Source organism: Thalassoglobus neptunius (assembly GCF_007859735.1).
Classification (GTDB): Bacteria; Planctomycetota; Planctomycetia; order Planctomycetales; family Planctomycetaceae; genus Thalassoglobus; species Thalassoglobus neptunius.
The window spans coordinates 1-55330 of sequence record NZ_SIHI01000019.1 but is presented as its reverse complement, the minus strand read 5'-3'; the positions used below and the strand labels follow the sequence as shown (position 1 = coordinate 55330).

Below are 55330 nucleotides of genomic sequence, written 5' to 3'. Positions count from 1 at the left end.
AAGAATCGCCTTCAGTTCGCTCGCAAATAAAAGTCGCCCCGATTCCTGACGATAGAACAACGGCTTCTGGCCGAGACGATCACGCGCGAGCAGAAGTCGCTCACGGGATTCATCCCAAACGGCGAAGACGAACATTCCCCGCATTTTGTCGACACAGCGAACCCCGTACTCCTCGTACAGGTGAACGATCACTTCTGTATCCGAATCAGTCCGGAACACATGTCCCTGATGGATCAGTTCCTTGCGCAATTCTCGGTAGTTGTAGATTTCTCCATTGAACGAAACCCAGATGGTTCCGTCTTCATTCGAAAGAGGTTGCCGGCCACCGCTCAGGTCGATGATCGAAAGTCGGCGATGCCCGAGTGCTGCCGATGCGGACGGCGGATCGTTTTCGTTACCGTTTCCTTCAGACGCCGAAAAATAGACGCCATAATCGTCTGGACCGCGATGACGGATCGCGTGGAGCATTTTCTCCAGTTGGCTTCGACTCAAGGGCTCCGAGTTGGCGGACCAGACTCCGCCCGCGATTCCACACATATCCGATCACTTCCCAAGTCACTGTGTTCTGTCGAAGAATCGTAGTCGATGGGGACTCAATTCTGACAGTTTGAAACTCAAGATCTCGACCGAAAACTGTTTTCGTCTTAATGAACAAGTCGAAGAGAAGCTCACGAGAGCATTTTTTGATTTGGTTTGCACTCACTCGCACGAGCGAACGTAGCGTTTGATCTGATGAAACAGCGCAAGCGAGTACACAGGAAAGAGCAACTTGCTCTAAATGGCTTTCGGATCACTTTCTGAAGGTTCCGGAAGTTCTTCGTCAGTCGAACTCTCTCCTTCGATCTCGAATTCCTCGACGAGTTCCTGACGTCGCCGAGCCACCTGCCGATCGAACTCAGACAGCACATCTCGGGCTTTATCCCGGGAGGTGACCAACCCGATAATCAGATATTGAGTGATCGCCATCGCATAGCAGACCCAACCAACGGTTCCCCCCATGATCGCTGCCATAATCGCCAGAACCGGGGAAGAGCGATTCAAATGCTGACAGACAAGTCCTCGAAGCATCGGTCGAAACTGATCGGAAATGTTTCCGAAGATCCCGCGTTCTTTCACCCATTTGAGACGCGGAGGACCGGGATGGACGATCGAGAACAGTTCCTGATCGGGCATCGACTCCACCACTCCGACTGCCAGTAGAAGCCGGCCAGCGGTCACCCACCAGTGGTCGAGCGTGAAATTGAACTTGAGATCCAGCCAGGACCCCAACCACAGTTCCACGTTTTTCGTGGCGAAGAAAAGAAGAAGCGAGCTGCGGAACCATTGCTCAACATCTTTCTCAAACTCATCGTCCCACTCTTTCGTCCGTGCGACTTTTTTTCGCAGGAGTCGAAGAATCGGAATAGCCAACATCCCGATGATCAGGCGTGTTGCGGGCCGGATCACTGGAGCCAGGATCTGTCGTAGCATCCAGTTCGGGGGATATGGCATCACTGCCCCTCAATCATTGATTCTCAAACCTGGGACGGGCTCGGCCGTCATTGTGCAAACGATAGCTTCCCAACCGCTTCCGCAAAGAGCAATTCAATCGTTGCGAATCGGTTCGAACTCAGGATTTCACCGGTCTTGACGGTCAATCCGGCATGCCCTAGTCTCGCGTCTCAAACAGGTCTTTCAAAAACAATATTTCACAAGCGCAGGAATGGTCCATCCAACTGCAAAAACTCACTTTAGGAACTTAAGCCATGGCTGATCTCATCGCTCCACACGGAGGCCTTTCGGAGCCCGTTTGCTGCACAGTCGCAGCTGCTGATATTGATTCTTTCAAAGCAGAAGCAGCCACCCTTCCAAAGGTTCCTGTCTCCGCAGCTGACTTGTCGACCGTTTACCGTTTCGCTGACGGGACACTCAGTCCTCTCACCGGTCCGATGAACAAGGAAACCTACGACAGAGTGCTCAGTGAGTCTGTCATTGTCAACAATGGTAAGAAGTACGCTTGGACAATTCCAATTGCGTTTCCTGTGACCGGTGAGACTGCTGCAACTCTCAAAGCGGGAACGAAAGTCGCTCTGACGAATCCTGAAGGGGAAATCGTTGCGACCCTCGACATCAACGACGTGTACGAGTGGGATAAGCAGGCTTACATTTCTTCCGTCTATCTGACCGATCGAACCGACCATCCCGGTGCCGATATGGTTCTGAAAGGAACCGACGCAGACAAGACTCACCTCATCGGTGGGGAAATCCGAGCACTGCCGCAGCCCAAGAATCCAAACTTCGGCCAGTACGTCCTCACACCACGCGAAGTTCGCAAGCTGATCGGCGAAACCGGTTGGGATGCAGTTGTCGCATTCCAGACACGCAATCCACTTCACCGTGCCCACGAATACGCCCTCGTCTACGCTCTTGAAGTGCTCATGAAGCAAGGCAAGAACGCGGGTGCTGTTCTGAATCCGTTGATCGGCGAAACAAAAGGCGACGACGTCAACGCCGAAATTCGAATGAAGACCTACGAGAAGCTCATCAGCGAACGAGCCCTCGGCGACGGCGACAGCGACGCCGAACTCTGGGGAAGCCGCGACGACTCTGTTCCGGATCGCGTTAAGCTTCTCGGACTCGACATCAAAATGTTCTACGGCGGCCCGAAAGAGGCCATCATGCATGCCATTTACCGCCAGAACATGGGTTACACAAACATCGTGATCGGACGGAAACACGCAGACGTTCCATTCTCAGACGGAACAGCGATCTGGGGAGATTTCGATGCTCACGAAATCTTTGACAAGCTCGACGGTGAACTGCTGATCGAACCGGTCAAAGTCGGCTTCGCGGCGTTCTACGAGTCGATGGGACGCGTCGACCTGATGGAAAACCACTCCGACGAAAAGCCTGTCTTCATCTCCGGAAAAGACGTCCGAGCGACACTGCAAAAAGGCGAACTCGTCGATCCACGCATCATGCGGGAAACAACCTCTCGCATTCTTGCTGAAGCGATGAAACAGTAGTCGCCCTCAATAACGACGCATTGAACATGTCCGACACAAAGCACACGAAGACGATTCTTCTGCTGGGTGTCGGACATACTCATGCGCACATCGTCAGGAACTGGAAACACAATCCGATTCCTGACACCCGACTCGTCTGCATCTCAAACTTTCCGACGACCGTTTACTCGGGAATGCTTCCCGGAGTGCTCGCGGGTCAGTTTCCGCTGCAAGCTGCCCAAATCGATCTCCAGCGACTTTGCGACTGGGCCGGAGCACAATTGATCCTCGGTCATATCACTCACCGCAGTGGTCGCAACCTCGTTCTCGCCGACGGAACGAAAGTCGCATTCGACGTTCTGTCCGTCGGAATCGGTTCCATTCCCGCAACAGAAGGGATTGAAATCGCTCCTCCGGCCTGCCTGTCAATCAAGCCAATGCAGGACTTCACGCAACGCTTGAACGACCGGCTCGATCGACTTCGTTTCCAAAATCGCTCTGAGCCAATCCGAATCTCCATCATCGGAGGCGGAATGGCGGGATGCGAAATCGCACTTTGCCTGCAAGCCCGGCTCTCTCAAACAGCTCGCGAGATCCCTTTTGAGCTAACACTCGTCCACGACGCCGAAGAAATCCTGCAAACAGAATCGTCAGGCTTTCGTCATCGAGTCCGCAAAGAACTGGAACAGAGACAAGTCCGCCTAGCAACCGGCCATCGCGTCCGGGAGATTTCAATCGGAGCACTGCACCTCGAAAATGATCGGACGATCGGGAACAACCTCGCCATCCTTGCGTCCGGGGCTGCCGCTCCGTCACTTCTTTGCCAACTAGAACTTCCTCAAGACGAGAGAGGATTCCTTCTCACGGAGGAATCTCTGCAATCGACTTCAGAAGAACCGATCTTCGCGGTCGGCGATTCCGGGTCCATTCAGAAAAAATCCGTCCCGAAAGCTGGTGTTTATGCCGTGAGACAGGGACCGCTCTTGTGGGACAATCTTCAACGCCTGCTCAAAGAGGACAGCCTCAAGAAGTTTTCGCCTCAAGAGAATTTCCTGAAGCTGATGAACTTCGGAAATGGGTCAGCTGCGGGAGTGTGGCACGGCATCTCGTTCCAGGGAGCGTGGGCACTGCACTTGAAGAACTGGATCGACCGCAGCTTCGTGAACAAATATCAGCAGTGAGCAGAAGAATCGAGCACGTTCACACAGCAGCCGCACAGACTGCAAGAACTTGAAGGAAGGATCTCCGGTCAACATCGATTGCAGTTGCCGTCGTCGGGAGATGAATCCTCACCCGTCAGATCTGCATCCCGAAAGTCAAACATCGACGAGAGCCGGCGAGTTCACATCCCTAAACCGACTTCGTTCAGAACACCGGTCCCAACTGTTCCATCGGTAATTTCGAACATGCTCGGATACTGATGTTCCCACACGCGGTTGGCACTCGGGCAATACTGTCGACCGTTGCCTTCAATGGCTGCAACCGTTGGAAATCGAGCTGCCAGACTTGCCGAGTGCAGAAACGAATAACCGGGACAGGTGAGATCCTGCACGCACAGAAACATTCCGAACTTCTGGGCGGCCGCAGCTGCGAAGAGTGCCTCGGTGTGCCCTTTGCAAGCTTTGAGTGCAACTCCGCTATACCCGAGCTCTCTCGCGAGCAGCAGTGATTCGTAGTCGACCAGAGACTCATCAATCACAACTGGCTTGAGCTTCGCCGCTTCGTGCATCTTGTTTTCCGGGTGCTCCGCAAGATTCCGATTGGTCGGTTGCTCGAGATATTGAATTCGATCGTAAGCCTGCGGGGACGATTCACGAACTCGATTCAGGAATCCCAACACATAGTCGACGTTCTCGCACTTCTCGTTGAAGTCGGCTGAATAGAACCATTCGCTGCAACCACGAGCTTCTTGAGCAGCCGATGCGACGCGATCGACATCGAGGACACGATTGACGTCCCAATCGAGATTGTCACCGTTCAGTTTAATTTTGAGATGAGTCAGACCGTCGGCAGCGATCCATTCTGGAAGCGTCTCCGGCAACCCATCATCAATCCGTTTCTCAATGTCCGCCTCGGTCAATGGATCGAGCGCTCCGACAAGATGATACAGCGGCAACCGTTCTTTCGGGTCACGAAGCGTATACCGATCGAGATATTCGCCCTCAAATTGCTCGTCGAGGTATTCGGAAAGATCCCGACTCATAAACTCTTTGGAGAGCATGTTGTACGAATTGAGATCATGCACCTTCCCGAATGCATCGTGGAGAGCAGCATCGAGAGGACTGGCGGCGACCAGTTGGGCTAATTCCGGAACCGGCTCGTCCAGCCCATGAAGTTCCGCGACCACTTTTGCCTGATGAAAGTATTCCGCAGAGACGTGATAGATGAGATCGATCGGGTGTCCGAATTCGTCCAGCGAGTCCGTCAGTCGAACGACACGCGTCGCGAAGGCTTCCATCGCCGCTTCCGCCTGCTCTGCCGAAACAACATCGGACGGCCACGCCCAGACATTTCCAATCGGCATGCTCCCCAGCCCGATTGCATGATTTCCCGCCCGGTCTTCAACAGTGACCTGAACGTTGATCACGCGATGCTTGTCCATCACCCGCCCACCAAACTTCAGGGGCGTTCGAAATGGAAATTCTTCTGTGGTGAGGATCGCGTCAACGACACGGATGTCGGTCGATTTGCTCATGGGAGGAAAGGAATTCGGTCTTTGAAATTTTCCGGTGAGGCGAATGAGTTTTCCACATCAAGCAATTTGCGTTGGGCAATTTGCGTTTGGCAAGTTGTGCTTGTCTGTGCACGCGCTTGGACTCTTCGACATAACCTTTGTCGCGATTGCTCGTGCTCATCCGCGAAGACAAGATCAACGCCTGCTTCGAAGATGTGGCAAACCCAGCTGTTCAGTGACCGAGGTATGTTAGCCCACACATTCCTGAAACTGCAAACCATGGGGAAGCACGAACATGCTTCAAAACAGCAATCCGCTCTGCTGGAGGCAATCCGCGAGCGAAAGCAGGCCCTATTTCGCGAACCTCACGCAGTTCCCGAGAATTGCACTCAGGCACTGTCAGTGATTCATTAGCTAGCTGCCAGTTTGCGAAGAATCTTCCTCAGGACCATCGTCCAATTGAGATCGACCGCTTGCCGCCAAATCGATTCCACATCCCGATCGCCACTCGCTTCGCGCAGCATAAATCGCTTGTCTTCCATTCCGCATCCGGCAAGCACGGTAACTTAGCCATTGCGAATGGAATACAAGAAGAAACGATTCAGTGTGGAAGAATAAGACAACAAGCTCTCAACTGCCACAAATGACATTCAAGACTTGTTGGGAGGTGAGACTTGCGATGCATACAGAATTCGACTCGGCCAGAATCACTCAGGTCGGTAGTCGCAACATCGCATCAGTGAACGACTGAAAAACGAATCGCCTTCCACGTCGATCACGAGAGCGTCTGTGTCGCAGATTAACCCTTACGATGGCGAATCTTCGCTCGCATTCGTCGCTTTTTTCGTCCCAACTTCCGACGTCCTTTTCCTGATTTCTTAACACCCATGCTTCGACTGTCCCTTTCAAGACAAGGTTCTCTTACGTTTGATCAACAATTCAGCGTGCAAGTTGCCCGTCTGGCAGTGCAGATGTTCGACACATCTCAACCTCTAGAGCAGGGTTGCGACTCGCGAACGCCGAATCGTCTAGGATAATCAAAGAATTCCCCCATCACAACTGATAACTGCAAAAACTCCCCGCGTGCTTCTCCCTCGAATCGGGTGATATCAATGACGAGGATTCTCGAATCCGTCTGAACGCAGCAAGACCGACGACTCACTCCGCGAAGCTCACAAGACGGGGAGCACACAAGTTCAGACGACCAGAGTGGCGGCGATGTCGGCAATATTCGCCCCAGTGTTCTTCTGGTTAAGAATTGAACCTTTGCCTGACTTGCAATGTCCTTCAATGACGATTAGAAATCGCATTCGCGTTTTTGAGCGGTCAGGTAGCTCAGTTGGTAGAGCACAGGATTGAAAATCCTGGTGTCGGCGGTTCGACCCCGCCCCTGACCACTTTTTTTTCTTCGACCTAAACAAATATTCACTTACTAAATCGTTCGGTTTTCCAGGCGGTCGACCTCGTCAGCGGAGTCTCATCCGCATAGACTGGAGGGATGAAAGTGGTTCTTCAAGAAGAGTTTCGACGGATCGTCAAAGACGAACTCGCTCGCCAGGGGATGTCTCAACGCGAACTCGCGCGCCGCATGGGTGTCGCCAACCCGATGGTCAATCAGTATCTCACAGGAAAGATTTGCCCCGGCCTTGATGTTGTGGAGAAGTTTTTCAACGCTCTGCACATTTCACTGCAAATCGGCCCGCAGGAAGTTCAACAGACCGTCGAGTCTGTGAAGTAAATGGTTCTGCAAGAAGAGTTTCGACGGATCGTCAAGGACGAACTCGCTCGTCAGGGAATGTCTCAAAGCGAACTGGCACGCCGAATGAGTGTTTCCCGACCAACGGTGAGTCAGTATCTGTCTGGAAAGTTCTGCCCCGGCCTCGATGTTGTCGAGAAATTCTTTAATGCACTGGGACTCCCGCTCCATTTGAGTTCCACCGAGGCTCGGCAACCTGCTGATTCCATCGAGTAACTGCGCTCACTCTAAAAAACTCCAGAGTCTTCTAAGCAGAAAACGCCCCCCCGCCACGACGGGCTTTCTGTCGTTTCGAGGTCGCTGATTTTCTCTCTGGATGCGAATCCCAACGCTTTGGCAGATAAGAACATCCGCTCTAACAGGATGTTCGCATCGACGAGTTTGTCGATCGCAGATGCCGTTGCTCTCGCGCTCTCATTCTTTGATCGCCCGAAATCCAACTCATTTGATTTCAGAAAAATTTGCAACCCTTCGGCTTGCAGGGTGATAAGTAATCATTTAGCGTAATCACACTTTGTGTTTGACGGAGTGCAGGACAATGAGCTTCGAAGCTTTGGATCAGGTGGGTTCGATTAATCGACCCCAGGAGCAGTACTCCTGGGGCGCCCCAGCGACTCCCCCCGTCAAGGATCCAGGGAAAACCCGAACCAATCAGAAGATTCTAATCGATGTTTCAATTGCCGAGGAGGAGGTAGTTGCACGGTTGTATCCACGGTGGTTCCCCTCGCCCGTCGTTGTGGATTTCGATTTTCAAGTGCGGGCAGCACTTAACCAGATCGGGCAGCACCATGACGAACACCACCGACGCGATCATCAAGCTCTATCCGCAAACACAAGAACAGAACGAAGTCGATCAGGCCTGGCAATCCTGGAACTCCGAACAAGCGAGCGAGTACTGCCCGCGACACGTCCCGCCCGAAGAGCGCGAACACTACGCCCGCACGACTTCACTGAGACAGTTCTACACAGATTGTCTCGACGGCAAGTGGGAGGCGATCGGAAAGAAAGGACGCTGCAAAGGGACAGCGGCCAAGGATCGACAGTCACTCAATCGCTGGGAACGCTACTCCCGACCTGCCGACTGGGTTGGACACTGGCCGGGACCATCTCTGGCCCTGATCGATTCAGGCGGAGGACTGCTTCTGGAACGAGTTTTCGATGCAATGCTCGACTCGGATCGACTCTCCCCGAACACCGTCAAATCAACGCGCAATCACCTGATGACCATCATTCGCCACGCCGTCGAGGTGAAGGCGATCTCGAACATTCCTCGATCGGAACCGATCCCGACTTCCTCCAAAACGCGGATCTACACCCGCGAGGAAGTGACCAGGATCTTGGAGGCACTCGAAAACCTACCAAGTCTGAGAGCTGCGTTTCTGATCTCGCTGAATGTAGGTGCTCGTCCAGTCGATCTGTTCTGCCTCAAGAAATCGGATCTGACGCGCGATCTCAAACGGCGACGGCTGATCGAGTTCGAATCCCGCAAAACCGGCAAACTGCAAGGGGTGCCGATCAGCGACGAAACCTGGAAGGTGATTCAACCATTCGCCGAGTCGGGGGACTCACCGTATCTATTTCCGGATCTGGGATCTCCAGAGGCTCTCGATCCCGAGAAGACTTCGCGGGCGCGATCACGGAACCAGCTGCTCAAACTGATCCTCCGACAAGTCGGGATCACCGATATCTCGGACACCAGCGGAAAGCCCTGGCAAGTCGCCCGGGCCACCTGCAACGAACGCTACGAGTCGCACGCCCCCGGGGTCGGTCCGTTCATTTTGGGGCACTCGCTCTCTGGAGTGAACGCCCGCAGTTATCGCGACCCGACCGAAGCAGTGCACTCCGCCGTCAACACTCTGCCTCCATATGTCGTCGGCGATCGGCAGCGGACTCTGTTTTAACAACTATTGAGCACGGTTCTGAAAAACAGCCTTCACATGCACCCGAGTGTTGTGTCCATTCGCACTCGTCAGGGAAAGACCGGACCCGGTGTTGTCCAAATGTGGCGACGCTCAATTCTTCTGACAACAACCCCTCTCAACAATCCAGATCATCAAGGCAGTTCAACCCGCCTGCCTTGATTGCTGCCCTGTCGAGCAACACGAATACCCAAGCTTCGAACGGCCCGTCGAAGCGGGGTTGCTCCAGGGCAGCTGCTTTCACATCGAACACCGCAGTGTTCGCAATACGAATTGGAGCTGTGTTTTTCCCCGTTCCCCCTTTTCCTGGCAAGGAGCCTGCCATGACACCCCCGAAGAAGATCGCGATCAACGCCGCAGAAGACATGCAGTTCGAAGCAGCTGCGGTGAAGCTCAAACAATCCATTAAAGCCGACGCCGTCCTGGTCTTTGCCGTTCAGCAGGGAGGCGCCTACTGCGGCACCTTCGTCGGGGACACCGCTCTCCTGCCGACCGCAGGCAACGCTTGCCGCAAGTACCTGCAGATCAACCCCTCGGATCCCGCCAAACAAACACAGGGCTTTTGGGAACGAGCTGCTGCCCGATCACTGAACTGATTTCGAAAGGATCTTCGAGGGAGATCGGGAACGGATGCGTCCTCGATCGACCCTCGCCGAATTGAACGATGCCAGCTGTCATCACTGTTCACTTCCAAGTTTAAGGAACACCCCATGTCTCGACGACTCAAACGACCGGCCCGACCTGCGAATCGACTCGATGGATCCAACGGTCATCGGCCGCACGGTGATTGTGGATGCTGGTTTCTGCCAACGGGCGAACTGGCGGTCCCTTGTACCTATCACGCTTCCCAGCGTCTGCGTCAGGAAGCAGAACGAATCTCACAACGTGCCCGGAACAACTGAGACCAGTCAGGTTCCGATACAGATCGGATTCCGAAGTCATCAGGGAAGGTGATCGATGACATTCAAACAGGCCACTAAACACTTTCAGCCGACTTCGGATGCGTTGCGAGTTCTGGAGTATCTCAACTCACAAGCGGGCGGGTCCGGAATCCTGCTGATCTGCGATCGACTCGGACTCTCCTACAACACCGTCTACGCGATTCTCGATCGGGCGGCGGACTGTCACCTGGTCGATTACTACGCCCGGGACGGATGGAAGATCCGCAAGCCCGGTCGAGAATTTTTGAATCAACGATAAGGAGACCGCCGGATGAGCTTTCGAGAACGGATTGTCGGCCTGCTTCGAGAGTTCCCTGCAGTGATCATTCACCCATTCCAGTTCGTGCGGGAATGCCTACGAGATCGCGATCAGGAAATCGACAACTGCGACCCAAGAGGGAAAACAAACTCGTGAGTCATCCCGAACCAACCCAGATATGGCCGATTGATGCGGTGATGGTTGTGGCGGCCGGTCCTCTGGTTGCCAGGCACGATCCGGGCGAGGCGATCACGCGCGGTCACTGTCGAGACTGTGGGGACGAAGTTGTCATCGCCTGCTCGACGATCGCCCTGGCTCAACAGGAAGCCGAGAAACTGCACAGACCGGTCAAGTACTTCTGCTGCCGGTGCGCACTCAACTACGACTCGCGAACGATCAATCGACTCGTCGATCGACGAAGAAAGGCGACTCGATGAGCCCGGAGGAACGCAGGTCACATCTTGAGAACGCCGGTTTCGCGATCGCGATGAAGCCGTTTCGGTCGCTGCATGGCCTGCGGTGGTACGGGTTGCAGCTGCTGCCCGATGGGACGCGGGGTGGAACCAAGCTCGCCGAATTGGCCGGGCGTCAATTCTCGATCGACCTGGAGACAGGCCGCTGGAACTTCTGGGGCACTGTGGGTGAGCAAGAGTTTCACGAAGGACCGTGGTGGGATGGCTCATCTGACGAAACTGCAGAACCCGCTCCCACGGGACAACACAGGGCGCCGACTCAAAAGAGATTACTGGTACACGATCGGACCAACGAGGTCGTCGGTGAAGCGACACCAGAACAAGAGACGTTCCTCGATCGCTGCCGTGACGCCGGGTTGGAGTGGTCCGGCCCATTGAACCAGTTCGGCAACGTCTTCGCGACACGGGCGAAGCGTCGTTATTTGATTCACACCTGGTCGAAGAAGCTGACCGACTGCTCCGCTCGACCTCAGAAGATTGTGACGCTCGACGAGCTGGTCGCGGAAGAGAACAACCACGTAATCACTGAACCGCCGATTCCCAAGCCACAAATCACGACGATCGATCGCAGGCCGGTCGTCGTGCAGGGAGCCAATCGGCAAACCAGCCTGTTTTAACGTTGGATCAGGAGAAGCACGATGCTTGTGTTATCACGACACGTCGATGAGGACATCGTCCTTGTGTTGGAGGATGGCCGTCGAATCGAGATCAAAGCGGTCTCGATTCGTGGTGGCAAAGTTCGCATGGGAATCGAGGCTCCCAGGTCGATCGGCGTACATCGTCGTGAGATTTGGGAGGCAATGAACACGAAGGTCTCAGCTGCAGAGTCTGCTTGAAAGGACAGGGAATGTCCAAATGGAAACGCGAGAACGACGAGCAGGCCAAACTGAATTACAGCCGTCGTGGACGGGAGTTGGACGCACTTAGGGACATTCGACTGAATGATCCCTACTCGCGCCTCATCCTTTTCGTTCTTGACACCATGCTCGGAACCAACTGGAAGTATCTCGACAAGACGATTGAAGAGGTCATGGAGGTGTGCGAGTTAAAACGTTCTGTCTTCTACGATCGAATGAAACAGCTTCGGGAAGCTGCGCTGATCAGCGTCGATGACATCGAAGGCTCTTCCCGGAAACGCTGGCGAATCATTCGTTCCAACATTTCCGAGGCGGCTGCAAGCTCCAAAACTCGCAGCTCGGCGGACTCCACCCCCGCCGAGAACGCACAAGGGAATGCGGACGCTAACGCGAGGCCCAAATCTCGCACAACTGAGGACTCCACACCCTCAGAAAATGCCGTCCGGGAAATGGACGCCATCCAGGAGGCGGACGAAGCCGTCCAGGAGATGGACGAACTTGTCCAGCAGACGGACGAAGCCGTCCAGGAGATGGACGGATCTGTCCAGCAGGCGGATTGCACTGTATTACACGCTCCACACGCTCAACACGCTCCCTCCCGCTCTCCCTCCCGCTCAGCGTCCGGAGGACGGACGATTCCGGGAAGGGAGGGAGGAGGGGAGGCTTCTGTGATCTGCAGGTTGGGGAACCTCGATGTTCGCTGGGCAACGGAAGTTGTCGAGCGAGCGATCCAGCGAGGATGTACCCCAGACCAACTGCACGAAGTGATCGACTACTTCGAAGATCAACGGACGATTCAGTGTTGGGAAGTCGGAGCTCTGGTCAAGAGGATCGAGTCGGCCTCGCCTGGCTTGGAACCTCATCAGGGACGCTGGCCGGAGGCGAAACGTGACTCCAAACCGAGAGAGCAGCAGAGTCGGATTGCCGAGGCGATGGAGCAGCTTAGTGATGACCGCTTGCGCGCCATCGTCAATCAGCATGCGACACTCAGATCGATGCTGGAGTTGTACGGGAACCTGGAGCGACTGAGAGCAGATGCCACCGCTCAGCAGATTGTGGCTCGGCTCGTCGCACTGAAGCCGAGGACGGCGAGTTCATGAAAACCATTCTCGAACGTCACCGTCGCAAACTGATCGCTGGTCAGCGTTCTCTGATCGATCCGAGTGAACCTCCAGTGACTTACTGCCAGGTGTGCGGCCGACGGCTAAAGACACCGCAGTCGATCGAGCAGCGGATGGGACCGACGTGCAGGATTCGGAGTGTGATCACCAACGAGGAGAACTCACAAAAACGATTTTAATCCATAAAAAAGCTACACTTATCTGTCGGGCAAGGAGTCAAGAAGGCGATCTCTAAGGGCCATAGCGGCGTGATTCCCTCGCGAGGAGAGCGCCGTCAGCAACCCCAAGAAAGCAGTCTGCAGTTCGAGTTCCGTACAAACGGCCTCGTCGAGTTGCTCCCAACATCGATGAAGTGCAGAAATTAGATTGGACTCAATCTCAGGCTGTCTCCAAAAATGGTAATCGCTGGAATTCGGCATCGCACGATAAAGCCATTGAATTCCTGGGCGTAAAATACTGTCATAACCAGGCTTAGACAAACTTCTAGCGAATCCGTTGACAACTTTGGACATCGAAAACCACTTCTGAGCGGCTGTGTCAAGCAGTGGAATCATGGCTGCTAAATTGTCTGCGCACTTTGGATCTACCGCGATCGAGTGCATCCCAAAGTTATAACCCATCAGCTCGTATACCATATCTTCCAGTTCAAACGCTTGGACGCGTCCGGTGTCCCATTCAGCGGCAGAAAGTGCGAAAGTGATCATCTCTGACCAGCGTTGAAAAAAAGTGTCGGTGTCGGGAGCTGCTTTGTAGGCATCCGAAAACCAGTACCAGAAGAATCTAGCGATCCAGTCTTTTGCTTCTTCGTTCAGTGACAAAATCGGCTTCCATATCGACGCTGGATCATCTTCATCTTTCATTGCAACGATTGCTTTTGCCGCCAATCCGAAGACCCATCCATCAAACTCTCCGGGCAATTCAACTGCGTCGTCATTGTCGTCATCGTCGTCAACCTGAATGCTCGACAGCACGACGCCAACTAATTCTTTTGCATGCAACACGCTCTGACGACATTCTGACCCTGAGATCGCGAGAGCATCACTGACCCACGAGAATGCTGCAGACACTACCTTGCCATCTATTCCGCGATCTTTTCGTCTTGCTCGACGCCGGCGTCTCGTAGCTTGCTTTGGGAGCGGCTGTTGCTTGCGTGCCGGGAACCTGATGCACATCACGGACTCGACTTCCTTCTGACCGTTGCGGCCGACATTTGCAAATGTTGTTGGATGAGGCTCACGGTTGATAAACTGCTTAATAATCCGGATGTGTTCCTCGGACCATCGTTCAGCTACTGCTTCAAGTTCTTTGAGCATTTCGGAGAAGCTGTGATCTGTATTGCCTGTCTTCCTCCAGCGAGTGGCCTCTGCAATGTAGCGCTCACTTTGCGACCTCAGTCGACGAACAAGAGACCAGCGAATAGCCAAGTGCTGCATCAATTTAAAATCATCTCCCAACGACTGACGATATCGATGCGCTAGAGTCATGGTTTTTCGTGTCGTGCCGTAGTGAAATCCAGCAATCCCGTTTGCAACTAGGTCACGTACGAAGGAATTTTCTGGGGCCACTTTCAGAAGTCCTACTCCAGCTTCAGCAACGAAGCAATCCCAGTCCCAATCACCGGTAGAATCGGGTAGATCAAATCGGCTGCGTTTCGGGGGATTTTCAATGATCTGTTGCAGCTGTTGGAGGCACCAGTGCAGTCGCACGGGATCGCCCTCGATCCAATGAATGTGTAGGTTCAAGAGAACAGCAATTGCTCCAGAAATCGCTGCCGCCTTCTTAGCAATGTCATCTTGGCCAGCTACGGACTGTTCTTCGATCTCTCGAACACTATCCCAGAAACGCTCTAAATCCGCCGCTGACAGTTCCTTTTCTCCGTCAAGAATTTTCCGACAGTTGATAGGGAATTCCACGAGGCGCATCGAATCGTCCGCACGCTTCACATCCTCCTGAGCCTTGATTGCGAGCTTGCCTGGGAGAACAAACTCGGTGCGAATCTGATTCCCCTCCATGAGTTCTTCACGATAGTTGCACTTGTCAAGTACTGCGATCAGGATCTGCAGAACATCCGGAGACTGTGCCGTTTTGATTTCTTGAGTCCAACGAGCACGACACTCCTGAAAGAAAGTCTCCGTTTCTGGAAACATGAACATCAACCAAACCGCGATCCGTCGTAGTTCGTTTTTTCTATGCGGAGCGAAGTGCCAGTTGCGTGCAAGTTTGACAAGGTCACCAGGTTGTTTCCACCATCCCATAAGTCCAAACGATGTCGCGGACCGATCCATCAGGATTTGCGGCTCCCATAGGTAGAATTTCGACGCACTTAAAAGGGGGCGAAGGACGGTCAAAAACAGTTCTGGTTGTCGTTTCCCAACGTCGATCAACAGTCCGGCGAAAGCGACGGATTCACTCCTGCCAACGAGTTCTTGAAGGATGTCGTCTACGTCTTGTCCGTTGTCGATTTGCTCATAGATCCACTTCTCCAAGGCCATGAGCACGCAAGGAATGATTCGACAGTCAATTGGCCAGTCCAAATACCAGCGGAATACACGTCGGTCACCAATCCAGGGTTTAGCGTCCGCTCCAACTTGAACAAGTACTTCAAGGTCGTCGTCCACTTCGATGAGTCCGGCGAGTTTGGGAGATGCCGGGCCACGACGCTCTCTGTACTTGAGTTCCTTGGCAGCCCATCGTCCTGTGGCGAAGTTGATCAGTTTGAGGGCGAAATCAATTCCTTGACTGGGGCATAACCTGAAGAGTGGCAAGAATGGACCTTGAAAGTACATAGCGGGGTCTTGATCATGCCACGATTCCAGGCCACAGTCGTCCATCCCAAAAGAGCCGTAGGGGTTTTCAAGATATGGTGGCTCAATACATACCGCCAAGAGGACCTCGAATGCAGTGTTCGGGCGTTCCTCTGTCAGTGGAAGGATGGAGGAACTGTCAAGGACTGCCTCGCGAAAGGCGTCATCGACACGTTCTGTTGGACCATCTGGCCAAGGGCCGACACGTTCGCCGAGTGGTAACGGTAATGCTCCAAGATGTTGCAATTGTTCGACGCAGTCCGGATTCTCTTCCTCCCACCGCCGTCGCTTCTCTTCAAGCTCAACTTTCGCGGCCTCTGCTCGCTCCTGGATTTCTTGCGATGCCGGCTTTCTCCGAGCCATTTCAAGTGCAAATGAAGAAACCTCATCTGGAAATTCATGAGCCGCCAGCAATGCAGCCTGATAGGCAATCTGTTCCTTTGCATCGTGCAGATAAACTCCTTCTGCCCGCAGCGCCTGGAACTCTCTTGCTATTGACAAGGCTGCTTTGGAAGCATGATCTCGAAATGGAAACGGAGTCCCTGGTTCGATCTCTCGTGGCATTTTCTCCAACCACAGCTTGCAAACCCAAGCTGCTTCGTTGGACACAATTCGGCAGACGACGGCGCTGTGTTCATCGAGCGTCGCCAAGACTGCTCCCCAATACGGCCAGAGCGGAAAGCGAAATGCAACTTCAACTTGTAGTGCAATGTTTCCGTTATTGACGAGTTTGGGAAGCCTGAGGTCGGGGATGGTGGCAACGAACATGAACCGGTCGAGCAACAGCTTGAGCAACCGACCATCATTCTCGATCAATACTGGCCACGCCATCGATAGCAACGCTCTGGAATTCTCGCTCACGACAACTGATTCAAGCAGTAAGTCGCGAATGACAGTTCCTTCGTCTGTGCCATTATTTTCAGTCCGTCTAACCGCCTCCGACCATCTATGAACACCTTCCTCTTGAGAGAGAAGCCATCTGCCGAACAACCGGACAGCTCGATGCCAACGCGCCATCGCGCATCGTTGGATTCCTTCGTGCGATACAGTTGGGTCATCACCGATTAGGACTCTCAACCTCGCCCAATCACCCAAGAGATCGTGTGAAAACTTGATCCGTTCAGACCGCCTTTTGAGTAAGTCAGCCGATATCAGAGAGTTGAGTGCCTGTTGTTCAGAATACTCGAGTGAGGCCAACGGCACTCCAGCAGCCAATCCCGATGCTTCGATGAAGGCGATCTTCTTGAGCAGCCCGCCACCAGCCATACCGCGATCGTCTGACTCAATCCACCGGCTCCAGAGGTAATCAATCAGCGAGATCAGCCCAGTCAGATTGGCTTTACCAAATTCGCTACCGGATTGCGATGCACGAACAACCCAGTCGAGGATTTTGAGGTTCCCCAACAGAGGCCGCATTTCATTGCGCAAAGTTACCCATGTGACTCCAGCCGAATCCTGAAGGATTTGCTTGATCTTAGGCTCAGGTGGTGAGCCGATTGGAGTGATGTCGAGCCTAGATTGGTCGATACCGGCTTCGCTCAGACGAGTGACAACGCGCTGAGTAGAGTCGTACTGCACCAACAGCAGCACACTCACGTGTGAGCACCGATCGTCTGCGAGAACGTTGGAAAGAAGCCTTCCTGCGATCCGGAGACCTCGCTCTGAGTACCGTTCCAACGAGTCCAAGACTAGCAGGCAGCGGTCCCGGCTCGAACTAAGTACTTCGATCAGAGGATGAGTGATTCCGAGTTTCCCGTCGAGTTGCTTCAATCGCTCGACTTCACAGTCCTCGGGTAGGATCGCAACCGTCGTGTCGTAGAAGTCTTCTGACACACGTTTCGCCAGCGCTGACTTTCCACATCCTGATTCTCCTGCCGCCAAACAGACCCTCAACGTACTAAGAGCGTTTGCGATCTCATTCGCCTCTTGTTCCCGATCAATTGACGTGTTCGCACCGATCTCACTCCGAACGTCTGAGAGCACGTCGTCGGAAGATTGCCTGATGGCAATCCAATCGCTTGTGAAATCTGGGTGATCAACAAGTTGAAACGTCGAACGTAATTCCGAGACAAGCGTTGGCAGGTCCAGAGAACCTCCCATTCCTCTGTTCTCTGCTGCTTTCCCAACCAGCGTCTCCCAGAGCCTCTGGCCTTCGCTAAGACTTGAGTCATTCAGTAGTCGCTGGCAGTCAGCTACCGCACGAGCTAGATCTCGACTCGGATCCGATTCGAAATCGAAAGTCAATAGTCGAATCCGTCGCAGCAACTCCACCGCGGCCTCATCGTCCGTCTGACCCTGACTCAGCAAGACCTCCGGGCACTGCAAACTCTCGAACAATTTACGTGAGGTCTCAGAAGCCTGAGAGCCATGACCTGAGGCTGGTACTTGGAGCCGACTGATGAGACGGTCGGGCGATGTCGCTCGCGCCTGGCAGAGAAGCGTTGACCATGCCTCACCAACATCATTGGCAATCTCTCCAGTGACCAAGACAAGGAGATCGCGGTCATTCTCAAATATCGACATTTTAGTATGTAGCCACTCTTCCCAGGCGGCCTCAACAAAATTTGACGGGAACCCGACACTTGTAACTTGGCGGTGTTTCTTGATAGAAAGCTCCGCGATGTGCAGTCCAACCGTATCGGACATCGTCACAACTACATCATCGAGTAGTCGGCCTGTGTCCCTCGCTTGCCAATCGATCTTCGTGATCGAACCAAACTCAACGCCGAAGGGAACTATTCCGGACAGCATGTCAACCAGAAAACGCGCCGCGACCCGGTCCTCGTAGTTAAAACCTTCTCCCCCGGTCAACTCGACAGGTGCAGCTTGTTTGGCCATATGTGGTATCCTTCAGACGGAAAGTAAACTTTGGCCCGCTTAAGCAAATACGGAAAAACTCATTGTCGCATGAACTAAGACGAAATGATCTTTTCTTCTGAATGGACGTAGCTCGAGATCTCGTTGTCCGAATCTCTAATCTACTCACCAAACCGATGAAGTTGTACCGGTTGACTACATAGGGAAGCTTGCCCTCTTAAGCTTTAACCCTGGGTTATATCCCAGGGTCTTCGTGACTTTGATCATCAAGAGTGGTAAGACGCGGCCAATTGCTCATGCCAGTTCCAGAGGCCGATTCTCAAACGCTTGGCGATTTTCCTTTGCACCGTGAAGCTCCCAGTAGGCCGATGGCTCCCACGCCAAACAGGACCATCGACGTCGGTTCTGGAACGGGTGCGGGGGTGAGAGTGAACTCGAGCGTTCCACTCACACTACCGGGATGGGTTGTCTCAACACCATTCACGTCGACGTAGACTTTGAGATCCCAGATATCGAAGTTGAGTGCGTAACCAGCACCTCCCTGGGCGATTCCCGAACGTGAAATTGTCTGAGTTGCGTCGACGGCACCAGTACTCGCGATATAGAACAAACGCGATCCGCCCGGAGCGTCCAGCCATGTTTCGACGAAGCCTGGCGGGTAAGTGGGATCAAGTCCCGTCGCTGGCCAGTCGATCGAGATGTCGAGTGTCCAGGCCATGTCGCGAATTAGATTGAACTCGATATCCAAGATGGAGTTGGTCAGATCAAGTTCAATTGGACGATTGGAGTCGAACGTTGAGCTGATCGTCCAGGTGTCACCCATTTGAGTGATCGTGGTATCCATCGACGCGGAGGCGTCGCCGTCGGTGTCAGAAGTCGAAATGATCGTTCCGTCAGTCGGTGGTGGAGTCAGGACTGTTTCGTCGACAGGAAACACGAAGAACGTCGCGTTGGAACCCTGACGGAGGTTTGTGAACACGACATCCGAGAAGGCTGACTGAGAGGCTGAGAACAGACAGCTGAAAGCAAGCAGCGTTGAAGAGAGGTGAAGACTGCAGGAGCGCATCATGGGTGACCCTTTACTCAACAGAGGTGTGGAACGAAGCTGGCCTTTACCAAGATACTTCGCGGCAGGGACTCTGTGCAAGGAATTCGACGCAGAACTGACAATGAGAGGCACTGTCAGTTCTGCGTCGTTTTACGCTCGGAAGCGAAAGTGATGATCAGGAGTGGCTGGCGATCATTTGGTGGTGCCAGTTCCAGAGGTCGATCTCTGGCTGTGTAGCTGGCCTGACGGTGAGGATTTCGATTGGGAAGTCGCTGCCGAATTGCTCGCGTTCTTTCGCGTAGAGTTCTTCCAAGCCGGGTCGCGCCAGTCGGCGAGCTTGGTCTTCATCAGAGGCTTCGACCAAAACATATCGAGAAAGCGTGGCGACGAGGAACGTGGTCATGGTCGATTGTCCAGGTTTGAGGGACTTGTGAAAGAACGCGCAGGCCTCCTTGCCTGCGGTCGGCAAGTACTTCAGTGAGTTCTGCGGTGTGCGAATTCTTCAAGCACTGAATCGATCTCCTCATTCATACCACCGAGTTCCTGTCGGATCAGCTCGATGGCGTTCGGATTGACTTCGTCATATCGCTGTTCGAAGAGATCGTCGAGTTGTTCGGTCACTGCCTCGCCGAGGTCTTGATACGCTTTCGCAAATCGAATCAAGTCAAAAGAATCTGTCTCGTAGAACTCAGTCTGCTCGTTGAGTATCATCAGGGAACGCTCCGTTTGAAGTCGAATTTTGAGAGTTTGTTTCCTTGGTGTTGAAACACATCTACCTCGACGTTCGAAGAGACAGCAAGGCACTGCCGTAGCCATCGGAGCAGAATTTGAGATTGATTTGTTCGAGTTCGTCACCGGCCACGAAAAGTCAATGATCATGAGTTGGTGATTCATCCCAGTTGGGCACTGAAACAGAAGTCCAATGCGGGCGAGAAGGGTATGTCGATGAAATTTTCAACGGTGCTTTACGGGTTGGCTGGGCTGACAGCCTTCACATGGTTTCTGGCGGCTGAGGAAGTCCGTATTGCAAAGGATGGAGAACCGTGTCTTCCAGTTGTCTCGGAAGTGATGCGGGGCAAGGTTGTGAACGTCAAAGATGCTGACACGATCGCCATCGTTCGGGATCGAAAACTGATCAGCGTTCGATTCGAAGGAATCGATGCTCCAGAAACTGGTCAGGATCATGGAACCAAGGCCAAGCAGGCTCTTGGAGAATGGATCCATGGGAAAGTCGTCGAGATTCATGTCACCGGAATCGACGATTACAAAAGAACGCTCGGTTACGTCTTTCTGGATGGTGTGAACATCAATGAGAAACTCGTGCGAGAAGGATGGGCCTGGCACTACACCGACTACAACTGCGATCCAATGCTTGCCAAGGCAGAAGTGTACGCTCGGTCGAAACAGCATGGACTATGGGATCACGATCGTCCGATCCCTCCCTGGGAATATCGCAAACTGCTGCGTGAACGCCGAGCACTTGCTGCGGAGCGTGCTCGAAGTAAACGTCAGACCGCTCGCGATCTCGTTCCGACGAAACCGGTCATTGTTCCAAGCAAAGTGCGACCTTCAGCTCCGACGCTGAGTTACTGGCTCAACACCAACTCGGGAGTCCGGCACAACTCGACATGCCAGCATTACGGAAACACAAAAGCGGGTCGCTCCTGCAGCGGGTCTGACGGTCGAGCGTGTGGGATTTGTGGCGGATAGCTTCGTTGTCACTTTCCGCATCGGAGACAGTGAGGGGAGAACCAGATCGTTTCGCGGGATTTGTTTTCTTTTCCGCGGGTGCCTTTCTTCTTGCTGGTGTTGGCCCAGCCGCCCTGGGTTGTCCAGGAGTGCTTCGTCCAACCATGATCACTCACGAGATTGTCGTGTTCTCCCGAATAACCGCAGAGGGCGATTCTGAGTCGGGGATTGCTGCCTGACTGCTGGCACCAGCGATTGACGTCGGCGACGAGCTGGTCGACCTGGCTCTTGTCGTCGTCGCACAGGTAGCAGTCTGTGCGGCCGCGATCGGGATCTGAGATTTCAGTCGCCAGGCCGAGCAGCTGCTGAACTCGGGCCAGACTGTGGGCGTACGGTGGATCCAGAAAGATTCCGGAAATGGAGTTCTTATTGAAGAGTCCCAGCGAGGATGGGGCCGAAACGAGTCGCTGCCAGTCCCCATACAGAATCCGGACGTTATGGAGTCGTTCGGCCAACGCCCCGAACCAGTCCATCAGTGCCAGTTGACGAGCCCGCTGGGTGCGATAGACCGGAACACAGACTCCATTGCCACGCATCGAAGGTTTGGACTTCTGCACGCCCTCGAACGCATTCGCGATCTGGCACGATTTGCCCCAGGCATACCAGCCCGCCAGGCGGGGATCGAAGTACACCGGATCTTGTGCGATCTGATGCTGGGCTCCTTTCACTGCATCGCCTCGGAACAGGTAAGTACTTCGCGCGTGGAAATCGGCTTCGGTGACGGGATGGTGAGCATGCTCCGCGACTGCTTCGGGATCGGATTTGATCGCTCTCCAGAAGTTCACGATGTAGTGATTCACATCGTTGAGGGCTTCATGGGCGACGGGCTCTCTGGCGAGTGTGAGTGCTGCCGAGCCAGCGAACGGTTCTCTCAAAGCAGTGATCTCTCCAAACCGCTCATTGACGATCGGAACAATCGAACTCTTCCCGCCGAAGTACGGGAATGGACAGCGCAGGAGTTTTTTGTCGCTCGCAGTGGTTCTGCGGGTGACAGGTGAGTTGCTCAATTGCGAAGACTGGGCAGACCGATGACAGGGAGTGTTGGCAGACATGGTGTCGCACTTTCTACCGCGCACACGCGGAATGTAGCGACCTCCAGTTCAGGTCAATATGTTTCGCGTTAGGGACTGTCATCGGCGGCTACCGGTGGCAGTCCTGCTCGAAGCTGGGCGTGCACGATCTGACTACTGCGACGGGGCAGTCAATAGAACTCTAGAGTTGCCGATCAATTATTTGCGAGCTGCTCAAGCAACGGCTGCAGGACTTCGCGAAGCAGGTCGGTCACGTAGACCGGTCGTGACGAGGTGCCGCTCGATTTGGTACCGATCGACGAACGACGCGAGGCTTCGAGTTCCAGGAGGCGATACTCCTCCCGGGTGATCATCAGGCTGATCTGCTTCTTGAGCTTCAGAGATCTACTGCGAGGTTTCTTCGAAGGCTTCATCTCCGCTGGCTCCGGATCGAAGTCATCGTCCCAGGCTCGACCATCATCCAACGGACCTTCACTACTCTGGACTCTCCGGACCATCTGACCTTCCTTTGTCGGTGCTGTGTCGTCAGGCGAACGCTGGTGCGTTCGACCGCGTCCGCTCTGCGAACGTCTTGACATCGCCCCTGATGTAGTGGCAGGGTTGTTCTTCCTTGAACGTGCGATGAAACGGGTCGGGATGGTCCGGAGTCACTGCCGAGATCTGCACGAGGCGGATCGCTGACGCAGTGACTTTCATCGTATCGACTCGAGGGAACTCGTCGAGGTTGTTTTCGTCTCAATCGCCATGATGGCACGCCTCATTGACTTCGTATGTGTTCGCTGTGAGAGCGAACCTGAACACCCACGGAAGGGAAATCATGAACGAACAACCCAAGTCGGTTTTGACCTCGAAAACTCTCTGGGCGAATCTGATCGTGTTCGCTGTCTTTGCCGTCGGCTCGATTCTGGAGTCGATCAACTCCGGTGGGCTGCCGGATGAATTTGCAGGCTACGCCCTGCCGATCGTCCTGGTTCTGAATGTCATCCTGCGTTTGCTGACCTCGCAACCGCTCGATCTCTCACTGCTGAATCTGTTCAAGTCCGACCGCTGATGCCAATGGCCTGCGATCGGCTGTTCACCTGTTTGTATAACAAGTGAACGAACGCCTGCAGGTTTGATGTCTTGATTCAAGGCGGAATCTCTCAGGAGTTTGATCCATGCGCGTTCTGATCTTCGTCGCCGGTGTTCTCGCCACGCTGGCGGGATGTACTCAACTCGACGCGGCTCCGCCACAGGCCCGGATCGTCGGTCCGACGGCAGCCGTTCCCGGTGACAAGATCTATCTCGATGCGTCGCGGTCGATCGATGCCTCGACCTATCGCTGGGAAGTCCTCAAACGACCGGGCAGCGATGATCGCGAGGGGCACGTCACCGACGACTCGGGGCAGGTCCTCGAACTGTTCAGTTATCCGGGGGAATACGAGATCACGCTTGCCGTGGCCAATGCCGAAGGGATCGACCTGAAGCGTTGGCGAGTGGTCGTTTATGCCGCGATCCCACCCGGGCCGCTGCCGCCGAATCCCACGCCCACACCCACGCCCGCACCAACGCCCACACCAACGCCCACACCAACGCCCACACCAACGCCCACACCAACGCCCACACCAACGCCCACACCAACGCCCACACCAACGCCCACACCGACACCCACGCCGACACCCACGCCCGAGCCGGAACCGACGCCCACGCCTCCGCAACCTCCGGAGCCCGAACCGACTCCAACACCGCCCGCTCCTCCTGAACCGGAACCAAAACCCGAACCGACACTCCCAGAGGGGACGTTCGGGATCTCGCAGCAGGTCTGTGATCAGGTATGCCAGTTGACGATCGCTGCCGATCAGCGGGGAGACCAGGCGAATCGGATCGCCGATGGTTTCGAAGCCGTCTCAGCGGCCATCTCCGCAGGCTCTCTGGCAGGAGTCGACACCATCCTTTCCGAGATCCGGGATCGCAATCGCTCGGCACTCGGCCAAAACCTGACACTCTGGAAACCCTTTGACACCTGGCTCGCTGATCGCCTCGCGAAACTGTATGGCGAGGGCCGACTGTCGCAACCGCCGGACTGGGCTGTGTTGCTCCGGGAACTGGCACTCGGGCTGCGAGCCGCTGCGAGGAAGAATTCTTGATGACGACTCAACCCAATGCGCGCGGAACAAAACTGAATTGGATGGCCTGGCTGATGGCCATCCTCGGCGGATCCGCTCTCTTCAGCTCTCAGCAGACCATCACGATCCATGTGGATCAAGCAGTCACGCCCCCGTCGCAGCGGATGGGACTCGCCGAGGCGGTCGATCCCTCGACGGGGGCTCCGGTCGAAGTCTTTGCTCTGGCCGATCCGAGTTTCGATTCCTCCGGAGCGCAAGTCGCTCTGTGGGAATTTGCTCAGTCGATCAATGGTGGCGAGCACTTTCCGACGTTCCGGCAAGAGACTGGAGATTGCGTCGCTCAGGGAGCGGCCAACGCGATCAACTATTTGCAGGCTGTGCAGATTGCCAGTCATGGCCAGTCCGCCCGTTTTCGGTGTGCGTTTGCTCCGTGGATTTACGGAGTCTCCCGAACCGCTGAAGATATCGGAGCGGGACGATTAAGACGCTCAGCTGGATCGGTGGGGAGTTGGGCGGCAAATGCCGTGGAACGCTACGGTGTGCTGGCTGCCGATGTTCCCGGAGTGCCCGAGTACTCCGGACGCCTCTCGGATCAATGGGGCTACCAGGGACCGCCCGCCGAGTACTTCGATGAGGCCGAAGACTTCGTCGTCGAGACTGTGGCCCAGGTCAACAGTTACGAGGATGTTCGCGACGCTCTGGCCAATGGCTATCCGGTCACAGTCGCATCGAATCAGGGTTTCCGAATGCAGGCCAAAGTGCATCGCGGCAAAGCCTTTGGAATGCCCTCGGGGCAATGGGCTCATCAGATGTGCCTGCTCGGTGTCGATGATCAAGCCGACTGTCCCGATGGATCAACCGGAGCCTGCTACTGTCTGAACAGCTGGGGATCGGCCGCCCACGGTCCACCGGCCGGAGACGAACCACCAGGAGGATTCTGGATCTCTCGCCGCGTCGTCGAGCGGATGGTTCGCCAGGGAGACAGCTGGGCCTATTCCAACTTCTCCGGATTCCCGCTGCGAGATCTCGACTTTCGCATCTTTGGAGCGACTGCCGATCAGGAGCAGGACCTCGTTGAGATCCCCGCTCCAATGCCACTTGTCGCCCCGGCCTGTTATGCCTGGCTCGGGATTGAACGTCCCCTCGCGGAAGCCGCCGGGGGCGTCTGCCTGTTGGGATCGGCGGGAGCGATGTTCTGGCGTCGACGTCGCCACACGCGACGGACTCAACTCCCCGTTTGAAGGAGACACTGATGACACGCTGCATCCTGCTCGTTTTGGTCCTGCTGATCACGCGGGTGATCAGTGCCGGTGACCCGGACTTCCGTCTCTTTGCGGAACCGATGCTGCCGCCTGTGGAGGGGCGGTCTGTGGAGATGTTTCGCACGTTCGATTCGCTCCCGACGGCGATCGCGGATGGCGAAGTCGATCGATTTCGCACATTCGCACCGGCAGACACGGATCAGGCAGAGGAGGAGCTTGTCGAAAAGGAACCGCACAAGAAACCGACGGCGTTCCTGATCACGCCCACGTTTCCCTGCCCGGCCTGCGAACAGTTCAAACGGCGACGGGACGAACTCCCCTTCGAACTGCGGCCGATTGTGCGGTCGACGTCTCCGGTCCTCGATCAGCGTGGTCGTTACATCTGGCCGGTGCTGTGGTATCCGGTGGGCGATGGACGCTGGAAGTATTTCCAAGGGTCGATCGATCAGTATCTCGAGAAGCACACCAAGAACGATGATGGTCTCGTCGTGGAGACCAGTGTCCGATAACTCGGATTGATCGCGCAGGGCACCATGATCGGGAGCATCGTCAGCGATCTGATTCACTCTGTGGCGATGGTTGTCATCGCCCTCTCATTGACCCAAGGATGGGACTACGTCATGCCAGCCAAGAAACCGACTCCGATGCTCGATCAGATCGAGCTCGATGAAGACGCCGCCAAAGCCTTCGACAACCTGCAGAAGCAACAGTCGATCAAACGCAAAGGCGACGCCGCCGGACGCAAGGCCAGCGAGCTGAAGGGACAACTCTCGACAGCCTTCGGTGATGCCCGGGTCGGCCGTTTACCCGATGGTCGGATCGTCCAGCGTCTCACGAAGGGCTGGAAGCGAGCCGCCAGCAAGGCCAGCAGCGGTGAATACGACCTGTTCGAGGAAGTGCCGACCGCATAATTCATGCGACGTGCCACTTCGAAACCCGCTCAACCTCGATGATCGACCGCATGATTCATGCCCTCGCCAGCGTCGAATGCGAACAATTCGCGAAATCGGACCGCATAAAAGCTGCGGTTTGCATCGACGAAGGCGAGGAATCTGCGACGAACGACCGCATAAACTATGCGGTGGGTGAGTCCGAAACCGGGCAAGGCGACGACTTTAGCCGCATAAATCATGCGGTGGGCGGAGTGGTTCCCCCGGCAGCCGGGGGCCATTATGCGCGGTGGTTCCCTAGCGGAAAATCTGTCCGTAAGGAACAAAATAAACGATTTCCTTCCTTCCTCTGGCGAGGCAACTCGCCGCAGATCGGAATCGATCGGTGAATGGCGACGCGACGCGGAAGCAAATCGACGAAGCGAATTCGAACGCAGTCTGCGGCGGCTGACGAACTCGGAATCACTGCGCGGCAACTTCGCAACTGGGAGCAGGAAGATTGGTTTCCCGATGGCGGTCGGACCAAGTCCGGATACGACATCGCTCTGATCCGCCAGGCGCAGGAGTCGCTTGGCAAAAAGGGAAGCGAACTTCGCGAAGCGGCCGTCGCCCTCAAGATGCGGACCGGCGAAGCCAAACTCGAACGCGAACTCGTCGAGGTGCAACGGAAGCAGTTGATCCTCAAACGCGAACAGGGAGAACTGGTTCCACGCAGAGCGGTCGAACTGTTCGCTTCCACAGTCTTGACGGAATTGGGGGATTGGTGTGATCAGCTTCCGGATCTGCTGGCCGCAGTTGTTCCCGCAAGGGCCCGGAAAGATCTGCGAAAACGAATCACAGACGAGTTGAATCGACGACGGGAACAACTCGCGACCCGACTCTCAGAGCGGGCAATGGCCGCGGACCTGCAGCTCGTCGATCAGGAGTCGTCGACATGATCTCGTTCGTCCTCGCGCCTGAAGTCTATCAATGCATTCTGCCACGCGAACGCATCGCGACAGCAGAGTGGCTGACCTCGAAACTCAAACTGACCGGCGACTCCAAGCTCAAAGGGTTTTACCGACTCGATCTCTTTCCGCACTTCAAGGAACCTTGCGAGTGTTTCGACGATCCGGAGATCGAGATCATCACATTGCAGACCGCAGCTCAGATCGGCAAAACGGTCTGGGCTCAAGGCTGCATCGCCAAGGTTGCCGACACCGATCCGCATCCGATGGCCTTTGCCGACGCGGATGAGAAATCGACCAAGCGAGTGCTCGATCGAATGTGGAGACTCTTCGATTCGTGCGAGTCGCTCTCGAAGGTTTGTCCTCCTCCGCATCGACGGACCAACGATCACATGACGCTGACAACCTGTGTCGTGCACGGGGCCTGGGCGGGATCCGCAGCGACCGCTGCTGACTATGGTGCGTTCATTGTCGTATTGAACGAAACCGACAAGATGAAGCAGCGTTCGACCGATACCGAAGCGGACTTCCGCTGGCTGATGCAGGAGCGGACGAAAGGATACGTCGGTCGCAAAGTGCTGCAGATCTCGACTCCATCGTTGACGGGAAGTTCGTTCATCGAGCAGCAACGCCTGGCCGGGGACAACCGGGCGAGAATGGTCCCCTGCCCACATTGCAATCACTTCCAGGAACTGCGCACCGGGAACGGCAAAGAGAAAGGCGGTATCAAGTTTGAGAAGCTGAAGGACGGCAAGCTCTCGGCCGCCAAGGCTCGCGAAACCGCCTGGTACGAATGCGAGAAGTGCGACAAGAAAATTGAAGAGCATCACCGCTACGAAATGCTCAACGCTGGTCTCTGGGTGCCGGAAGGCTGCGTCGTCAAAAAGGGCAAGATCACTGGCGAGCCTGCTCGGAGAGGGCACCATGCTTCGTTCGGACCGTTGTCGACGCTGCATTCGCTGCTCCCTGGAGTGACGATCGGCGTCTACGCGGAAGAATACGTGAAGAGCCTGCTCGCAGCGGAAAACCGTCGGCAGGCCCGGCAGAACTTTGTCAACAGTTGGGAAGGCAATACGTTTGACCCGTCTCCGGTGACTGTTCAGCCGAATCAGGTGATCCTGCGACTCGGAGTTGATGACCCATTGCGGATCTGCCCGGAGTGGGCGGTGTTTCTGACACTGGCAGGGGACGTCGGTCGCATCGCCGAAGAGCTGATCTTCTATTGGTGGGTCTCGGCCTGGGGATCCCATGCCCGCGGGCAACTGGTCGATCTGGGAATCGCCTGGGACCGTCACGAGATGTTCGACGTGATTCGCAGTGCTGTTTATCCACACGCCGACGGCGGAAATCCTCTGCGTCCCGTTGTTAGCGGATTTGACTCGGGGTCGATCACGAATCAAGTCTACGAACTCTGCAAGGAGCTGCCAGCAACCTGGCCGATCAAAGGCTCCTCGATTGATCCCGACCGGCCGTTCGTCGCCGGTGACTTTCCGGAGATGTATCGCCCTGGTCTGCAGCGGCATGGTTTGAATCAACACGAGATTCGCCGACGGCTGCGAGCGAAACGATTCGACCTGCTGACAGCCAACACTCAGCGGTCCCAGGAGTGGGTTGAGGATCAGTTGACTGGGATGATCAAACGCGAGGACCCGGGCTGGTACTCGATTCCGCTGGAGGCCCTGCAGGGGCAGACGATCAGTGAGATCGACCTCGTCAAGCACTTGCTCGGAGATTATCTTGACGGATCGAGCTGGAAGAAGCGGTACGATGATCAACACTTCCGGGATGCCTGGCGATATTCCGTGATCCTCGCCTGGTACCACACAGCGAACGGACGCAATTGGAAAAACTTGACTCGGCGTGCCAAATCGGCCGCTAAGAACACCTGGCAGGGAGCGCGTCTGCGTCCGACTCTCCGCCGCCCTCCAGGACTGACGCCAGGAAAGGCAGACCGATGACCGAAACGAAGACACCAGAGAAACCAGCGAAGCCCAAACCGCCCAAAGCGAAAGCCAAACCACCGAAGGCCAAACCCACCGGCAAGACCGCTGAGGGGCCAGAAGAGGCAGGCGTTCCAGAAGTGGAAGAGGGGCAAGTTGTCAAACGGCCGCGGGGTGTCTCAAAGGCTGGCCCCTGCCCGATTCATCCCGGCCACACTGGGACAGTGGTCTACAGGACCGGAAAAACGGTCCGATATTGCAAATGCAACACCTGCGGTCACAAGTACCAGCGTCCGATCACAGATGATGCGATTGAAGCCTACCTGTCGCAACTGGCGACTCAGCTCGAAGAGGCTCCTCGCGTCGACGACGGGTCGGGCCTGGAATATGTGGTTCTCGAATCGAGCGAGGCCAACGGGATCGCTAACGACCTGCGTCGTTTTCTTGTCGACTAGTTGTTGCCAGCCGACAGGTTGTCGGTAGGATCAAACTGCCCTTCGTGGAACGAGGGAACCGGGCAAAGCGTGATGAGTCGTTGGGCTCATCACGCTTTCTTTCGTTTGCGGGGGCACGATTTTCAAAATCTTGTACCAGCGCTGGTAAACTGGTCTTCGAAATTTGGGCGGCTAGTGGTTCAGTGGGGCCATGACAACTCCCCAATCTCTACTGACAGCAGTCGAAGCGGCGATCGCGAACTTGCTGCAGGCCATGAACTCGGACACGACGCAGGAGTATTCCTACGGGAATCGATCCTGGAAACGGGCGGATTTTCCGAGGTTGCTCGAACAACTCTTCGATCAGCGGGACAGGTTGAAGAGGGAAGTCGCTGCGAGTAACAGACGCATTCATCTCGGCAGTCCAAGGCGGGGGCGTCGATGAATCTGTTTCGGAGGTTACAGGCCGCAGTTCAGGCCTTTCGATTTGCAGGTCAATCCAAAACCGCAGCTCGATCGCCACGGTCGGACAGCGATCCGTTCTGGATGTTTCCCTGGGGATCATCAGGACGCGGAGGCTATCGAGGCGGACAATTGGACAGAATGTCCGCCGACTGGCGACCGGGGACCATCGGTCCGAATCGCATGTTTGCGATGGATGGCAAGTTGCTCCGTGAACGGGCCTGGGATCTCTACCTCAACAACCCCTGGGCCAAGAGCGCCGTCGAGTCTTATGTCGCCAACGTCATCGAATGCGGCATCATTCCGCACCGCAATCACCTCGAGAACGGCGAAGACTGGTCGAAGGCCTGGGACCGCTGGGGCGGACTGACGGCCCACTCGACTCGCGAGGCCGACCTGACCGGCGAGCAGACGATTTACGGACTACAGCAGACATGGCTGCGTGAGATACTCGTTGGTGGTGGATGCCTGATTCATTTTGTGGATCGTCCCCGTCGATCCCAGCGAATTCCGATCTCGCTCGAACTGATCCCCGAGGAGCGATTCGCCGATCATTTGCAGACCGTTCCCGGCAATCCGAAGACGGCCAACCGGATCCATCAGGGACATGAAATTGATCCCGCGACCGGTCGCACTGTGGCCTATCACGTTCTGAAATCGCATCCCAACGATCTCACCCATGATCCACTCGCCACGGTCCGCCTCGCTCGTGAGACCTGCGAATACGGATACATGAAGGAACGGACGGGACAGAAGCGCGGGACAACGTTGCTCAAACAGGCGCTCAGGTGGATCTGGTCACTCGGCTACATCACCGACAACGAGCTGGATGCGTCGACGCTCAAGTCGCAATGGGCGTACATGATTACGACGGCGACTCCCTCGAACGACGACAATGGTGTGCAGAGTCAGGATGGCTACCTGACCGACCTGGCTGGCAACAAAATCGATGAACATCAATCGGGGATGATCTGGCATGGATCTCCGGAAGATGAAATCAAAGGGACCGGTCCGAATGTTCCCGGCGGCGACGCCGTGACATGGGTCACGTTGATTCAAGAGTCGATTGCCATTGGAGCCAACCTCTCCTGGCAGGAACTGACTCGCAACTACGGCAAGGCGAATTTCTCCGCCGCTCGCATGACACGCGGTGGTGACAAAAAACGCTTTCGGCCGATGCAGGATTTCTCGATCTGCCACTTCGGGAATCCCACAGTGGAACGCTTCGATCGAGCAGCTGTGGGCGCATTGACGCCGGGCTTTCCCTCTCCGACACAGTACCTGCAGGAGCGGGACGAACTGCTGGACGCTCAAGACTGGCAGGCACCCGGCTGGGAGTCTCCGAACCCCAAAGACGACGCAACCGCAAATCATCAGCGGATTGCCGACAAACTCGTCTCCCGAACCGAGATCGCGGGGACCGAAGGGCGCTCCTGGAAGAAGTCCCGCAAACTTCTCGAATCCGAACAGAGGGAACTGGAGGATTCGGGCCTGGCTGCTACGGCCGAGCCTGCTCCCAGCTCAGCACCCGAAGAGACTCCCGAGGACTCCCCCGAACAACAGGAGACGGAATAGATGCCGCGCCCGCTGTCCACCGCTCAACGCAAACGTCGACGTCGCCAACTCAAAGGGATCCAGTCCCGGATCTACGATCAACCTCTCGCGATCCTTCCATCGAAACTCGGCGAGATCACCGCTCTGATCGAATCTGTGATCGACGGTCAGGATCCTCCCGAAGCGACACTGCCTGATGAACACGCTCCTCTGGTTGAGTTCCAACCCCTGGCAGTGGGGAACTCTCGTCAGATCAGCCGGACGAACGGAGCGGAATCGGGATCGCGGGTTGCCATCCTGCATCTCCACGGAACGATTGTGCAGCGTTCCAACCTGATGACTCGTCACTCGGGAGGCACTGCTGTCGAGTCGTTCTCCCGATCGTTCGATGATGTTCTCAATGACGATTCTGTCGGAGCGATTGTCATCCACTGCGATTCGCCAGGTGGGGAGATCTCCGGAGTCCAGGAACTCAGCGATCATATCTATGCCGCCCGCGGGACGAAGCCGATCATCGCGTTCGTGGATCCACTCTGCTGCTCTGCCGCGATTGAAATCGCCTCGGCAGCCGACGAGATCGTCGCGACCCCTTCGGCCTGGGCGATCGGTTCGATTGGAGTTCTCGTTGTCCACCGCGAAGTCTCCCAGAAGAACAAGCTCGAAGGTGTGACCTATTCCGTGGTTCGCTCAACGGAATTCAAAGCGGGCGGAATGCCCTGCGAACCACTCTCCGATCTCCATCGCGGGGAACTACAGGCCCGAGTCGATCGGTCTCATCAACAGTTCCTGCAGACGATGGCTCGCAATCGGGGAGTCGACACAGAGACTGTGACCACCCGATACGGGAACGGTCGGTACATGGACTCAACCGAAGCACTCGAAGTCGGGCTGATCGACCGAATCATGACTTTCGGTGCATTGCTGGCAGAACTCGGCGTCACGGGTCGACCTCCTGAGATTCGCGAAGACGAAGCCCTCGAACGAGCACTGTTCGGTCAATCGGATCGCAAAACCATCACTCATGAAAGCACCCCACCTGGCAGCGGAGCTGCCCAAACACCTGTAAGGAGTCTCGCTGCGATGAACCCACAAATCCGCTACAAACTACTCCAGCTTGGCCTGATCGGTGCCCTCGCAACAGCCGAGGAATCGATGGCGGCCCTCAAACTACACTTTGAAGCCCACGGTCAGAAAGTCCCCGACACCGACGAGAAGATCCTCGAAGCCCTCGGATGGAAATCCGACCAGCAAGCTCACGATCGCAACACGACAGCCGCCAGTACCACACTGGAACGAACGCAAGTTCTGACTGATTCGGCGCAGGCCGCACAACGCTCCAGTGAACTCTCGATCTCCGATCTGATCGGGCTCGTCGCCACAGCTGGCGGATCACTCACTGTGGAGGAACGGCTCGAACTGCAATCCGAGCTGATCACTGCGCACGAAGCGAGTCCGCAAACCACTCGTCAGGTGCTCGACACGATCAATGCCCGCACGACGGCCGCGAACCCTCCTGCAGGAGCGTCGCTGCCCGTCACTGTCACCGCCGATGCGACCGACAAGATGGTTGCTGCCGCCCGCGATCAGATTGTCACCGCGACACTCCGCGGGGGGCAGCCACAGCAGATCTATGATCGTCAGCGCGGCGAGTACATTCCGTTCACTCCGGACACTCGCAACCGCGACATGAGCAGCCCTGTGGCGATCGCCCGCAAGTGCCTCGTCCAGGGCGGAGCCGATCCCGCCCGGGTGATGAACCTGCCGAAAGCGACGGTCGCACGTCTGGTCGGCGGCGCCAACCCCCGAGAAATGGGACTCGGCAGCCTGTACGCTGCCAGCGGAAGTTTCAATGTCTCGGGAATGTTTACGAACATTTTCCTCGACGCTGCCAATGTGACGTTGCGGAACGGCTGGGACAGCGGACGCACGACCTTTAAGCTCTGGGCACATCGGGGCGAAGACATCCAGGACATGAAGCCTGTCCATCGTGTTCTCGCGGGGGAAGTCTCGGATCCCACCGCAATCGGTGAAGACGGGTCATTCGATGAAACGACCCTGACCGACGGGAAGGAACAGTACCGCCTCACGATCTGGGGCAAGATGTTCACCTGGACCTGGGAAATGGTTCTCAACGATTCGCTCGGAGCGTTCATGGATGTCCCCACGAAGATGGGGAAATCGATGATCCGCAAAGAGAACCGGCTGATCTATCAGCACCTGAAGGACAACCTGGCCCTCGCCGATAATATCGCCCTGTTCAATGGGACATCCATTGCGGGCGGCGGTCACAACAACCGGACGACCGGAGCCCTGACGACTCCTGCCGACTACGTGAATGCGTTCGGAGTCATGCAGCGGAAGATGCGTCAGCAACGGGGACTCAATACCGACGACGACGGATCGGGGGCACTCAACCTCGTCCAGAAGTATTGCCTGTACCCTTCCGCCCTCGATGACATCATCCTGACCGCGCTGAGCTCCCGAAGTGTGGCGATCAACACCGGCGGCAACTCGGGGACGAATAACCCCTGGGAGAATCGCCTGGAGCCGATCGTCGAACCCGAACTCGACGCCGCCAGCGGAGGCTCGGACACGCGATTCATCACCGCTGCCGACGCTTCGGACTGCGACACAGTCGAGTACGCCTATCTCGAGGGACTGGAAGCGCCCGTCCTGGAAAGCGAGGAATCGTTCGCCCGTCTTGGCGGCGGGAATCGCCTGTACTTCGCGGTCGGATCCAAGCCGCTCGACTTCCGCGGAATGCAGGACCACACCGGCGAAGCGTAAACCGGCGAATTCTTTCACCCCTGATCACGCGCGTGATCAGGGGCTTTCGTTTCTTCTGTTTTCTGCCTCCAGCGAGGATCGCGACCATGAGTCAAAGCAAAGACCATTACCACTGGCAGCCGTCGTTCGCCCACGATGGTGCCCTGCCCACGTCGGGTAACGGCGTCGACGGACTGATCATCGCGGACACCAGCTCCGCCGGTTCGCCCAGCTACAACTTCGTGCCGGGCGAGAATGCCGGAGCGGTGAACATGGCGTTCGACTCGCAGGCCGAGATCCAGAATCTCTGCCTCCACATGGGGGACAACCTCCAGTTCGACATCGACACGATCACCGAGGCGTACTTTCGTCTCAAAATGAATCAGGCGGCCCTCGACGCGACGACGCAGCTCGCGTTCGGACTCACCTCCGCCCGCAATAACGCGATCGACTCGATTACCGAAGCGGCCCTGTTCCGAGTGATCGGAGCGGATGACACCACCGCCCTGGTGCTCGAAACCGATGACGGCGCAACCGACAACAACGATGTCGCGACCGGAAAGTCGCTCATCAACGAGTATCTCGACTTCCTGATTTCGTTTGGAACCGGCAAACGCGACGTGCGGTTCTTTATCGACGGACAGCCGGTCGCCATCGGTCAGACATTCTCGATGGCCAACTACGCCGGTGGCCTGCAGCCGTTTGTCCAGCTGCAGAAAACGGCCGATGCCAACGTCGATGGAGTCACGATCACGAACATGTACGTTCGCGGGCGTCGACGCCAGTAGTTCACCTGTTGATCTGGCGGCTGAGTGTTGATCCTTGCCAGGGGACTCGGCCGCTGGGTCATTTTTTCTTTCTTCCCTTCGAGAACTCACCATGACTATCAATCGCGATTACGGAATCGCCATCATCGTCAAACAGTGTCAGGTTGACACCGACGAAGCGACGAAACGGTTCGATTCCCTGCCCAGCGATCAGCAGTCCGAACTGATCGAAGCTGGAGCGAACGCACGGCTTCACGTCGTGCGCAGACTGCTCGGTCTGGCGACACCCGAGATCCCGACGAAAAACCCGGTGCTGCAAATCACACCCGGTGAGACGATCGAGATTCCTCGAGGGCTTTACCTCCTGCATCCGGTGCAACAGGTCTCGCAAGGGGGCGAGAGTCCCACGTCCCTGGTCTCTTTGGAACTGATCGGAGCTCCGCACACGGACGAGTCCGACGGGGTCGAGTTTTCCGAGTTGTCTCCGCGCGTGAAGCGCGCACTCGACAACGTCCTCCCCAACGAGAGCGGTGAGTTCGAGAATCAGGAAAGCGGCCCCTCGGACCGAAAGCAGCAGATTGAAACCTCAACTGACGGTGAGAACTTCACCGAGTAAACAAACCTCCTCAACGTCCGAGATCCCATGACGCTGCGAGACTTGATCAACGAACATGCAGGGAGTGTGTTCCTCAACGCGGATCATTTCGCCGAGGGGATCACGCACTACCCCGGTGGGTCTGCGCCGAGTGCGACGATCACGGCAGCGTTCTTTCCCGAGGAGAAAGAGGACCGCGACGAAGAGCGGGGTGACGGATACGAGATCTACGCCCGACTGGAAGTGGCGGATTCGGTCACGATCACCCGCAAGGACAAGTTCACCATCGGTGGTCGTGACTGGTATGTCGTCTCGATCGGAGTCGCCGAACTGGGGCTGCTCCCAATTCGCATCGTCAATCGCGAACAACTGCGGACAACCGGCAACGGTCGCCCTCGTCGTCATCGGTAAGGAGGTCGAGGGATGCCGCAGAACTTCGTGCAAGCTGTCATCGACAACGTCAAAACACTTGTCTCCAACCTGGAGACGTTTCAGACGATCGTCGATGCCGAGGATGCGACCGAGGCCCTCGACTCGATCTATTTCATGGATGCCGAGGATGATGGCTCCGATCCCATCCCGAGAGCCATCGTCGGAATCGAGCCTCCGTTGACGCGGGTCAAATCGAGCAGCTCCGGCTGGTCGACGAGCCAGCTCACCATCTGGATCGCCGTCGAAGTCCCCATTCCGGGAGCAGTCACCGGCTACGCCGCCCGGGACCGCTGGTTTGCAGGTTTGGTCGAAGGTCTGCTCAACGACCTGGAGTCGATTTCGGGGACCGGGACCTATCTCGCGTTGCGATCCATCACGATCGAGGAAATCGCGGTCTTCGCCAAACCGGAGATGAACGAGGGAGCGGAGTTCATGACCTGTTACTTCACCGGGGAGGTCGAGTAAATGCGCGTGAAGAGCACACTCGAAACCGACCTGGTGACGGCCCGCGGGGCCCGACAGATCAACGCTCGAATGAATGCCGAACTTGGGGAACGGCATCATCGCAAACGAGTCCCCAGGCACTTCGCGAAAAACAGGTTCACGAACCCGAACTCAGGCGCTTACGGATACTTTCGGAGAACAATTCGAACCCAGGAGGCCAAGGTCAAGAAGGGACAGGATCCTCTGCGTCCGAACTACGCGACTGGTGAACTGTTTCGGGCGATCATGGGCAGTTCCAAAGTCCGCAAAACCTCCACGCGATGGAGCTGGCAAGCCCGAGCCCACCGCAAGATGACTGTCACTCAGCGACGTGAGATCGAGGCCCACGCCCCCGAGGAACGCAAAGAGAACATTGCCTACCGCGAGCGTCGATTCCCACAGCTCGCCAAGCAGGCCCAGTACCGACGTAAACGAAAACGCAGGAGCTGATCGATGAGTCAATTCGGAGTCTATGATGCAATCCTCGGATCCGGCCTGACGCTCCGCCAGGTCGTGGACGGAGGCTGGACGACGACAATCGAGGAATCGATTGCACTCCACTCGGGTGGAATTGATCCCCAGCAAATCTATCAGGGAGATGCCGAGCAAGTCGCGACGTTTCAAACGGCGGACCTGGTCGGTGTCCTGGGGGGCATCGATCCCGCAAGTGGCCTGCTGGTTTCCACGGGAATCACCGTTCCATTTCGCAAGAAAGCGAGCGGAGCCACATTCGCGGGCGACGATTCGCACTTCGCTTCCGCAGTCTCCAACGGCCTGGTGATCTGCAGCGAGATCTCTGCTTCCAAAGAACAGGAATCCGGTGACTCACCGGGTGCAATTGCGACGGTTCAGGCTCATGCGATTTCATCGAGTGGTGCGGATCCGATCACGGCGTCAACGGGGAACTCACTGGCTTCGCAAACATTCAACGGCCAGTTTGTGATGGGTCCGGTCCTGATTGATTCGACCGCAGTGACGGACGTGCTGTCGGTCTCCGTCTCCACGGGCATCACGCTCGACAAGTGGCGAGCCAGCAAAGGGGACTATCCGACACGGATTTACATTGCCTCACGACGTCCGGTGATCTCGATCGAGCTGGAAGACATCGATTCGTTCGCATCCTCGGGAGGCTTTTCGCTGGGAGCGTTCGCCATCTCCTCGGGTGTCGATGCCTACTTCAAAAAGCGAGCGGATGCCGGTGGATACGCTTCCGGCAGTGTGAACGGAAAAGCGTCGATCGGGGCGGGCGTCGGATTCGCGGAACAAATCAACGGGGGAACAACGGGTCATGCCAGCGGACGGATTCGCCTGGTCGGAAAAGCCATGACCTGGTCTGTGACAAACGCACTCCCCTCATAAGAGAGGATGCTCCCCTCACAACGCAAAGTACTCCCCTCATTCGGAATTTCAGTCATGCAGTTTCAGATCTGGCTCAATCACCACGACACGACCAATCAGCACCAACGTCTGGTCGACGTCGGACTCGGTGACTGGACCGATCTGGATTGTTTTCAGGGTCCGGGTCCGGAACGCAAAGACGGCTGGATCTATCTCCGCACGTCACCCACTCAACGCGGTCCGCTCGACGGTGAAATCGAGTGGGTCTCGGCTTTGCCCGTGGGCGGGAATGCCGGTCGCTATCACATCGGATTCGTCAAGGGGCAGAATCCCACTCCGATGGACCTCGCCCGACCGTACCAGTTCCCAGGGATCTGGCGTTCGCTCGGAGACGGCCATCGCTGGCTCATTCCGATTCCCAAGCAGATTCCGCCTGCGATGATCTACCAGGCGGACGGGACGGTGGGATTTCAACCGCTCCGCCAGATGCATGGGCATTTCATCCGGGCGACGTATGTCGATCAGGTCCACGCCTGGGAGAAGCTCCTGCTCTCGGCAGATGGATTTACGCAGATCAACGTCGATGAGCTGATGTCGTTTGCTGTGGAAGCTCTCACAGTGAACTACTTCATCACACCCGAAGTCATCAATCGCCTGCAGCTCCTGACGACTCCGATCGCGAAGGAGATTATGTTCGCAGCGGTGGGCGCCATCACTGCGAAGAACCTGGCGGAGGTCCTCAAATGACCAACACCGTCAAACTGGTCGAGACCATTGATGACCGAGACGTCCTCGAGGGTTTCCAGAAGCAGAACAAGCTGCTCGATCAGATGCAGCGACGTCTGGAGAAAATCGATAAAGCCAGCGGCAAAGCGGGCAAGACCGCGAAGGATGGATTCGCAAATGCTGGTCGAGAAGTCACCAAGTTTCTGGCGACGGTTGCTGGCATTTCGACTGTGATGCAAGGGTTGGATAAGCTGGTTGTGCAAGTCCGCCGGGAAATTCAGAACATCCAGTCCCGCCAGCGGGGTGCCGCCGATACACAGCTGGAAATTGCCGCCACGCAGCGCAACGCCCTTAAAAACTTCGGAGGAGAAAGAGGGCAGGCTTTGCTGGATGCCATCGCTTCGATTTCCAGTGATACCGGAGCCCGACAAACGGACCTATACGCAACAGCATCGACGGCCCTCTCGTTCAAAGGGGATTCGCTGACCGATCAAGATGCGTTCGACGCGGTGCGCGTTGCGGCAATGCTGTCTCCTGACAATCAGCAAGATCAGCAGGCAACGTCTCAGGCAATCCTCGCTCAGCAGAAACTGACCGGGGGAACGGCCGAGCAGATTGCGGGGTTCCAGATCGCAGTGAAGCGTTCGAGCCCTGTGGCCTCCGATGCCGATTTCGGTACAAATGTCGCTCCGGTAATTGCCAGCTCCACGCAATTCGGAAACACAGCTCGTCAGTCCGGTGCCCTCGCAGCGGCCATTGGTCAAGGGGTCGGAGACCCAACAGGACGGGTCAGCGGGACTGCACAGATTAATTTCGAGAAGCAACTCGCCCAGCTCCTGCCCAACGTCCAGGGAGGAACCTTCGCCCGGCTCGATGTGATTCGCCAGGATGACGAACTCCGAAATCGTCTTCTGGGAAGCCTGGATCGAGCAGCAAGTGAAGCTGGAACGGATGACAAGGGGGAACTGACAACCGAGGCCAAAGCCTTTGTGGCTCTTTCGAATCTGCTGCAGAAGGACTCGAACGCGACGCAGGAGCTGCTCAATCGCACCTATGATGCGCTGCCGGAATTGGCAGACGCCGAGAAGTACTACACGCAGACGCTCGAATCGATCAACGCTGTGGCCATCCAGCAAACGGCCAATCTGGAACGGGGCTTGGAGCAGATAGGAGAAAGGTTGCGAGCAGACAACACGGAGGGAGCCAGAACAGCGATCACCCGTGACCAATTCGCGAGCATCCTGAAGGACGCTGGATTGTCCGACCTCGAGCAACGAGTCGCCCTGGCCAAGTTTGAGTTTCGCGCGGGGATCAGCGAGGTGAACCCGGTCTCAACAGCGGCCGAGATTATTCGCCAACGAGAAACGAATCTCCGCGCAGGCTCAATCGTTTCAGCAGGACCTGGAGCAGCACCCACGCGCGCACCTGCCTCTGCTGAGAATCTTGCTCAAGCTCGGGTGTTCGATCGGATTGCTGACGAGTTGGAAGCTCTGGCTGTCGCTCTCGAGGGGAACAGCAAAGCGACGGATCGCAATACCAAAGCTGCGAATGCAGGCGGATCCAACCCCGCGGCCGGGAACTCGAGGGAGAATCGCTGATGGCTCTCTCACTTGGAAGTTTCACATTTTCAGGACGGTACGGGGCGATTGTCGAACAGCCGCCCGAAGTTGCCATGCAGCGGATCCAGTTCCCCGGAGCGTATGGAGAAGCGCACTTATTGTTTCCTCCAGGTGGGACGTCGCTGCAATGCGAATACATCCTCGACGGTCTCGCTTCGCGGGCCGCTCTCAAATATCAGGTCAGCCTCCTCCATTCCTGGGCGGGCATCCTGACTGGAACTTTGAACCAGGACGGAGTGACCTGGACCGGTGTGACGTTCCTCGGATGGACGCCGACTGGACTTCCGTCAAACGATCCACATCACGACTACACGCAATTCGGTGTCCTTCAATTCAGGAGACAGGTGATCCAATGACGCAGCCTCAACTTCAGCAATACCCAGAACACGTGCCACGCCCTGCCGTTCCTCGTCGGATGGATCCGCAGCAGAAGGCGAACCGATCTCGCAAGATTGGTCGAATCCTCGCGTCACTGGCTCCAGAGGATCTGGACTCTGGAGATCCGCAGGACCTCTACGACCGGATTTGTCTGGAAGAAATCACGCCGCACGAGTTCGCCCAGCAACTCGAACACCTGCGAGGCCTCCGCAAGAACCTCGCCACAGGCGTCGATGCCGGATCCCCGAGCGATGCTGCAGACTCGTCAGATCTGGCGAGGATGGCCGACACCGTCGAAATTGACGATGCCTCGAATCCGCCTGTTGATGAAGCAGAACTCGCCATCGATGAGCCAGAACCGGCTGTTTTTGAAACAAAACCGTCTGATCCTGAAACAGAACTGCCCATCGATGAGACGGTCGACGAGGAACCTGCTGCCGAATGATCCTGCTGCATCCGACGATCACTGAACTCTACTGGTCGAGCCCGACAGATCTGACTGTCCGGTTCGTCAGTGGCGAAACTGCGCGTCGGCATCAGGTCTATATCGGACGGCGTCTGGCGGGTGAAACAGGGAGTCCCTCTCAGCGACGATTGACGATCAATCTGATCCCCACGGTCTGGCCGCAATGGTTGACCGTCGTCGCCATCGACGAGGAGGAAGCGGGCCTCGATCGGGGAGCCTGGCTCCCTCCCCGCCCCTACAACTCAGTGCGCGTCACGTTCGGGAATGCGGACTGGACCGGCGATCCGCATGAAATCGATGTGCGGGCCTGGGATCTGTTTCGGGGGCAGTCTCCGGACGGAGCGATCGACTACTCCACTCCGATCGCCACAGTTGTCGCCGAAGAGCAAACGACCAGCTACGAGATTCACAGCGACCCACTCCCGGGTTCAGGCAACTGGAATCTCGGCCTGCGCGGACGCGACACGAAGAATCCCGACGGCAATGTCGGCCCGACAGCAGAGTTTTCCGTCGAGGTCCTGGCGACACCTCCCGATTTCGAGAGTCCGTTCTCTGCCTCCGGATCTTCTGGAACATTGACTCTCTCTGCCAGGATCCCCAGCGAATAGGAAAGAGTCCCGATGACGATTCTGTACCAGGATGCTTTTCCCAACGGTGGGGCCAATGTCGATATCGATAGCTGGGACACTGTCGCCAACGGCGGTGTTTGGTGGAACGATGCCACTGATTCGACTCCCTGGACGATTCTCGATGGATCGACGGGAATCGTCCATAGCACCGGAGGCGGCGTCTGGATCCCTGGCACCGGGAACAACCTCGCTGAGTTCCCGGAAGCGGATCTCGATATTGCGTTCGACTTCAACTACGGAAACGGGACCTCCGGCAGCTACGACACGACGTTTTGGATTCGGTCGAACTCGGGTCTCACGCAGGCACTGGGAATCAAACACGACGCCAGTGCGGCCACGTTCTCTTTGGTGAATCAGGCGGGAACGGATCAAGGTGAAACCCCGGTCGCTTCGGGGATGGGAACGCACAGTACGGTCTATGCGATCCGCATCCTGCTCTCCGGAAACAAAATCAGCGTCTGGGTCGACGACGTTCTGCGAGTCGATGAATGGGAGAACTCAACCGGCAACACGAACAAGTACTTCGGTTTCGCAGGTTGCCAGGCAGCGGCTCGAATTGACAACTTCCTCGTGACCGATGTTGCCGAGACGACGTTTGCAATCTCCAGCAACGGGCACAATCTGACGTTCACATTGGCGGGAGCCACTGCGGCAAGCATCACCGACATCGACGGAAGCGGATCCGTGGCTGTGACCAGTGAAGGCTACAACAACGGATCGCTCACGACGCGGTCGCGGACGATCCCCATCGAACGGTTGCTCTCCTCGACGGACAACTCCGGCGATGCCGACATCGTCCTCCGCCTGGCCGAGCCGATCCACGATGATTGCACATCTGTGACCTTCACTTGCGATGAGGCGTTTGTCTCGGATGGTTCCGTTGATCTCGCTGCACAATCCGCAACGTCGGTCACCAACAATTCAACGCGTGACTATCCAGTCGCCTGCTGCAATATCGTCTCGGAACCGATGCAGCGGAGGACGTCGGAGTTCAACGTCGACGTCGAGGCCCTCGCTGGTTCTTACGCAGGACACCGCGGAGAGTTGGGAATCGACCGCGTTGATGTGACGGTCACGACAGCCCTGCGACTTTCCTCCGGGATCGCGACCGCCGATGCTGCGGCAGAGGAAACGATCACGGGAGGCACTTCGGGAGCCACGGCCCAGAACGTGGTGGCACTGACCCAGTCGATTGGATCCACCACGATTGCTGTGAAGAATGTGTCTGGAACGTTCGTGGCGGGTGAGTCGATCACCTTCTCCGGAGGTGCCACAGCCACAGTTCACGCCTCGGACCCCGGAGCGGTTGCCGTCACCAAATCGACGCAGTCGCACACGGCGGTCACACGACTGTTCAGCGAGGGGCCCTTTGAGACCACAACCCTCTTTCGACTGGCCTTTGATCCCGAAGACGACTGGTCTGCTTCGGTTGCTTCCACTGTCACGATTCTGGCGAAGGCTTACCCGATGGTGGGCGATGCCGACTCCGTCCGCGAATCCAACATCGAATACGCCTTCCTCGACCCCGCCGATTCTTACGACATCCACCATTGTGTGGTGGACACCAACGGCACCGAAGGCACGCCAGCCGTTTACGCGGGGGACGGTGGTTACGCCGCCGGAACCGACTCGCTACACGCGAGTGCCCGCACGAACTTTTACGACGACATCAACGCAGCGGCCAAAGCACTGCAAACCGCGTCGTCGAACGGGACTCCCTCGTTCTCGGTGATCTACCTTGCTGAGGGATCACACGCCATTACTGGCTATTCGGCGGGCGTTGCGACAGGGACCTCCGACGGTCCGCTGATTGTGACACGAGACCCGGCCGTCTCGAAATCGGCGTGCGTTCTCACAGGATCGGACTCGGGAGGTTATCGATCGATCGGCCTGCAGATTGAAGACGTGACTCACGACTTCGCCAATGCGACCGCGACCGACATCCTTGTGGCCTCGCTCTCCAGTGTCTTGTTTGGGATCCAGCAAGGTCTGGGCAGCTCGCCGATGCTCTACATGAAGAATGTCGACCAGGTGGGCGGCGGACAAGAGGTCGTCGCCAACGATCGGTCTGTGAGCAACAACTACATCCGCACCTACAAGTTCGGAGGATCGTACCGCGACACGAACGGAAAACCGAATTACTACGATGTCGCTCGCGACGTCGAAGTCCTGAGGTCCTCGAATGACTTGTGGAATCCGGCTGCGAACAACTGCGTGTTCTACAATGTCCTCGCTGACGATTTAATCATCGCCAACGGATCTCACGTTGACACCTTCCAGTTGATCTCCACTGGACTCGAAAACCTGATCACCAGCTATGCCTGGTACAAGAACCTCGGCGAGGTGCAGGCCCCCTGGTTCTGGAACGGAACAGGAGTCGAGGAGGCACAGTCCATTGGTGCCCGCTGCATCATCTCGGAGGATGATACCAACCCGACGCATATGCAGTGGGCCGAATGGGCGATCGACTCCCTCTTCTTCTATCACAACTCGTGTTTCGATGCGTTCAGCATGGTGGACGACGAAGGGGCCACAGCCTTCACGAACTGCTTTGTGATTCGCAACTTGTTCAAAAGTCTGAACTTGCACGGCGACGCGGGAGATCCGGATGTCTCCGGCATGACCTGGCGAAACAATCACGTGTTCTCGACGACCAATGAAGTTGACGACGCGGAGGTGGGAGACGATTGGACCTCGGGAGGCGGAACGTTTTCACAATCGTTCATGTCGACGGAAGTCAACGCGGTCATCAATGCCTACGCGAGTGAAGACTATTCCGCCAAAACCTCCAGTGCGATCACCTCACGCTGGGACGATCCGCTCGCCACGTACTCGGCGACAGGGTCGACGTTTCCTTCCGATGGCTCCGGAGCCATCGGAGCACTGCAGGTCGGAGAGACTCTCCTCGATCCGGAGACAATGGCGATCAGCTCCACAGGTGTGATCACGTCCAGCGGATCAAACCCAACTCTGGTCGATGCGATTGTCGCCATTCTGGCGACCGCCACGATCACCTCGGGCGGGCGGGCCGGTTCCGTTCCCGGCGAGGAACTTGACTCAGTCCGTCGTCGCAATCTCTTGCGTCGATTCTCCCCTTGAAGAAAGCAGAGCCATGCCCGTCACAACACAAACCGGCCAGGCCGACACACGCCTGGCCAAGCGAACGATCGCAGGGACGATCTCCGTCACAACCAGCCTCTCCACGACGGAGCAGTTTGAGCATTTGCGATCGACGCGGATCCTTAACGAATCGGGGGGAGCGGTGGTCCTGACGGTCTACCAGAGGAATCCGGTGACCGGAAACTTCGTGCTGGCCAAAGATGTCGGGACCGATGGCGTTCTCGACAGCCTGGCAGACGACGCGTCTCTCGAACTTCCACCGGCGTTGTTCGGTGCCGACTTTGTGAAACTGGTCGGAGACGGGGCGGCGAGTCTCCACTTCCTTTCGGCCGACTGATTCGAACGCTCCAGCGTTCGTGAAACACCATCGAACGCCTCAGCGTTCGTCAAACAACATCGAACGCCGCAGCGTTCGTGAGACAACACTGATCACGCGGGTGATCAGCACTTCGACCACATCGTTCATTGCCAGGAGTCGCGAAGATGCCCACTGCCAACTACCTCGAGAACGCGTTGATGAATCACACGTTCCGATCCACGTCGTTCACAAAACCCACCAAAATCACCATCGCACTTTGTACGTCCGCTCCGGCGGACACCGACGACGGTTCCTCGATCAGCGAGGTGGCCGACTCCAACTCGTACGCAAGGGTCGATCTGGGAGCACCCGCCGATGCCGACTGGTCGGATCCCACGGCCGGAACTATCGGAGAAATCACCAATGCGGCTGCGATCACCTTCCCGCAGGCCTCCGGCAGTTGGGGCACGGTGACTCATGTGGCGATCCTCGATTCGGACACGCATGGGGCGGGCAACCTGCTCTGGTACCAGGCTCTGTCTGTCTCGCAAGCCATCACCTCGGGGCAGCAGTTCGCCCTGGCGATCGGGGATCTGGCGTTGTCGTTTGGGGGAGCCGCGTCCAACTACCTGCGGAATGCCTGGCTCAATCATACGTTCCGAACCGGATCATTCAGCCAGCCGACCACAGTCGCTGTCGGTTTGACAACAGCCGCTCCTGTGGCCGCCTCGACCGGAGCGACGATCACCGAAGTCCCGGATTCGAATTCGTACGCCCGCGTCGATCTGGGAGCCCCTGCCGACGCGGACTGGTCGGCACCGACGGCCGGAACGCAAGGTGAGATCGACAATGCGGCCGACATCCAGTTCCCCACGGCCTCGGGAGGCTGGGGCACGATCACGCATTTTGCCCTGCTCGATTCGGACACGCATGGAGCCGGAAACCTGCTTGTCTCCGGAACCCTCGATTCGTCCGAGTCGGTCATCAGCGGGAATGCTCCGAAGTTCGCGGCCGGAGCACTCAACGTTCAAGCGAACTGATCTGGCAACTCGTGATGTCACGAGATACGTCACAGCGTCGCACGTTCACGTTCCCATCGCTCACTGATTTTCCATGACCCAAACGGCCCGACCCACTTCTGACATCACCGTGAACGACTGGACTCGCCAGGACGGGGCGGGCTTCAGTTTGTACACGACGATCGACGAAGTCACTCCCAGCGATTCGGACTACGTGCAGTCCTCCGATTCGGTCAACGACCATTGTGAGTTTGCACTCGATGCACTGGACGATCCGATGGTGGCCTCGGGGCACGTCTTGAGATGCCGCTACAAGAAATCGAGTTCTGGAGGCAATTCGCGAGACCTGCGGTTCGCGCTCTACCAGGGAGCGACGCAGATCGCGAGTCGAACAGACATCGCCATCAGTGATGCGTGGACCACGGAGCTGCTCACTCTTTCGGCAGGCGAAGCGAACGCGATCACCGATTACAGTGATCTGCGCGTGCGACTCGAAGCCTTCGGAACGGTCGCGGGAGGGTCGTCGCGACGCGTCAACGTTTCAGCCGTCTGGCTCGAAGTCCCCGATGCCGGTGGATTGCTGATCTCTGGATCGGCAGCGATCAGCTCGAGCAGCTCGGCGACCGGAACCTTGCACAAGATGATCAGCGGAACCTGCTCGATCAGTTCGAGTGGATCCGCCTCGCTCAGTGACATCGAGGAGTTCAGTGGAACCGCGACGATCAGCTCCAATGGAGCGGCGTCCGGATCTCTCGTGATGCCGATTCAGTCGACCGCACTGATCACCTCGGATGGCTCGGCCGAACTGCAGCTCCGGGGTGCTCTGTCTGGTTCCGCGCTGATCACTTCGGAGAGTTCAGCATCCGGTTCACTCGTGATGCCCCTCTCCGCCAGTCTGGAAATCAGCAGCAGCTCGTCGGCTCTGGCAACCGTGACGTTGAGCGTTTCGGCCTCGTCTCTGATCAGCTCGGACGGATCGGCGTCCCTCAGTGATGTTGATGAACTCGTCGGGACCGCAGCCATCACCTCGAGTGGATCAGCATCCGGTTCACTCGTGATGCCGATTCAGTCGACCGCACTGATCACGTCCGATGGCTCGGCCTCACTCGAAATTCCGCCCGGGATGGTTCGCGACCTGGTGAATGGCGGATTGACTCACACTGGCGTCGCACTCATCAACGGAGGACTCATTCGATGAGCATCTTTTTCCAGCAGATCCCCGAAGACGCCACGCTTCGGATCCCGTTCACGACCAACAACACCAGCGGAGGAGCCACGGCCCCGAGTTCCCCGTTCGAAGCCGCCGATGTCACGATCTACAAGAACGGATCGGCTTCGCAAAAAGCCACGACCAACGGCCTCACGATGACGTCCCCGTTCGATTCCACGACCGGACTGCATCTCCTCGAAATCGACACCTCCGTCGACACCGGGGACTCGGGCTTCTGGACAGAAGGTGCCGACTACATCGTTGTGTTGAATCCGGATGAAACGGTCGCGGGACAAGCTGTCGTCGACGTGCTGGCGGTCTTTCGACTCGGTCCCACAATCAACGCAGTGCAATTCGAATGGTCACTCAAAGCGACCGAAGGGGACATCCTGCAGCTGGCTGTCTGGCTCGATCGAGATGGTCAGACGGTCGACATCGACGCGCTCGATGCGGCGGCAACGTGCGATATCACGATCCGCGAACATGGGGCCGCGATCGGAGCACCCCTCTACACGTTCAATCTCTCGGCCGGGACCGCCTCTCACTACGAGGACAAGCGATTCGAGTACGAGTACCAGAACCCAAGTGACGATGATCCGCTCTTTACCTCGAACCGCGAATTCGACATCGAAGTCATTTTGACGATCAACGGAGTCACCTACGAGCGGAACTTCTCGCGTATCGTCTGGTAACTCTCAGTCGAGGTTGATTCCCAACTGCAACTTGTGGACTTCTGATGCAACGAGCCTCACACCGATCTCCGCCGATTTTTAGCGACCGCCCGTTCGCCGGTCAGGGAGTGTCGGTCTATCTCGGCACCTCACTCCCCTTGATCACCCGGCCGCAGCGGATGGTTCACGGCTCTCCGTTGGCTGTCGGAGATCATCCCTATTCCGCAGAGTCCATTGCTCGCACAACTCGCGTCGGCAGTGAATCGGGAGACTCGGGGGAACTCGTCGAGGTGGAAGTCGACGCGAGTGCGTATGCCTCGCAAACTCTCTGGATCGACGTGCGGCATTTCAAAGATCGTGTCGAGAATTCGGATCCGCATCCGCAGCAACTGTTGCTCGACGGGTCGGGAGATCCCGTTTCCGAGATTTTGGGAGAAGCGATCAGCCTGGGATACGTCGCACTCGCGGGAGGAATCATCGAGGTTTCCTTCCGCTGGATTCCAAGTGCGTACGGTTTGACTGTGGAAACGTTTGAGCTGCGACGGGTTTCGGGCCCCACGTCACCTGCGGCCGTTTCGATCACCGCGAACAGTTCCGCACTGTATCAAATCGAATCAGAAGCTCTCGACGACTCGGCCACGTACTCTCTGGAAGTCGTGGCGATCAGTGGTTCGACAGAACGGGTTCTGTTCACGCTCGCCAGTGTTCAGGCGGATGCGAGTGGGCCTCCGATTCCAAGTCCCATCACGACGGAGGTGGTGTGATGCCATCGGCTCCCCGACCTGACACCAATCTCGCCCGCCGAGCTGGGATCCTCGCTGTCTATTTGACTGACCGCGATGGTTCAATCACCGACGAGGACGAACAGCCGCATCTCTCTGCGGAGTTGATTCGCCACGGTGTCGGTCGAGAAGTCGAATGCCGAATCGCCTACAACTCAGCGAGCTACCGAAATCGAATTGGTGACGAGTCTCTCGACTGGCCGATGGAATCTCGAGTCGAAGTCTGGATGGTCCGTCGAGAACAAGGTCGCAGCGGTCGCATCGAGACCACTCGCGAGTTTGCCCTTTTTGCGGGACTGATCACCTCGCACGAACTCGCGATGACCGAGAATCAGGAACACCGATATTTTGTGGCCACGGTCCCTGATGAGTGGTTTGGAGAACTGATTGAAGGGCCACTCGTTTACAGCTACCTCGATGCAGCCGAGGTCGTTCACGCCTCCGACCTGGAGTTCAATCCGAAAGTTGATGGTCTGGTTGTCGCCAACATGGTCGCCCCGGGTCAGGCGCGTAATCCGTTGTCGATTCCGATCTGGGTCGATCCGGAGTCTGTGCGATCGCAAACGGCCATCGACAACTATCATGGAACGCCATCCGCCTGGACGATTCGCGGAGCAATTCGGGCGTTGTGCGGCATCGCCAATTCCGGTGAAGACAACCTCGCCAACCCCAGTCTGGAAAACATCGATCAGGCGACCTCGAATGCGAGTGAGATCAAGAACATCAGCCTGCCCCGCGGGCGTCGACTCGACGAATACCTGAGCGGCCTGCTGCCCCGCTACGGTGTGAACTGGTGTGTCGACTTCGCGGTCTCTGAGGACGAGAGCTTCCAACCCCGGATTCGCATTTATGAACTCGGCCGTGGTCCCGTTTCCAATCTGCGAATTGGACGGTTCAACTCGACGACGAGTTTCGCGAGTTTCAACGTCGATCAGATTCAGATTTCGGCAGACATTCGGGATGTGACAACGCACCTCGTTGTGACGGGTGCCCGACGCGAACGCGAAGTGACCGTCGAACTCTATCGCGGGTGGCCAACGTCCGAGGATGCCACCGTCGCAGTTTCCAGCGTGGACCAACGTGCTGGCCGAAAATGGATCGCCAATGAAGGGGGCGACTACACCGACCTGCGTCCCGAGATCAACGATCCGATCGAACTGTTCGGCGAAGGTCCAGTTCCTCGCCGTCGCGTGATTGAACACTGCCTGACCTACCTCGAGGGAACGGAGGTCCGGCGGCCGCCTGTGATCGAGTACTCCACAGACGATGGAGGAAACTGGTCGATCGTCGACGGCAGCGATCCCGAAAACCCGGGGCTCGGTCTGAGGCCGTCGATCCTGCCCACTGAGATTGGGATCTGGTTCACCGACGAAGAACTGCCGAGCGAACTGCTGGAGACCAATCCCGAAAACCTACGGCTCCGGATCACCGGGACGGTTCGTGACGACACCGCACTGAAGTTTGAGACGCTCGATGGTGACAATCAGTCAATGCTCGCGGGAACAGTCACTCGTCACATTGACGCCTCCGATCAGTTCTACGATCGACGCCGACAATCGACCGGTGACGCCGCTTCGGTCCTGACGGGAGAGCACGACAATCGCGACGATCAGTCGGAACTCGAAGAGTACGCCCGCACCCTGCTGTCACAGATGGATGCGATGCAGCTAGTTGCCCGGATCTCAATCCCCTGGCTCGCCACGGGGTACAAGATCGGCGACATCGTTGAGAAGGTCGAAGGCCGCGAAATCAATCTCCGCCGGTCGTGGGGAGTCGACGGGACTGGCGACCGGATGCAGATCGTCGGCCTGGAGTACTTCAACTCCAACGGACAGCAACGCACGGAACTGATCACGCAACCTTTTGATATTTGAGGCGGCACTCTCATGAGTGATTTGATTCGTCAATCCAATCGTGATCACGACCGGAACCCTTACCGGGCACTGGTCGTCCAGGGGAAAGGTTCCAGTTCCTGCGAGAAGTCGATCCGGATGATTGTCACTGGAACGCCCACGGCCGGAACGATCACGCTCGGAGTGACACTCGTCGGCATTTGGGACACGATCACGTTTCCCTGGAATGGAGCGGCAACTCCACTTCGATTCCCGACAGGGATCAATGACGCCTTCGCCGCTCATGCCGGTTGGAACGCTTCCACCGATTCGATGACAATTCTCGACGGTCCTCTGCCGGACAACTCGATCCAGTTCCGACCAGGTGGGAGACTCAACTTCGACAATATCTCCATCTCCACGGATTCCAACACCCTGACCGGTGGAGCAGGCATGGGAGTTCGCATCGAACGAGCCAATGGGAGCTGACCTTTGACCAAGTGCAACACTCAGCGGTTCTTCGAATCCACGTTTGTGAACCTCCTGAAGATCGACAAATCAGGCGGTGGTCTCGAATGGGCGGCCTGCGAACGGATCCACGGAAACGACTGGGGCGAGCCGACTGGTCCGATCGCTCAGGCGTATGATGGTCTGTATGTCTTTGAACAGCCTGCAGGAACAATCCGTCTGGTGAACTCCGCAGGATTCAATTCCTGGGTGTCCGACATCAACGGGAAGATCGACGGCAGCAGCTCGTTTTCCAGTTCCGGGGCTCCGTTCGTGTATCTGAACACACACGGAGCCGCAGCGACTTCCGACTACCTCTATCTCGGACAGAACAAGTTCGACGCGGCGACCGGGGCCTACATCAAGAATCTGAACTTGTCCTGGACGAATGCGTTTAATGCGGGCGATTGGGGCGTCGCGGCCGGTGGCGAATCGTTCGACTACATCTCCAATCTCGATCACTTCAACCGCTGGGATGACACGAGTTCCGCCGTGACCATCAATAAAACCGATTTCACGTTCCGGCAATCGCCCGATCGCAACCGGACACTCCTGGACGACGGAACTTACTACTATCCCTGGTTCACGAACGGAACAACCGAGGGGATTGCCCAGGTCGCCATCAGCGATTTGTCGATCATCGACACGTTCGTCGACAACACCTCGGGACTCGGAGCGGGCGGAGCACGGCAGGCCGTTCGCGATGGCCTGCTCGTTTACTCTTCGGGAGCGAACTGGTCACTTATCGAGACTGCGACGATGTCCGACCTCTGGGAGGAAACGGACGACTGGCTCGGATCGACGTTCAACGGTGTGACGGGGCTCGACTGTTGCTCGGAGTTCGCCGTCGCCTGTGGGAATCCAGCAGCTGACAAAGCGAACACCGTTGTCGCTCGCGACCTGAACGGTGATCTTCTGTGGGGAGTGGAGATTCCGTTGGTTGTCGGTCCGGGCTCCACACACCTGACAGCGCGTCCGATCATTTCACAGGACGAGTCGCTTGTATTCCTGGTAGGAGCCATTCAGCTCGACTCGTCGTCGAGCTATTACCAGGCGATTGCTGCCCTTGACGCGACGGATGGATCTGTCGTCTGGTCACTGCGACACGTGGGCGGCCCCCGGAGAGCGTATGGAGATCTCTCCGATTGGGGCGTCAACCTCATTGAATCCGGCAGTTCGATCTACCTGGCGAAGCGATCGCATCGCGGTCCCACGTATCGCTGATTTCTTGGAAGCTGCGCGAACCGAAGTTGATCTAGAGTCAGGTTCGGGTCTTTGCGAGCAAGCTTGTCGAGTTGCTCGAATTGTTTGTCGGTCGGCCGTCGTTTGCACTGACTTGACTTACGCTGCTCGTTGGATCGATCCGGAAACAAAAAACAACCACCGACATGCGGTGGCTCAGTCTCCCTCTCCGACATAAGAATTAGAGTTAATGGTCTGGACGAGTGGGGCCGTCGCCGCAGATTGGTCTCCGAATATGCCACGCGTCAACAAACGTTGTAGAGAAGATCGAGTCGTCCTCGCAGCCGGCGTTTCTTGCCGCCCTCTCCCAAGCGAGATAGAGAGCACCACGGTCTTGTCCACATGCGATTCCGGACGAGGTACGGCCTGTTCGGTCACATCTCACCAGAACCTTGGTAGCAGGACCAGATATCTGCTCAATACCGTAGTTTTCTTCGTCGCCAGGTAGCGAGGGGAACGCGGAACTTGTCTCTCGCGTCAAGCTCAGCAGATCGTAAAAGATCGCAGACTCAGCACTCTCAGGCCGTTTGAGTGCCACTCGGACACGCTCGTGCTTATGATCCCGGCAGCTAACCGTGCCAAGCGGTTCAATGTTCTGAATGAGGCTCACCGGTAAACGGATCCATTCATCATCACATCGCTGGCTTGGATTGAAATCAATGAAGCCCCGTTCAGATTCGTCCACCATCGCCAATCCCGACAAGACGACAGTCCTTGCCTGTTCTGCCAGTTCGCCGTCAAGTGACTTTTGAATGAAGTCTTCTGGTTTCAGTTTTGACATTCGTTCAACTCCAATGTTCTTGAAATTGTTGACCGATAAACCACTGCGTCTCTTCTATGGAAGACGAATCGCACTTACTCGCCTCCTGTAGTATGTAGAGAATAAATAAGAAATCAATTGGATAGGGATGTCAACTCTGCAAGCGGTATTGTACTAGCGTATCGACCTTGAGCAGTCTTCGGGTGAGACGATACTTTTCGATCAAGCAAGGAGAGTGATCGATGGCGAAGAAATATGTCCTAGAACTGACGACTGCCGAGCGGACCGAACTCGAAGCGGTCACCAAATGGGGCTGAGCCTCAGTCGGAATGCGAGTCGCCAGCAGCAGCGACATCCATCATGCTCAGGAGCTGCTCGGGCATACCGACATCAAGACAACTCGCCGCTACACCCACCTCTCACGCGACCAGCTCCGCAAGTCCCAGGAAGAAGCCTTCGACCAGAACACCCCCTGAAAAGAACACGGAAGGGTAGAGCACAGGATTGAAAATCCTGGTGTCGGCGGTTCGACCCCGCCCCTGACCACTTTTTTTTCTTCGACCTAAACAAATATTCACTTACTAAATCGTTCGGTTTTCCAGACGGTCGACCTCGTCAGCGGAGTCTCATCCGCATAGACTGGAGGGATGAAAGTGGTTCTTCAAGAAGAGTTTCGACGGATCGTCAAAGACGAACTCACTCGCCAGGGAATGTCTCAGAGCGAACTCGCTCGCCGTATGGGCATTTCCCGACCAACGGTAAGTCAGTACCTGTCTGGAAAGTTCTGCCCCGGCCTCGATGTCGTGGAGAATTTCTTCAACGCTTTGCACATCTCGCTTCAAATTGGACCTCAGGAAGTTCAGCAGACTGCAGAGTCTGTAAAGTAAATGGTTCTTCAAGAAGAGTTTCGACGGATCGTCAAAGACGAACTCGCTCGCCAGGGAATGTCTCAACGTGAGCTCGCTCGCCGCATGGGTGTCTCTAACCCGATGATCAACCAGTACCTGTCTGGAAAATTTTGTCCGGGGCTCGATGTCGTTGAGAGATTCTTTATCGCACTGGGACTCCCGCTCCACCTGAGTCCCCATGAGGCCCGACAGTCGGCTGATTCAATCGAGTAATTGTTCGCTCTGAATAATTTCCTGCATATTCGACACAGGAAAATCAACTCGCCACCGATGGCGCTATCACTGTTTCTTTTTAGTCGATTTCTTTACCGGCCAATGCCCCAAACGCCTTAGCGGACAAGCACATCCGTTCCGCAAAGCTGCTCGCATCGACGAGTTTGACGATGGCAGTTTGCATCACCGCCTCACTCCCGCCCTTTGCACGCCCCGAATTTCTCTCGATCCAATTCGAAAATTTTTCCATTCCTTCGACTTGCAGAACGTTAAGGATATCCTTAGCGCATCGATGAAGCAGGTTGAAAGGAGATGCCGAAAATGAGTTTCGAAGCTTTGGGGCAGACGGGATCGATCAGGCAACCCCAGGAGTTGATCTCCTGGGGCGCCCCAGCGACTCCCCCCGTCAGGGAATCAGGGAAAACCCGAACCAATCAGAAGATTCTAATCGATGTTTCAATTGCCGAGGAGGAGGTAGTTGCACGGTTGTATCCACGGTGGTTCCCCTCGCCCGTCGTTGTGGATTTCGATTTTCAAGTGCG

At 56.6% G+C, this 55330-nt stretch carries 63 protein-coding genes and 1 tRNA gene (1 of these 64 cut by a window edge); 50 read left to right on the top strand and 14 right to left on the bottom strand.

Annotated features, from left to right (window positions below):
* Both asnB and KOR42_RS18830 read right to left on the bottom strand, forming a co-directional pair.
* Positions 1 to 537, bottom strand: partial view of an asparagine synthase (glutamine-hydrolyzing) gene (gene asnB / locus KOR42_RS18835; protein WP_146511391.1) — the 5' end (the start) only. 1425 nt of this gene lie to the left of the window's left edge; the window shows 537 of its 1962 coding nt (coding positions 1-537); its start codon is at positions 535 to 537; the stop codon falls past the left edge of the window.
* A 237-nt stretch (positions 538 to 774) separates the two neighbouring features.
* On the bottom strand, positions 775 to 1491 hold the full coding sequence (locus KOR42_RS18830; protein WP_231741005.1) for a DNA topoisomerase I: 717 nt from the start codon (positions 1489 to 1491) through the stop codon (positions 775 to 777).
* Between the two features lie 254 nt (positions 1492 to 1745).
* Here KOR42_RS18830 and KOR42_RS18825 point away from each other — a divergent pair, with 254 nt between their 5' ends.
* Both KOR42_RS18825 and KOR42_RS18820 read left to right on the top strand, forming a co-directional pair.
* Positions 1746 to 3005 carry a sulfate adenylyltransferase gene (locus KOR42_RS18825; RefSeq protein WP_146511390.1) on the top strand — a complete coding sequence of 420 codons (1260 nt, stop codon included), beginning with the start codon at positions 1746 to 1748 and terminating at the stop codon, positions 3003 to 3005.
* A gap of 26 nt (positions 3006 to 3031) precedes the next feature.
* Positions 3032 to 4165, top strand: a complete 1134-nt coding sequence (locus KOR42_RS18820) for an FAD-dependent oxidoreductase (RefSeq protein ID WP_146511389.1) — start codon at positions 3032 to 3034, stop codon at positions 4163 to 4165.
* 161 nt (positions 4166 to 4326) lie between these two features.
* On the opposite strand, the gene KOR42_RS18815 is transcribed toward KOR42_RS18820, so the two are convergent.
* Both KOR42_RS18815 and KOR42_RS27665 read right to left on the bottom strand, forming a co-directional pair.
* Positions 4327 to 5679 carry an enolase C-terminal domain-like protein gene (locus tag KOR42_RS18815; RefSeq protein ID WP_146511388.1) on the bottom strand — a complete coding sequence of 451 codons (1353 nt, stop codon included), beginning with the start codon at positions 5677 to 5679 and terminating at the stop codon, positions 4327 to 4329.
* Positions 5680 to 6068: 389 nt separating this feature from the next.
* Positions 6069 to 6200, bottom strand: coding sequence for a hypothetical protein (locus KOR42_RS27665; RefSeq protein WP_261342059.1), 132 nt, complete (start codon positions 6198 to 6200; stop codon positions 6069 to 6071).
* Between the two features lie 782 nt (positions 6201 to 6982).
* On the opposite strand from KOR42_RS27665, the gene KOR42_RS18810 reads away from it, so the two are divergent.
* From KOR42_RS18810 to KOR42_RS18795, 4 genes are all read left to right on the top strand, one after another.
* Positions 6983 to 7055 (top strand) — tRNA-Phe (locus KOR42_RS18810).
* Positions 7056 to 7156: 101 nt separating this feature from the next.
* Positions 7157 to 7396 carry a helix-turn-helix domain-containing protein gene (locus KOR42_RS18805; RefSeq protein ID WP_146511387.1) on the top strand — a complete coding sequence of 80 codons (240 nt, stop codon included), beginning with the start codon at positions 7157 to 7159 and terminating at the stop codon, positions 7394 to 7396.
* Positions 7397 to 7630, top strand: a complete 234-nt coding sequence (locus KOR42_RS18800; RefSeq protein WP_146511386.1) for a helix-turn-helix domain-containing protein — start codon at positions 7397 to 7399, stop codon at positions 7628 to 7630.
* A 572-nt stretch (positions 7631 to 8202) separates the two neighbouring features.
* Positions 8203 to 9315 carry a tyrosine-type recombinase/integrase gene (locus KOR42_RS18795; RefSeq protein WP_146511385.1) on the top strand — a complete coding sequence of 371 codons (1113 nt, stop codon included), beginning with the start codon at positions 8203 to 8205 and terminating at the stop codon, positions 9313 to 9315.
* 136 nt (positions 9316 to 9451) lie between these two features.
* Here the strand turns inward: KOR42_RS18795 and KOR42_RS18790 are convergent, their stop codons facing one another.
* Positions 9452 to 9658 (bottom strand): hypothetical protein, encoded by a 207-nt coding sequence (locus tag KOR42_RS18790; RefSeq protein WP_146507597.1) that lies wholly within the window; start codon positions 9656 to 9658, stop codon positions 9452 to 9454.
* Between KOR42_RS18790 and KOR42_RS18785 the strand changes: the two genes are divergently transcribed.
* The 9 genes from KOR42_RS18785 to KOR42_RS18750 all read left to right on the top strand — a co-directional run bounded on the left by KOR42_RS18785 (position 9657) and on the right by KOR42_RS18750 (position 13163).
* Positions 9657 to 9929: a hypothetical protein gene (locus KOR42_RS18785; protein ID WP_146511384.1), complete on the top strand. Its 273-nt coding sequence runs from the start codon at positions 9657 to 9659 to the stop codon at positions 9927 to 9929. The genes KOR42_RS18790 and KOR42_RS18785 overlap by 2 nt on opposite strands.
* A gap of 114 nt (positions 9930 to 10043) precedes the next feature.
* On the top strand, positions 10044 to 10235 hold the full coding sequence (locus tag KOR42_RS18780) for a hypothetical protein (RefSeq protein WP_146507591.1): 192 nt from the start codon (positions 10044 to 10046) through the stop codon (positions 10233 to 10235).
* A 55-nt stretch (positions 10236 to 10290) separates the two neighbouring features.
* Positions 10291 to 10533, top strand: coding sequence for a helix-turn-helix domain-containing protein (locus tag KOR42_RS18775; RefSeq protein ID WP_146511383.1), 243 nt, complete (start codon positions 10291 to 10293; stop codon positions 10531 to 10533).
* 12 nt (positions 10534 to 10545) lie between these two features.
* Positions 10546 to 10689 carry a hypothetical protein gene (locus KOR42_RS26840; protein ID WP_197441341.1) on the top strand — a complete coding sequence of 48 codons (144 nt, stop codon included), beginning with the start codon at positions 10546 to 10548 and terminating at the stop codon, positions 10687 to 10689.
* Positions 10686 to 10970 carry a hypothetical protein gene (locus KOR42_RS18770; RefSeq protein WP_146511382.1) on the top strand — a complete coding sequence of 95 codons (285 nt, stop codon included), beginning with the start codon at positions 10686 to 10688 and terminating at the stop codon, positions 10968 to 10970. Before KOR42_RS26840 ends, KOR42_RS18770 begins: the two co-directional genes overlap by 4 nt.
* Complete coding sequence (locus KOR42_RS18765) at positions 10967 to 11623, top strand: hypothetical protein (RefSeq protein WP_146511381.1); 657 nt, start codon at positions 10967 to 10969, stop codon at positions 11621 to 11623. The genes KOR42_RS18770 and KOR42_RS18765 overlap by 4 nt, the downstream gene beginning before the upstream one ends.
* Positions 11624 to 11644: 21 nt before the next feature.
* Complete coding sequence (locus tag KOR42_RS18760) at positions 11645 to 11842, top strand: carbon storage regulator (protein ID WP_146511380.1); 198 nt, start codon at positions 11645 to 11647, stop codon at positions 11840 to 11842.
* Between the two features lie 11 nt (positions 11843 to 11853).
* Positions 11854 to 12963: a hypothetical protein gene (locus KOR42_RS26835; protein ID WP_197441340.1), complete on the top strand. Its 1110-nt coding sequence runs from the start codon at positions 11854 to 11856 to the stop codon at positions 12961 to 12963.
* Positions 12960 to 13163 carry a DUF6011 domain-containing protein gene (locus tag KOR42_RS18750; RefSeq protein WP_146511379.1) on the top strand — a complete coding sequence of 68 codons (204 nt, stop codon included), beginning with the start codon at positions 12960 to 12962 and terminating at the stop codon, positions 13161 to 13163. Before KOR42_RS26835 ends, KOR42_RS18750 begins: the two co-directional genes overlap by 4 nt.
* A gap of 18 nt (positions 13164 to 13181) precedes the next feature.
* Here KOR42_RS18750 and KOR42_RS18745 read toward each other — a convergent pair whose 3' ends face one another.
* The 4 genes from KOR42_RS18745 to KOR42_RS18730 all read right to left on the bottom strand — a co-directional run bounded on the left by KOR42_RS18745 (position 13182) and on the right by KOR42_RS18730 (position 20364).
* Positions 13182 to 18626, bottom strand: a complete 5445-nt coding sequence (locus tag KOR42_RS18745) for a nucleoside/nucleotide kinase family protein (protein ID WP_146511378.1) — start codon at positions 18624 to 18626, stop codon at positions 13182 to 13184.
* A gap of 298 nt (positions 18627 to 18924) precedes the next feature.
* On the bottom strand, positions 18925 to 19674 hold the full coding sequence (locus KOR42_RS18740; protein WP_146511377.1) for a PEP-CTERM sorting domain-containing protein: 750 nt from the start codon (positions 19672 to 19674) through the stop codon (positions 18925 to 18927).
* Positions 19675 to 19828: 154 nt separating this feature from the next.
* Positions 19829 to 20056 carry a hypothetical protein gene (locus KOR42_RS18735; RefSeq protein WP_146511376.1) on the bottom strand — a complete coding sequence of 76 codons (228 nt, stop codon included), beginning with the start codon at positions 20054 to 20056 and terminating at the stop codon, positions 19829 to 19831.
* Positions 20057 to 20127: 71 nt separating this feature from the next.
* Entirely contained in the window at positions 20128 to 20364 is a 237-nt protein-coding gene (locus KOR42_RS18730; protein WP_146511375.1) for a hypothetical protein, read from the bottom strand.
* A 234-nt stretch (positions 20365 to 20598) separates the two neighbouring features.
* On the opposite strand from KOR42_RS18730, the gene KOR42_RS18725 reads away from it, so the two are divergent.
* Positions 20599 to 21363, top strand: coding sequence for a thermonuclease family protein (locus KOR42_RS18725; RefSeq protein WP_146511374.1), 765 nt, complete (start codon positions 20599 to 20601; stop codon positions 21361 to 21363).
* An 8-nt stretch (positions 21364 to 21371) separates the two neighbouring features.
* Here the strand turns inward: KOR42_RS18725 and KOR42_RS18720 are convergent, their stop codons facing one another.
* The 3 genes from KOR42_RS18720 to KOR42_RS26830 form a co-directional block, all read right to left on the bottom strand.
* A complete protein-coding gene (locus KOR42_RS18720; protein WP_146511373.1) occupies positions 21372 to 22454 on the bottom strand; it encodes a DNA adenine methylase in 1083 nt (360 codons plus the stop codon).
* Between the two features lie 173 nt (positions 22455 to 22627).
* On the bottom strand, positions 22628 to 22930 hold the full coding sequence (locus tag KOR42_RS18715; RefSeq protein WP_146507546.1) for a hypothetical protein: 303 nt from the start codon (positions 22928 to 22930) through the stop codon (positions 22628 to 22630).
* A gap of 28 nt (positions 22931 to 22958) precedes the next feature.
* A complete protein-coding gene (locus KOR42_RS26830) occupies positions 22959 to 23129 on the bottom strand; it encodes a hypothetical protein (protein WP_197441339.1) in 171 nt (56 codons plus the stop codon).
* 121 nt (positions 23130 to 23250) lie between these two features.
* On the opposite strand from KOR42_RS26830, the gene KOR42_RS18710 reads away from it, so the two are divergent.
* The 9 genes from KOR42_RS18710 to KOR42_RS18665 all read left to right on the top strand — a co-directional run bounded on the left by KOR42_RS18710 (position 23251) and on the right by KOR42_RS18665 (position 30032).
* Positions 23251 to 23484 carry a hypothetical protein gene (locus tag KOR42_RS18710; protein ID WP_146511372.1) on the top strand — a complete coding sequence of 78 codons (234 nt, stop codon included), beginning with the start codon at positions 23251 to 23253 and terminating at the stop codon, positions 23482 to 23484.
* 106 nt (positions 23485 to 23590) lie between these two features.
* Positions 23591 to 24559, top strand: coding sequence for a hypothetical protein (locus KOR42_RS26825; protein WP_197441338.1), 969 nt, complete (start codon positions 23591 to 23593; stop codon positions 24557 to 24559).
* Positions 24559 to 25779, top strand: a complete 1221-nt coding sequence (locus tag KOR42_RS18695) for a C1 family peptidase (RefSeq protein ID WP_146511370.1) — start codon at positions 24559 to 24561, stop codon at positions 25777 to 25779. The genes KOR42_RS26825 and KOR42_RS18695 overlap by 1 nt, the downstream gene beginning before the upstream one ends.
* Positions 25780 to 25790: 11 nt before the next feature.
* Positions 25791 to 26309: a hypothetical protein gene (locus KOR42_RS18690; protein WP_146511369.1), complete on the top strand. Its 519-nt coding sequence runs from the start codon at positions 25791 to 25793 to the stop codon at positions 26307 to 26309.
* Positions 26310 to 26315: 6 nt separating this feature from the next.
* Entirely contained in the window at positions 26316 to 26711 is a 396-nt protein-coding gene (locus tag KOR42_RS18685) for a hypothetical protein (protein ID WP_146511368.1), read from the top strand.
* A gap of 50 nt (positions 26712 to 26761) precedes the next feature.
* On the top strand, positions 26762 to 27079 hold the full coding sequence (locus KOR42_RS18680; RefSeq protein ID WP_197441337.1) for a hypothetical protein: 318 nt from the start codon (positions 26762 to 26764) through the stop codon (positions 27077 to 27079).
* Positions 27080 to 27628, top strand: coding sequence for a hypothetical protein (locus tag KOR42_RS18675; RefSeq protein WP_146511366.1), 549 nt, complete (start codon positions 27080 to 27082; stop codon positions 27626 to 27628).
* On the top strand, positions 27625 to 29595 hold the full coding sequence (locus KOR42_RS18670) for a terminase gpA endonuclease subunit (RefSeq protein ID WP_146511365.1): 1971 nt from the start codon (positions 27625 to 27627) through the stop codon (positions 29593 to 29595). The genes KOR42_RS18675 and KOR42_RS18670 overlap by 4 nt, the downstream gene beginning before the upstream one ends.
* Positions 29592 to 30032, top strand: coding sequence for a hypothetical protein (locus tag KOR42_RS18665; protein ID WP_146511364.1), 441 nt, complete (start codon positions 29592 to 29594; stop codon positions 30030 to 30032). Before KOR42_RS18670 ends, KOR42_RS18665 begins: the two co-directional genes overlap by 4 nt.
* Positions 30033 to 30240: 208 nt before the next feature.
* On the opposite strand, the gene KOR42_RS18660 is transcribed toward KOR42_RS18665, so the two are convergent.
* Positions 30241 to 30426 (bottom strand): hypothetical protein, encoded by a 186-nt coding sequence (locus tag KOR42_RS18660; protein WP_146511363.1) that lies wholly within the window; start codon positions 30424 to 30426, stop codon positions 30241 to 30243.
* A gap of 26 nt (positions 30427 to 30452) precedes the next feature.
* On the opposite strand from KOR42_RS18660, the gene KOR42_RS18655 reads away from it, so the two are divergent.
* From KOR42_RS18655 to KOR42_RS18550, 22 genes are all read left to right on the top strand, one after another.
* On the top strand, positions 30453 to 32048 hold the full coding sequence (locus tag KOR42_RS18655; RefSeq protein ID WP_146511362.1) for a phage portal protein: 1596 nt from the start codon (positions 30453 to 30455) through the stop codon (positions 32046 to 32048).
* On the top strand, positions 32049 to 34814 hold the full coding sequence (locus KOR42_RS18650) for a S49 family peptidase (protein ID WP_146511361.1): 2766 nt from the start codon (positions 32049 to 32051) through the stop codon (positions 34812 to 34814).
* Positions 34815 to 34900: 86 nt separating this feature from the next.
* Positions 34901 to 35581: a hypothetical protein gene (locus tag KOR42_RS18645; protein WP_146511360.1), complete on the top strand. Its 681-nt coding sequence runs from the start codon at positions 34901 to 34903 to the stop codon at positions 35579 to 35581.
* Between the two features lie 91 nt (positions 35582 to 35672).
* Positions 35673 to 36176, top strand: coding sequence for a hypothetical protein (locus KOR42_RS18640; RefSeq protein ID WP_146511359.1), 504 nt, complete (start codon positions 35673 to 35675; stop codon positions 36174 to 36176).
* A 27-nt stretch (positions 36177 to 36203) separates the two neighbouring features.
* Positions 36204 to 36566, top strand: a complete 363-nt coding sequence (locus tag KOR42_RS18635) for a hypothetical protein (protein WP_146511358.1) — start codon at positions 36204 to 36206, stop codon at positions 36564 to 36566.
* Between the two features lie 12 nt (positions 36567 to 36578).
* Entirely contained in the window at positions 36579 to 37052 is a 474-nt protein-coding gene (locus KOR42_RS18630; protein ID WP_146511357.1) for a hypothetical protein, read from the top strand.
* The gene (locus tag KOR42_RS18625; protein WP_146511356.1) at positions 37053 to 37520 is read left to right on the top strand and encodes a hypothetical protein; all 468 of its coding nucleotides are present in this window, start codon (positions 37053 to 37055) and stop codon (positions 37518 to 37520) included.
* Positions 37521 to 37523: 3 nt separating this feature from the next.
* A complete protein-coding gene (locus KOR42_RS18620; RefSeq protein ID WP_146511355.1) occupies positions 37524 to 38429 on the top strand; it encodes a hypothetical protein in 906 nt (301 codons plus the stop codon).
* A gap of 54 nt (positions 38430 to 38483) precedes the next feature.
* The gene (locus KOR42_RS18615) at positions 38484 to 39155 is read left to right on the top strand and encodes a hypothetical protein (protein WP_146511354.1); all 672 of its coding nucleotides are present in this window, start codon (positions 38484 to 38486) and stop codon (positions 39153 to 39155) included.
* Complete coding sequence (locus KOR42_RS18610) at positions 39152 to 40732, top strand: hypothetical protein (protein WP_146511353.1); 1581 nt, start codon at positions 39152 to 39154, stop codon at positions 40730 to 40732. Before KOR42_RS18615 ends, KOR42_RS18610 begins: the two co-directional genes overlap by 4 nt.
* Positions 40732 to 41109, top strand: coding sequence for a hypothetical protein (locus KOR42_RS18605; protein WP_146511352.1), 378 nt, complete (start codon positions 40732 to 40734; stop codon positions 41107 to 41109). Before KOR42_RS18610 ends, KOR42_RS18605 begins: the two co-directional genes overlap by 1 nt.
* Positions 41106 to 41576 carry a hypothetical protein gene (locus tag KOR42_RS18600; protein ID WP_146511351.1) on the top strand — a complete coding sequence of 157 codons (471 nt, stop codon included), beginning with the start codon at positions 41106 to 41108 and terminating at the stop codon, positions 41574 to 41576. Before KOR42_RS18605 ends, KOR42_RS18600 begins: the two co-directional genes overlap by 4 nt.
* Positions 41573 to 42205 carry a hypothetical protein gene (locus KOR42_RS18595; protein WP_146511350.1) on the top strand — a complete coding sequence of 211 codons (633 nt, stop codon included), beginning with the start codon at positions 41573 to 41575 and terminating at the stop codon, positions 42203 to 42205. The genes KOR42_RS18600 and KOR42_RS18595 overlap by 4 nt, the downstream gene beginning before the upstream one ends.
* 12 nt (positions 42206 to 42217) lie before the next feature.
* Positions 42218 to 45325: a hypothetical protein gene (locus tag KOR42_RS18590; protein ID WP_146511349.1), complete on the top strand. Its 3108-nt coding sequence runs from the start codon at positions 42218 to 42220 to the stop codon at positions 45323 to 45325.
* Between the two features lie 13 nt (positions 45326 to 45338).
* Positions 45339 to 45683, top strand: a complete 345-nt coding sequence (locus KOR42_RS18585; protein ID WP_146511348.1) for a hypothetical protein — start codon at positions 45339 to 45341, stop codon at positions 45681 to 45683.
* Positions 45684 to 45829: 146 nt separating this feature from the next.
* Positions 45830 to 46684 (top strand): phage tail fiber protein, encoded by an 855-nt coding sequence (locus KOR42_RS18580; RefSeq protein WP_146511347.1) that lies wholly within the window; start codon positions 45830 to 45832, stop codon positions 46682 to 46684.
* A 73-nt stretch (positions 46685 to 46757) separates the two neighbouring features.
* Positions 46758 to 47861: a hypothetical protein gene (locus KOR42_RS18575; RefSeq protein ID WP_146511346.1), complete on the top strand. Its 1104-nt coding sequence runs from the start codon at positions 46758 to 46760 to the stop codon at positions 47859 to 47861.
* A complete protein-coding gene (locus KOR42_RS18570) occupies positions 47858 to 48565 on the top strand; it encodes a hypothetical protein (protein WP_146511345.1) in 708 nt (235 codons plus the stop codon). Before KOR42_RS18575 ends, KOR42_RS18570 begins: the two co-directional genes overlap by 4 nt.
* A 44-nt stretch (positions 48566 to 48609) precedes the next feature.
* The gene (locus KOR42_RS18565) at positions 48610 to 49308 is read left to right on the top strand and encodes a hypothetical protein (RefSeq protein WP_146511344.1); all 699 of its coding nucleotides are present in this window, start codon (positions 48610 to 48612) and stop codon (positions 49306 to 49308) included.
* Positions 49308 to 51200: a hypothetical protein gene (locus KOR42_RS18560; RefSeq protein WP_146511343.1), complete on the top strand. Its 1893-nt coding sequence runs from the start codon at positions 49308 to 49310 to the stop codon at positions 51198 to 51200. The genes KOR42_RS18565 and KOR42_RS18560 overlap by 1 nt, the downstream gene beginning before the upstream one ends.
* 12 nt (positions 51201 to 51212) lie before the next feature.
* Positions 51213 to 51647, top strand: coding sequence for a hypothetical protein (locus tag KOR42_RS18555; protein ID WP_146511342.1), 435 nt, complete (start codon positions 51213 to 51215; stop codon positions 51645 to 51647).
* Positions 51648 to 51650: 3 nt separating this feature from the next.
* Positions 51651 to 52889, top strand: a complete 1239-nt coding sequence (locus KOR42_RS18550) for a hypothetical protein (protein WP_146511341.1) — start codon at positions 51651 to 51653, stop codon at positions 52887 to 52889.
* 205 nt (positions 52890 to 53094) lie between these two features.
* On the opposite strand, the gene KOR42_RS18545 is transcribed toward KOR42_RS18550, so the two are convergent.
* The gene (locus tag KOR42_RS18545) at positions 53095 to 53688 is read right to left on the bottom strand and encodes a hypothetical protein (RefSeq protein WP_146511340.1); all 594 of its coding nucleotides are present in this window, start codon (positions 53686 to 53688) and stop codon (positions 53095 to 53097) included.
* 626 nt (positions 53689 to 54314) lie between these two features.
* Here KOR42_RS18545 and KOR42_RS18535 point away from each other — a divergent pair.
* From KOR42_RS18535 to KOR42_RS27440, 3 genes are all read left to right on the top strand, one after another.
* Entirely contained in the window at positions 54315 to 54554 is a 240-nt protein-coding gene (locus KOR42_RS18535; RefSeq protein ID WP_146511338.1) for a helix-turn-helix domain-containing protein, read from the top strand.
* The gene (locus tag KOR42_RS18530; protein ID WP_146511337.1) at positions 54555 to 54788 is read left to right on the top strand and encodes a helix-turn-helix domain-containing protein; all 234 of its coding nucleotides are present in this window, start codon (positions 54555 to 54557) and stop codon (positions 54786 to 54788) included.
* A gap of 321 nt (positions 54789 to 55109) precedes the next feature.
* Positions 55110 to 55330, top strand: a 221-nt coding sequence (locus KOR42_RS27440) for a hypothetical protein (protein ID WP_231741004.1), incomplete at its 3' end; no start/stop codon positions are given.

Excerpts from the sequence above, each read along its gene's own strand:
- KOR42_RS18750 (WP_146511379.1), top strand. The coding sequence starts at position 12,960 with ATGAAAACCATTCTCGAACGTCACCGTCGCAAACTGATCGCTGGTCAG.
- KOR42_RS18825 (WP_146511390.1), top strand. The coding sequence starts at position 1,746 with ATGGCTGATCTCATCGCTCCACACGGAGGCCTTTCGGAGCCCGTTTGC.
- KOR42_RS18565 (WP_146511344.1), top strand. The coding sequence starts at position 48,610 with ATGCAACGAGCCTCACACCGATCTCCGCCGATTTTTAGCGACCGCCCG.
- KOR42_RS18790 (WP_146507597.1), bottom strand. The coding sequence starts at position 9,658 with ATGGCAGGCTCCTTGCCAGGAAAAGGGGGAACGGGGAAAAACACAGCT.
- KOR42_RS18630 (WP_146511357.1), top strand. The coding sequence starts at position 36,579 with ATGCCGCAGAACTTCGTGCAAGCTGTCATCGACAACGTCAAAACACTT.
- KOR42_RS18620 (WP_146511355.1), top strand. The coding sequence starts at position 37,524 with ATGAGTCAATTCGGAGTCTATGATGCAATCCTCGGATCCGGCCTGACG.
- KOR42_RS18800 (WP_146511386.1), top strand. The coding sequence starts at position 7,397 with ATGGTTCTGCAAGAAGAGTTTCGACGGATCGTCAAGGACGAACTCGCT.
- KOR42_RS18545 (WP_146511340.1), bottom strand. The coding sequence starts at position 53,688 with ATGTCAAAACTGAAACCAGAAGACTTCATTCAAAAGTCACTTGACGGC.
- KOR42_RS18760 (WP_146511380.1), top strand. The coding sequence starts at position 11,645 with ATGCTTGTGTTATCACGACACGTCGATGAGGACATCGTCCTTGTGTTG.
- KOR42_RS18530 (WP_146511337.1), top strand. The coding sequence starts at position 54,555 with ATGGTTCTTCAAGAAGAGTTTCGACGGATCGTCAAAGACGAACTCGCT.
- KOR42_RS18720 (WP_146511373.1), bottom strand. The coding sequence starts at position 22,454 with ATGTCTGCCAACACTCCCTGTCATCGGTCTGCCCAGTCTTCGCAATTG.
- KOR42_RS18595 (WP_146511350.1), top strand. The coding sequence starts at position 41,573 with ATGATCCTGCTGCATCCGACGATCACTGAACTCTACTGGTCGAGCCCG.
- KOR42_RS18675 (WP_146511366.1), top strand. The coding sequence starts at position 27,080 with ATGGCGACGCGACGCGGAAGCAAATCGACGAAGCGAATTCGAACGCAG.
- KOR42_RS18610 (WP_146511353.1), top strand. The coding sequence starts at position 39,152 with ATGACCAACACCGTCAAACTGGTCGAGACCATTGATGACCGAGACGTC.
- KOR42_RS18730 (WP_146511375.1), bottom strand. The coding sequence starts at position 20,364 with ATGATACTCAACGAGCAGACTGAGTTCTACGAGACAGATTCTTTTGAC.
- KOR42_RS26830 (WP_197441339.1), bottom strand. The coding sequence starts at position 23,129 with ATGAAAGTCACTGCGTCAGCGATCCGCCTCGTGCAGATCTCGGCAGTG.
- KOR42_RS18745 (WP_146511378.1), bottom strand. The coding sequence starts at position 18,626 with ATGGCCAAACAAGCTGCACCTGTCGAGTTGACCGGGGGAGAAGGTTTT.
- KOR42_RS26835 (WP_197441340.1), top strand. The coding sequence starts at position 11,854 with ATGTCCAAATGGAAACGCGAGAACGACGAGCAGGCCAAACTGAATTAC.
- KOR42_RS18625 (WP_146511356.1), top strand. The coding sequence starts at position 37,053 with ATGCGCGTGAAGAGCACACTCGAAACCGACCTGGTGACGGCCCGCGGG.
- KOR42_RS18740 (WP_146511377.1), bottom strand. The coding sequence starts at position 19,674 with ATGATGCGCTCCTGCAGTCTTCACCTCTCTTCAACGCTGCTTGCTTTC.
- KOR42_RS18665 (WP_146511364.1), top strand. The coding sequence starts at position 29,592 with ATGACCGAAACGAAGACACCAGAGAAACCAGCGAAGCCCAAACCGCCC.
- KOR42_RS18775 (WP_146511383.1), top strand. The coding sequence starts at position 10,291 with ATGACATTCAAACAGGCCACTAAACACTTTCAGCCGACTTCGGATGCG.
- KOR42_RS18815 (WP_146511388.1), bottom strand. The coding sequence starts at position 5,679 with ATGAGCAAATCGACCGACATCCGTGTCGTTGACGCGATCCTCACCACA.
- KOR42_RS18670 (WP_146511365.1), top strand. The coding sequence starts at position 27,625 with ATGATCTCGTTCGTCCTCGCGCCTGAAGTCTATCAATGCATTCTGCCA.
- KOR42_RS18590 (WP_146511349.1), top strand. The coding sequence starts at position 42,218 with ATGACGATTCTGTACCAGGATGCTTTTCCCAACGGTGGGGCCAATGTC.
- KOR42_RS18580 (WP_146511347.1), top strand. The coding sequence starts at position 45,830 with ATGCCCACTGCCAACTACCTCGAGAACGCGTTGATGAATCACACGTTC.
- KOR42_RS18640 (WP_146511359.1), top strand. The coding sequence starts at position 35,673 with ATGACTATCAATCGCGATTACGGAATCGCCATCATCGTCAAACAGTGT.
- KOR42_RS27665 (WP_261342059.1), bottom strand. The coding sequence starts at position 6,200 with ATGGAAGACAAGCGATTTATGCTGCGCGAAGCGAGTGGCGATCGGGAT.
- KOR42_RS26825 (WP_197441338.1), top strand. The coding sequence starts at position 23,591 with ATGCGCGTTCTGATCTTCGTCGCCGGTGTTCTCGCCACGCTGGCGGGA.
- KOR42_RS18535 (WP_146511338.1), top strand. The coding sequence starts at position 54,315 with ATGAAAGTGGTTCTTCAAGAAGAGTTTCGACGGATCGTCAAAGACGAA.
- KOR42_RS18635 (WP_146511358.1), top strand. The coding sequence starts at position 36,204 with ATGACGCTGCGAGACTTGATCAACGAACATGCAGGGAGTGTGTTCCTC.
- KOR42_RS18710 (WP_146511372.1), top strand. The coding sequence starts at position 23,251 with ATGAACGAACAACCCAAGTCGGTTTTGACCTCGAAAACTCTCTGGGCG.
- KOR42_RS18555 (WP_146511342.1), top strand. The coding sequence starts at position 51,213 with ATGAGTGATTTGATTCGTCAATCCAATCGTGATCACGACCGGAACCCT.
- KOR42_RS18605 (WP_146511352.1), top strand. The coding sequence starts at position 40,732 with ATGGCTCTCTCACTTGGAAGTTTCACATTTTCAGGACGGTACGGGGCG.
- KOR42_RS18795 (WP_146511385.1), top strand. The coding sequence starts at position 8,203 with ATGACGAACACCACCGACGCGATCATCAAGCTCTATCCGCAAACACAA.
- KOR42_RS18585 (WP_146511348.1), top strand. The coding sequence starts at position 45,339 with ATGCCCGTCACAACACAAACCGGCCAGGCCGACACACGCCTGGCCAAG.
- KOR42_RS18695 (WP_146511370.1), top strand. The coding sequence starts at position 24,559 with ATGACGACTCAACCCAATGCGCGCGGAACAAAACTGAATTGGATGGCC.
- KOR42_RS18830 (WP_231741005.1), bottom strand. The coding sequence starts at position 1,491 with ATGCCATATCCCCCGAACTGGATGCTACGACAGATCCTGGCTCCAGTG.
- KOR42_RS18655 (WP_146511362.1), top strand. The coding sequence starts at position 30,453 with ATGAATCTGTTTCGGAGGTTACAGGCCGCAGTTCAGGCCTTTCGATTT.
- KOR42_RS18785 (WP_146511384.1), top strand. The coding sequence starts at position 9,657 with ATGACACCCCCGAAGAAGATCGCGATCAACGCCGCAGAAGACATGCAG.
- KOR42_RS18690 (WP_146511369.1), top strand. The coding sequence starts at position 25,791 with ATGACACGCTGCATCCTGCTCGTTTTGGTCCTGCTGATCACGCGGGTG.
- KOR42_RS18735 (WP_146511376.1), bottom strand. The coding sequence starts at position 20,056 with ATGACCACGTTCCTCGTCGCCACGCTTTCTCGATATGTTTTGGTCGAA.
- KOR42_RS26840 (WP_197441341.1), top strand. The coding sequence starts at position 10,546 with ATGAGCTTTCGAGAACGGATTGTCGGCCTGCTTCGAGAGTTCCCTGCA.
- KOR42_RS18780 (WP_146507591.1), top strand. The coding sequence starts at position 10,044 with ATGTCTCGACGACTCAAACGACCGGCCCGACCTGCGAATCGACTCGAT.
- KOR42_RS18600 (WP_146511351.1), top strand. The coding sequence starts at position 41,106 with ATGACGCAGCCTCAACTTCAGCAATACCCAGAACACGTGCCACGCCCT.
- KOR42_RS18615 (WP_146511354.1), top strand. The coding sequence starts at position 38,484 with ATGCAGTTTCAGATCTGGCTCAATCACCACGACACGACCAATCAGCAC.
- KOR42_RS18570 (WP_146511345.1), top strand. The coding sequence starts at position 47,858 with ATGAGCATCTTTTTCCAGCAGATCCCCGAAGACGCCACGCTTCGGATC.
- KOR42_RS18650 (WP_146511361.1), top strand. The coding sequence starts at position 32,049 with ATGCCGCGCCCGCTGTCCACCGCTCAACGCAAACGTCGACGTCGCCAA.
- KOR42_RS18725 (WP_146511374.1), top strand. The coding sequence starts at position 20,599 with ATGAAATTTTCAACGGTGCTTTACGGGTTGGCTGGGCTGACAGCCTTC.
- KOR42_RS18660 (WP_146511363.1), bottom strand. The coding sequence starts at position 30,426 with ATGAATGCGTCTGTTACTCGCAGCGACTTCCCTCTTCAACCTGTCCCG.
- KOR42_RS18805 (WP_146511387.1), top strand. The coding sequence starts at position 7,157 with ATGAAAGTGGTTCTTCAAGAAGAGTTTCGACGGATCGTCAAAGACGAA.
- KOR42_RS18575 (WP_146511346.1), top strand. The coding sequence starts at position 46,758 with ATGACCCAAACGGCCCGACCCACTTCTGACATCACCGTGAACGACTGG.
- KOR42_RS18645 (WP_146511360.1), top strand. The coding sequence starts at position 34,901 with ATGAGTCAAAGCAAAGACCATTACCACTGGCAGCCGTCGTTCGCCCAC.
- KOR42_RS18560 (WP_146511343.1), top strand. The coding sequence starts at position 49,308 with ATGCCATCGGCTCCCCGACCTGACACCAATCTCGCCCGCCGAGCTGGG.
- KOR42_RS18765 (WP_146511381.1), top strand. The coding sequence starts at position 10,967 with ATGAGCCCGGAGGAACGCAGGTCACATCTTGAGAACGCCGGTTTCGCG.
- KOR42_RS18820 (WP_146511389.1), top strand. The coding sequence starts at position 3,032 with ATGTCCGACACAAAGCACACGAAGACGATTCTTCTGCTGGGTGTCGGA.
- KOR42_RS18680 (WP_197441337.1), top strand. The coding sequence starts at position 26,762 with ATGATTCATGCCCTCGCCAGCGTCGAATGCGAACAATTCGCGAAATCG.
- KOR42_RS18715 (WP_146507546.1), bottom strand. The coding sequence starts at position 22,930 with ATGGTCCGGAGAGTCCAGAGTAGTGAAGGTCCGTTGGATGATGGTCGA.